The organism is Streptomyces resistomycificus (genome assembly GCF_001514265.1).
In the GTDB taxonomy this organism is placed as follows: domain Bacteria; phylum Actinomycetota; class Actinomycetes; order Streptomycetales; family Streptomycetaceae; genus Streptomyces; species Streptomyces resistomycificus.
Genome location: NZ_KQ948990.1, coordinates 498,775 through 555,283 on the forward strand (window position 1 = coordinate 498,775; position 56,509 = coordinate 555,283).

Sequence of the window (56,509 nt, forward strand, 5' to 3'; positions counted from 1 at the left end):
CCTCTCCCTGCTCACCGAGCGCGAACGGCAGATCCTGTCCCTCGTGGCCGACGAGCAGGCCACCCACCGCATCGCCAAGCGTCTGGGCATCAGCCCGAAGACGGTCCGCAACTACCTCAGCCGCATCTACGCCAAGCTCGGCACCCAGAACCGCGTACAGACCGCGCTGTACGCCAAGCGCTCCCTGAACCGCCGGCCGGAGCCGGTCGCGGAGCTCTGACCTGCCCCGTCGGGGCACCCTGTCCCCTCCTCGGCAAATACGATACGCTCCTCGTAGCGTATTTGAATGGTTGCGCACGAAACGAACCGAGGAGGGGGCATGGCGCCCAACCGGTGGTGGACGCTGACCGTGGTGTCGGTGGGCAGCTTCATGCTGCTGCTCGACGTCACGATCGTGAACATCGCGCTGCCCGACATCGAGGAGGCCCTGGACGCCACCCTCACGGACCTGCAGTGGGTGGTTGCGGCCTACGCCGTGGCGCTGTCGGCCGTGCTGCTCACCGCGGGCTCCCTCGCCGACCGGTTCGGCCGACGGGCGGTCTTCTCCTGGGGCATGGCGGTCTTCACGCTCGCCTCACTGCTGTGCGGCATCGCCCAGGACCCGCTCACTCTCATCGCGGCCCGGGTGCTGCAGGGGGTGGGCGGCGCCGCCCTGCTCGCGACCTCGCTGGCACTGCTCGCCGCCGCCTACCCCGACCACCGCGACCGGCATGTCGCCCTCGCGGTCTGGGGCGCCGTCAGCGGGGCCGCGCTCGCCGTGGGACCGCTGGCCGGCGGGGTCCTGGTCGAGGCGGCCGGCTGGCGGTGGATCTTCCTGGTCAACCTGCCCGTCGGGGTCCTCGCCCTGATCGCCACCGCGCTGCGCGTCGCCGAGTCCCGGGCCGAGAGCGCCGGGCGGATCGACTGGCCCGGCTTCCTCACCTTCGGCACCGCGCTCGGCGCCCTGTCCTTCGCCCTGCTGCGGGCCAACGAGGAGGGCTGGGGCAGCGCCCCGGTGGTCAGCGGCTTCGTCCTGTCGGCCGTGTCGATGACCGCGTTCGTGCTGGTCGAGCGCGCCCGGCGCGACCCCATGCTCCCCGGCGCCCTGTTCCGCAAGATCACCACCACGGGTGCCGCCATCGGCGTCCTGGCCATGAGCTCCACGGCGTTCGCGCTGCTGCTGTACCTGACGCTGTACCTGCAGACGGTCCTCGGGCACGAACCGCTGGCGGCCGGACTGCGGCTGCTGCCGCTGACCCTCTCCATCTTCGTCGCCTCCGCGATCGCCGCCCGGGTGGGCACCGTGCTGCCGGCCCGCTGGCTGGTCTCCGCGGGCCTGGCCTGCGTCGGGCTCGGACTGCTGCTGATGGGCGACCTCAGCGCGTCGGACGACTGGACCGCCCTGCTCGCCGGGCAGTTGGTGACCGGGCTCGGCGTCGGACTGGTCAACCCGAACGTGGTCGCCGCCGCCATGGGCGCGGTCGAACCGGCCCGGGTCGGGGTGGCCTCGGGGCTGAGCAACACCTGCCGCTCCCTGGGCATCGCCGTCGGCATCGCCGCCCTGGGCGCGGTCTTCGCCGACCGGGTGCGCGACGCGGTGCACGACGCCCTCGCCGGCACCCCGCTCCAGGAGCGGGCGGGAGAGCTCGGCCACGCCGTCTCCTCCGGACAGATGGGTCCCGCCCTCGCCGGACTCCCGCCCGAGCAGCGGGGGATCTTCACCGAGGCGGCGCACTCCGCGTTCGTCGACGGGCTGAACTCGATCCTGACGGTGGCGGCGGTGGTGGCCTTCGTGGGCGCGCTCGCCGTCATCCCGCTCATTCGCAGCCGCGACCTCTCCGGCACCGGGCCCGACGGCCAACCCCTGCCGATCGCCGCCGGGCACTGACCCGCGCCGGCCCCGCACGCAACCCCCAGGAGCGATCCATGAAGACCGAGACCGCCCAGTGCGTCGTCGTCGGCGGCGGCCCCGCCGGGATGATGGCAGGACTGCTGCTCGCCCGGCAGGGCGTGGAGGTCACCGTCGTCGAGAAGCACGGCGACTTCCTGCGGGACTTCCGCGGCGACACCGTGCACCCCTCGACCCTCCAGGTCATCGACGAACTGGGGCTGTTGGAGGAGTTCCTGCAGATCCCGCACACCAAGGTCACCGACATCACCGTGAGCACGGCCGCGGGGCCGACCACGTTCGCCGACTTCTCCAAGATCCGCAGCCGCTACCCGTACATCGCGTTCATGCCGCAGTGGGACGTCCTGGACTTCCTGGCCCGCAAGGCCGGGGAACTGCCCGGCTTCCGGCTGCTGCAGAAGACCGAGGGCACCACCGTGATCCGCGAGGGCGACCGGGTGTGCGGAGTGCGCGCGGACACCCCGGAGGGGCCGCTGGAGATCCGGTCCGACCTGGTGATCGCCGCGGACGGCCGCCACTCGACCATGCGCAAGGCCGTAGGACTGCGGGTGGCGGCGAGCGCGGCGCCCATGGACGTGCTGTGGTTCCGGCTCGAGCGCGAACCCGGCGAGACCATGACCTTCCTGCACACCGGACAGGGCTTCGTGCTGATCACCATCGACCGGGGCGCCTACTGGCAGGTCGCGTACGTCATCCCGCAGGGCCAGTACGACGCCGTACGGGCGGAGGGCCTCGGCCGCCTCAGGGCCGACGTGTCCTCGGTGCACCCGCCGTTCGCCGAGCGCGTCGAGCGGGAGATCCGGGACTGGGACGACGTGAAGCTCCTCGGCGTCCGGGTCGACCGGTTGCGCACCTGGTATCGGCCCGGCCTGCTGTGCGTCGGAGACGCGGCGCACGCCATGTCCCCGGCCGGCGGAGTCGGCATCAACCTCGCCGTGCAGGACGCGGTGGCGGCCGCGCGGATGCTCGGGCCGGTGCTGCGCACCGGACGTACGCCGACCCCGCAGGAGCTGCGCCGGGTCCAGCGGCGGCGCGAACTGCCGGTACGGGCCGTGCAGTTGGCGCAGGTGCACATGCTGGCCGACCTGTATCCGAAGGACCGCGGGTCGGTGGTGGAGCGGCCGTTCGCGGCCCGGCTGGTGCGGCGCTTCCCGTCCCTGAACCGGTGGACGGCGCAGTTCATCGGTGTGGGGCTGCGTCCTGAGCACGTGTCCTGAGGGGCCGCTCTCAGGCGGCCCGGATCGCCGGCCAGATGGTGTCGACCACCGCGTCCGCCCAGTCTGCCGGCGGCGGCGCGCCCCGGACGGCGAACCGGGCGATGAAGGAACCGGCCAGCATGCTGACCACCGTCTCGTAGTCGGCGTCCGCCCTCAGCTCACCGCTCTCCACGCCGGACCGGAGCGTCTGGAAGATGACCTCCAGCCGCGGCCCCAGAATGGTCTCGCGGAACACCTGGGTGAACTCCGGGTCCTCGTCGCCGTGCAGCAGGGCGACCAGGGCCCGGAGGCCGACGACCTCTTCCAGACCATGTCGGAATTGCGTGAGCAAATAGACCAGCCGTTCCCGCACCGGAAGGCCGGGGGACGGCTCGGGGATGTCCTCGACGAAAGCGAGCGAGGACCTCAGAAGTTCATAGCGGTTCTTGTACCGGCGGTAGATGGTGGTCTTCGCGGAACCCGAATACTGGGCCACCGCCTCGACCGTGACCCCCTGCGGGCCGCGTTCCCGCAGCAGGGCGAGAGCGGCCAGATTGATTCCCCTGGACACTTCGGCACTGCGCGGGCGCCCCGGAGCGGACCGGGCGATATCTTGTTCAACCATTGCGCCCAGTATAGGGACGGCCGAGGAGGGCCTATACGGCGGAACGGGACCCTGGGTAAACCCCGCTCCAGCCCACCGGAACACCCGCCGTGTGCAACCGCCCCAGCGCCATGAGCATGGGCCCGGTGCCGTCCGTGCTCCGGCCGAGCGAGGCCAGCCACAGCCGCCCCTCCCCCGGCAGACAGCGGGCCCCGAGCCCGACCAGCGCCCGGCCGGGCCCGGCCTCCACATGGGCGCGGACACCGAGTTCGTCCAGGACGCGGACGGCGTTTAGGAACCGCACCGGGCCGCTCAGGTGCCGGACCCAGTGCTCGGGGGCAGGCGGGCCCTTGACCCCGGCGCCGGTGACCGTGGACACGAGGGGGATGCGGGGCGGACGCGTGCGGATCCCCGCGGCCACGGCCCGCAGTTCGTCCGCCGCCGGTTCCTGGAGCGGGGAGTGCAGACCCGACGACACCGGCAGAGCGCTGGTACGGACACCGGAGGCCGTGAGGCGGTCGACCAGTCGGGCGAGCTCCGCTTTCCGGCCCGACAGGGACACCTCGCCCGGGGAGATGACCGCCGCGAGCCCGACCGACGGCCCGGTCTCCGCGAGGAGTTCCAGCGCGGCCTCCTCCCCCAGGCCGACCACCGCCATCGCGCCGTCCGTGACCCGCTCGGCCAGGGTGACCTGCGTGCCCAGCAGCAGCACCGCGTCCTCCGGGTCGAGGACCCCGGCCCAGCAGGTGGCCGCGTACTCGCCCGAACTGAAGCCGAGCACCGCCGCGGGTTCCACCCCCCAGCTGCGCCACAGCTCGGCCAGCGCGTAGTTCACGCAGAACGTGCCGAGGGCCGCGTGGGCGAGGCGGTGCACCACGGCCGGCCCCGCGCCGGGGTCGAGCAGGTCCTGCAGGGGAACGGCGGTGAACGGCCGGGCCGCCTCCGCGCACCGGTCGAAGGCGGCCCGGAAGACGGGTTCGGTGCGGTGCAGACCCCGGCCCATCCCGGCGTACTGCGCCCCCTGACCGCTGAACAGGAAGGCGACCGGCGGCCGGCGAGCCGGGTCCGCGTGCCCGACGGACACCTCCCGGACCGGCTCGCCCGCCAGGTGGGCGCCGATCCGGTCGGCCATCTCACCCGCCGTGCGGCCCACCACGCCCATCCGTTGGCCGGAATGCGGCCCTCCGGCGGCCTCGGCGCACCACGCGGCCGGTGAGGCCCCGCCGAGCCGGGCGAGCCGGGCGGCGGTGTCGCGGGCGACTTCGTCGAGGGCGTGAGAGGTGTCGGCGGAGAGGGTGAGGAGGTGGGTGGTGCGGGCGTCGTACGCCATGGCGGGAGGCCTTTCGCTGGGGAGGCGGGCCGGAGGCCGGTCACTGTGGGGCGGGACCGGACTCCTGGAACCCGGTCACCTTGGGGCGGGACCGGACTCCTGGAACCCGGTCACCTTGGGGCGGGACCGGACTCCTGGAACCCGGTACGCGCCACCGCCCGGCACCAGGCCGCCCCCGCGTCGGCGAGGGCTACGGGGAACGCCATGAACGTGAACGGGCCGTCCGGCAGCGCCCGCAGCCGGGCCAGCCCCTCGATCTGGACGAACTCCCGTCGCCTGCCGTGCAGATGGGTGGGCCACAGGGCGCCGGAGTCGCCCGTCGCGAAGAAGTCCTCGACCATCCGGCGGGCCGGCCCGTCGAAGCTCCAGCAGTCCGTGCCGAGCACCTTCACGCCGAGGTCCAGGAGCAGGTCGACGGCCTCGGGGGTGATCGCCGTGGACTCGGTGTAGTACGCCGGTGTGCCGAGCCGCAGGTCGGAGTCGGTGCGGAACAGCACCACCCAGCCGGGGCCGACCTCCGGGCCGGCCGCGCGCAACGCGTCCTTGACGTCGGCGGCCGTCACCCGGCCCCCGCAGCCGCGCACGTCGAGGACGACACCGGGGCCGTGGAACCACTCCAGGGGCAGGTCCATGACCTTCTTCGCGGGGCGACCCTCGCACTCCGGGCCGTAGTGGAAGGGCGCGTCGACGTGGGTGCCCTGGTGGACGGACATCCGGTAGAACTCGTTGGACATGAAGCAGCCGTCGGGCAGGTCCTGCTCGCGCAGCCGGCGGCTGCCGGTCAGCCAGCGCAGGTGGTTGACGAACCGGTCCCGGCGGCTGTCCCCCGGCAACGCCCGGATGCGGCGGGAGAGATGGCGGATGCCGTCCCGGTGGAGCCACTGCTCGAACTCGACGCCGGGGGCGCGGCGGCTGACGGGGATGCTCAGATCGACGAACACGGCTACTCCTCGGTCGGTTCCGGCCGCCGCCGGAGGCTCGCTCTCGGCTGCTTCCGCACGCCCCGGCGCCCCGGGCCCGCCGCGGTGCCGGGGATCCACGCGGGCACGGCACGCCGGTAGGCGTCGTACTCGGCGCCGAAGGTCGCTGCCAGTCCCGGCTCCTCGACCCGGCGGCCGGTCGTCCAGGACACGGCCAGCACGAACGCCGCCCACAGGGCGATGCCCGGCGCGGACCACAGCAGGGTCTCGCCGGCCAGGACGAGGGTCATCCCGGCGGCCATGGGGTTGCGGACCACCGCGTACCAGCCGGACCGCACGAGATACCGGGGCGGGCGGTCGCCCAGCGGGGTCGGCTGGCGCAGGTAGACCCGGTCCACGGCGTCCGCGGTCATCCACGCGCCGAGGAGGACGAGGACGACTCCGGCGGGCAGCGACAGCCAGCGGGCCAGGGGCGGTCGCGGGCCGGGCAGCCACAGCCCCAGCACGCCGGGCACGATCCCGGCGACGGTGAGGGGAATCAGCAGCGGACCGGCGCGAAGACGACGACCACGGTCCACGCCGGCCTCGCCGCCCCCCTCGCGCCTCACACCGGCCTCACCGTCACCCCCGCGCCTCACACCGGGCTCACCACCGCGGCCGCTCACGACAGCCTCGCCTTCTGGGTCACGGCCGTGAGGCCCGGCACCGGTGCCAGTTCCGCCAGGGCCCGCTCGCCGTAGACCTCGCGCACCCGGCCCGCCACCGCCCGGTCGCCGGGCGCGTAGGTCTGGGTGCCGACCGACTCCAGGGCGAAGGACGCGAGGGCGCAGCCGAGGCGGGCCGCCGGCTCGGCCGGTACGCCGAGCGCGAGGGCGGCGAGCATGCCCGCCCGCAGCGCGTCCCCCGCACCCGTCGGATCGGCCACCGGGACTCCGGGTACCGCGGGAACGACGAGCGGATCGTGGCCGGCGCGCTCGAGGCGTACGCCGCCCGCGCCGAGCGTGGTCACCCAGGTGCCAACCCGGTCCAGGACGCGCGCCGCGCCCCAGCCCGTGCACTCCTGGAGCAGCGCGGCCTCGTACTCGTTGGTGAACAGCCAGCGGGCCTGACTCAGCAGGAACCGGACGTCGGCCCGGTCCATGCGGGCGAGTTGCTGGGAGGGGTCGGCGACGAACGGAAGCCCGGCGCCGCGGCACTCCTCGGTGTGCCGCAGCATCGCCGCGGGGTCGTTGGGCGACACGACCACCAGGCCGAGCTCCCCGACCCGGGCCCGGACGTCCCGCAGGGCGATGGTGTACGCCGCCCGCATCGCGCCCGCGTGGAACGTGGCGATCTGGTTGTGGTCCGCGTCGGTGGTGCACACGAAGCGTGCCGTGTGCTCGCCCGGCACGACCAGAACGGAGTCGGTGTCGACGCCGTGCTGCCCCAGCCAGACCTGGTAGTCGAAGAAGTCCGCCCCCGCCGCGCCGACCAGCACCGGGGACATCCCGAGCCGACCGAGGCCGTAGGCGATGTTGGCGGCGACGCCGCCACGTCGTATCTCCAGCCGGTCGGACAGGAACGACAGGGAGACGCTGTGCAGTCGGTCGGCGACGAGCTGCTCGGCGAACCGGCCGGGGAAGGACATGAGGTGGTCCATGGCGATGGACCCGGTGACGGCGATACGCACCGAGGTGCCTCCAGACACAGGGGTGTCGCGGCGGGAGGTGCGGGCGGCCGGAGACCGGCGGCCCGCCGGGTCACGGCCGCACGGCTCCCGACTCGATCTTCTGCTTGATGCCGGCCTGGTTGTGCCGGGTGTGCGTGTTCATCCGCTCCAGGACCGTCGCGAGCGGGACCTCGAACCGGTCGTCGAGCTCGAAGTCCTGGATCCAGGTCATCAACGTCCCCTCGGGAACCTCCTGGTAGCTCCACCGCAGGTGCATGTAGGCGAACGGGTAGAGGGGATCGCGGCGTTCGGCGACCGCCACGAGCTCGCGGTGGTCCAGGATCCGCCAGGATCGCCAGCCGGCCCCCTCCTCGTTGGTCAGCTCGAACACGATCTCCGTCCAGCGGCCGTCGCGTTCCTCGGAGAGGACCTTGGCGTGGCTGTACTCGTCGAAGATCTCCGACCAGCGGGCGATGTCGTTGGTGACGTCGAACACAAGCCGGGGGTCGGCCCCGATCACGATGCTGTTCTCGATCCGCGGCATCCCGTCACCCCCTGGCGGCGCTGCCGGCGGACAGCAGCCGTCCGACACAGCCCACCAGGTCGCCGACGGTGGTGAAGCCGCCCTCGGCGTCCGCGTCGACGGTGATGTCGAAGTGCTGCTCCAGGGCGACGACGATCTCCACCAACTCGGTCGAGTCGATGTCGAGGTCCTCGGCCAGCCGCTTGCCGTCCGCCAGTTCGTCCCCGTCGAACCCGACGCCGCGCATCACGGCGAACACCTGCTCTCGTACGTCCATGGCTCCCACGTCCTCCGTCTCCTGATTCGTATGGTCCGGGTCGTCTAGACGGCGAGGGCGATCGCCAGGGCGAGCCCCGCCTCGTGCGTGATGCTCAGGTGCAGTCCGGTGAACGAGGCCCGCCGGAAGGCCTCCTCGGCCCGCCCGGACACCCGCGGCAGCGGCTGCCCGGACTCGGCGCGGCCGATCTCGACGTCCAGCCACCCGCAGCCCTGTCCGTGCGCGCCGAGGGACTTGCGGACGGCCTCCTTGGCGGCGATCCGGCCGGCCAGGCGGTTGGCCCGGTGGCGCGGCGAGCCGCCCTCGCACAGGACCAGTTCGGCGGGCGTGAACAGCCGGTCGTACAGCGGCCGTCCACGGCGTTCGAGCATGGCCCGCAGTCGCTGGACGTCCACGACGTCGATGCCGACCCCGCGGACCGTCGCGGGGGCGTTCAGCAGGGCTTCCGCGATCAACGCCTCAGCAGCAGACATGCGTTGACACCTCCCAGTCCTCGGGACACGACCAGCGTGTGCTCCCACTCCGGGGCCGGCCGTGCCGCGCCCCGCACGATGTCCAGCTCGATGCCCGGCGCCTGCCGGTCGAGGTTCACGGTGGGCGGCACCGAGCCCGCCGCCATGGCCCGCAGGGCGAGCGCCACGTCGGCCGGGGCGGCCGCGCCGAGCAGATGCCCGAAGCCCGACTTGGGTGCGGTGACGGGCACGCGGGCCGCACCCGGCCCGAACGCCTCCCAGAGGCCGTAGCCCTCGGTGACGTCCTCGAAGGGGATGCCGGAGCCGTGTGCGAAGACCGCGCCCAGGTCGCCGTCGGAGATCCCGGCGCGCTCGGTGGCGGTGCGCATGGCCCGGCCCAGCACCCGGCCGGTCGGCTCGACCGTGTAGTACGGCATGTAGCCGTCGGTGCTGACGCCCCAGCCGGCGAGTTCGCCGAGGACGCGGGCGCCGCGCCGCTCGGCGTGCTCACGGCGCTCCATCACCAGGAACACCGAGCCCTCGGCGAAGACGCTGCCGCCGTGCCCGGCGTCGAAGGGCCGGTACAGCTCGTGCGGGGCGAGGGAGCCGCGGGCCTTGGCGACCAGCCCGCTGGTCTCCAGGCACAGCCAGCCGTACGGCGACAGCGGGGCCTCCACCCCACCCGCGAGGACGACGTCCGCCCGGCCGCGCAGCAGGGTCTCGGCGGCGCCGATCAGCGCGTAGGCACCGCTGGCCCGGTCGGCGACGAACGTGCGGGCCGGGCCCTTGATGCCCTGATCGATGCAGATGTTGCCCTGCGGGGCCGCCGGGAACCAGGCGGTGGCCTGGTACGGGCTGACCGCGCGGGGGCCGTCGGTCCACAGCTTGCGCAGCTCGCGCTCGGCGAACTCCCAGCCGCCGAGGATGTTGCCGACCATGACGCCGGTGCGCTCCGGGCTGACGTCGGTGCCGACGGCGACCCCGGCGTCCGCCAGGGCCCGGCGCACGGTGTGCACGGCGAGGTGGGTGAAGCGGTCGGTGCGCTTGACGAAGCGGGAGGGCAGCTCGGCGTCGGCGTCGAAGTCGGCCTGGCCGGCGACGGGGCAGGCGTAGTCCCCGGCGTCGAAGCGGTCGATCGTGGCGAGGTGCGAGGTGCCCTCGCGGGCGCTGTTCCACAGGGGTTCGACGCCGTCGCCCGCCGGGGTGACCGCACCGATGCCGGTGATGACGATGCTCATGACCGGCCCCCGTCCCGGACGGTCCGGGCGACCATCGCGGCGTGCAGGCCCGCGAAGCCGCTGGCGTCCTTGAGGATGACCTCGCCGTCCCAGGGACGGCCGGTGCCCGGCACGTAGTCGAGGTCGCAGGTGGGGTCGGGCGTCTCGTAGTTGGCCGTGGGGTGCACGAAGGAGTGCCGGCCGGCCAGGGCGCACAGCACGATCTCCATGGCGCTGGCGGCGGCCAGGGCATGGCCGAGCATGGACTTCGCCGAGTTCACCGGGATCTCCCGGGCGCGCTCGCCGAGCGCCAGCTTGAGGGCGCTGGTCTCGCAGGTGTCGTTCTGCCGGGTGGAGCTGCCGTGCGAGCTGACGTGGTCGATCGCGCCGGGCGCCACCCCGGAGACCTCGATGGCCTGGCTCATCGCCCGGGTCAGGTCCTCGCCGTCGGACAGCAGGTCGGTCATGTGGATGGCGTTGGACGTGTGCGAGAAGCCGCTGATCTGGAGGTAGGGGGTGGCGCCGCGGCGCAGCGCGTGTTCCTTCTCCTCCAGGACGACGATGCCGCAGCCCTCGCCGAGGACGAAGCCGTCGCGGTCCGCGTCGTAGGGGCGCGAGGCGGCCTCGGGGTGGCCCCGGTGGGCGCGGGAGAGGCAGTTGATGATCTCGAAGGAGGCCACGGTCACCGGGGTGATGGGGGCCTCGCTGGCACCCGCGATCATGACGTCGGCGTCGCCGTGGGCGATCGACTCGTAGGCGTGGCCGACCGCGTCGATGCCGCCGATGCAGCCCGTGGAGAGGGTGACGCAGGGGCCCTGGGCACCGAGCAGGGCCGACAGGACGGTCCCGGGCGTGTTCGACATGGCCGCGAGATACAGGTCGCGGCCCGCCTTGGCCGGGTCGATGGGCCTCCGGCCCTCGTCGGTGACGGCGAGGAACTCCTCCTCCATCCTGGGCGTGCCGCAGATCGCCGTGGACAGGGAGATCCCGGTGCGCTCGGCGTCGTGGCCGCCGTCCTGGAGCCCCGCGTCACGGACGGCCTGCAGTGCGGCCGCGACCGCGAACTGCACGTACCGGTCGAGGCGTTGCACCTCCGGTGGCAGCGAAGGTATCTGCTCCTCGAATCCGGGGACCTCGGCTATCGCGTCGGAGGCGAATTCGAAGGACTTGAAAAGGGAGGAACTCGTGATGTCGGAAAGGGATTTCGTGACGCTTTTTCCCGCCGAGACCGTGTCCCAGAAGGCTTCTTTCCCGATTCCCGCCGGGCTGATCACGCCTAGCCCGGTGACGACCACTTCTCGCATGGTTACCGCCTTTTCCCTGTCTGGGCCGTCACCAGCCCGCGCGTTACGCATTCCTTCGCCGTCACACCGGCGTCCTCCATGAGGGCGCGGTAGTCCTGCGCGGCGAGTACGGCCCCGTCCGCGGTGTTGACCAGAAGGCTGAGCCCGAGCATCGGCCGGCTCAGCGCGGGCCGCCCCGGCTCCGGCCGCATCACGTCGGCCACCAGCAGGGTGCCGCCGGGGCGGAGCTGCCGGGCGCACTCCCGCACCAGCCGGGCCGTGGCCGTGGGCCCGGCGAAGCGGCCCGCGTGCGCCAGCACCACGGTGTCGAAACCGGCGTCGGCGAACGGCGGAGCGGCGAAGTCGGCGGACACGAACCGGAACCTGTCGGCCACCCCGAACTCCGCCGCCCGCGCGCGGGCCGACCCGAGCAGCACCGGATCGTCGTGCGCGGTCACCTCGGCCCGCGGATCGGCGGCGGCCAGGGCGATGCCCCACTCGCCGCCCCCGCAGGCCAGGTCCAGCACCCGGCCCGCCCGGCGCAGCCCCAGGGCCTCGACGGCCGCGAAGGCGACCCGGACGGCGAGCGGGAAACCGCCGCCGAACAGTCCGGGGTGGCGGCCGCGCGCGGCGGGGGCGCCGAAGTCCCCGGAGCGGTCGCCGGAGCGGGTGACCGGGGTCAGCGCGCTCCACCGGTCCCACTGGCCGAGCACCTCGGCGAAGTGGTCGCCCAGGTAGGTGGGTTCGCCCTCGACGAGGTAGGCGCGGGAGAGCTCGGTCAGACCCTGCCCGTCACCGGTGAGCAGTCCGAACTCGGTGAGGACGGCCAGCAGGTCGCCCAGGGCCCGGGGGTCGCAGCCGAGGGCGGCGGCGAGGTCCTCGGTGCCGCGTGGGCGCCGTGCCAGCGCGGTGAAGACGCCCAGTTCCAGGGCCGTACCGAGGGCTCTGGCCCTGGCGAAGCCGAAGTTGAGGGCGAGCAGCGGGCCCGGGTCGGGGGCGGTCGTGTAGCGGGCGAGGGCCGCTGCGGGGGAGGCGGGCGGCGCGGCCCGCACCGGGGTGTCCGTCATTGTGGCGTCCTACTTGGTGGCCGTGAGCAGACCGGAGAGCTGGGAGACGTTGCGGGTGGCGATGTCCCGGAACCCGGCGCCCTCCACCCAGGCGCGGATCTCGTCCACGTCCCGGACCTCGCCCTCCTCGGTGTTGACCAGGAGGATCAGCCCGAACATGGCCGGGAAGAGGCCGGTGGCCAGGGCCGGCATGTGGGAGTGCACCAACAGCCTTCCGCCGTCGGGCAGATGGGCGTGGATGCGCTTGACCAGGTGCGCGGCGCGCTCGGGGCCGTAGCCGTCGAGGACGTGGGAGAGGAGGACCGCGTCCGTCTCCGGCCAGGCGTCCGCCATGATGTCGGCGGGCCTGACCTCGATCCGGTCCTCGAGGCCGGCCTCGCGCACGTTGGCGCGGGCCAGGTCGGTCACCGCGGGGTAGTCGAGGGCCGTGACACGCAGCTCGGGGTGGTGGGAGGCGAGGGCGATCGAGTAGTCGCCCGAGCCGCAGCCCAGGTCGACGACCCGGCGGACGCCGGCCAGCGGGACCGCGGCGGCCAGCTTGCCCGCCTGCAGCCGGGAGCTGACCCGCATGGCCTGGATGAGCCGCCCGGTGCCCTCGCGGCCCTCGCCGGCCGCGGCGCCCTGGTCGCGGTAACCCTGCTTGAGGACCCGCTGGTTGAGCGAGGTGTTGGTGCGTACGGCCTCGTCGAGGCGGGAGAAGTGGCCGAAGTGGGAGTTCTGGTGCGCGGCGAACCCGCCCATGTACTCGGGCCGCCCGGCGACGAGATAGCGGCTCGCCTCGTCGGAGTTGCGGTAGCCGCCGTTCTCGGCGCGCACCAGGTCCAGGCCCTTGAGGGCGACGAGCAGGGCGCGGGTGGGACGTTTCTCCAGGCCCAGTTCGTCGGCCAGTTCGGCCACCGTGCGCGGGCTCTTCTCCAGCGCCTCGAAGACCCCGAGGTCGAGGGCCGCGAACACGGCCTTGGACTGGAGGTAGGCGGTCAGGATGGTGTGGACCCTGGAGGAGTCGCCGTCGGGGGAGGCCTGGCCGGCCTGGGTGTCGAGGTCCTGAGTGGTCGTCACTTGCTCTCCAGGAGGCTGGTGTACTCGGGCATCTGCGTGTACTCGTAGGGGTCCTCGGAGAGGAACACGTTGCGCACCGGCGGCCGTTCGCACGGGGCGACGACGAGGAAGCGGCACGTCTGCCCGGGTCCGGTGACGAAGCCGTGCGGCTCGCCCCGGGGGATGAAGATGGCCTCGCCCGGCCCGACCTCCTCGGTGCGGCCCTGGTCGGGCAGGACCAGGCCCATGGAGCCCTCGAGCACGTAGATCTCGTGCTCCCACTCGTGGAAGTGGGGCGGGGTGGACCCGTTCGGCGACACCTCGAACTCGGTGAGGACGAAGCGGTCCGCGCCGTCCGGGGTGTCGATCAGCTTGCGGTGCGTCGTCTCCTTCGCTCCCGGTTCCCTGACGATTTCTGCCTTCACGTCGGTTCGGTGCACTCGTTTCATCGGCTGCCTTTCCGCTGTGCGGGGCCCGTCATCCGGTGATTCAAAACCTCGTACGGAAAGCGACTCTAGGTCGGAAATGAGAAAGCCCACTACGGGCAACCGTCACCGCGTATCCGTGACAATCACCCATGGCCGGACGGGACATGTGCCCACCGGGCCGGGACATCCACCCAAGGGGTCGCCACCGGACGGAACTTTGCCGGAATTCGACTGTGGCCTTCATGCGGAAGCCGTAATTCTGAATGCGTGAACAAGGACCGACTTCTCAGCGCGGCCCGTCAGGAACTGTGCCGGCACGGCTTCGAGGGGACGACTCTGCGCGGGGTGGCGCACCGGGCGGGGGTGGACGCGCGGCTGGTGAGCTACTACTTCGCGGGCAAGGAGCAGTTGTGCTCCGAGGCCGTCCGGCTCCCCTGGGACTCCCCGGCGGCGGGCCGCGCCGCGCTCGCCGCCGCGCTGACCCACCGGCCCTCCGCGGTCCGGCTGAGCGGCGCCCTCGGTGACACGCTCGGCGTGATGTACCGCGGCGCGGGGGCGCGGGACCCGGACCTCGTGGCGGCGGCGACGGCCAGTGTCCTGCTGGGGCTGACGCTGCTGTCCTGCGCGGGCGTCCCCGCGCTGGATCCGCCCGGGCCAGGGACGACGGCGGCCGTGTCGCGCTACCTCGGGTCCCTGTCGGAGGGCCCCTCGTCATGAGTTCCGGCAGCAGGGGCCGCCGCCGGGGCACCGGCGACACGCGCGCGCAGATCCTCGACGCGGCCCGGAGCGCCTTCGCCGCACACGGCTACCAGGCCACGACCCTGCGGGCCGTCGCGTACGCCGCCGGCGTCGACGCCTCGCTCATCCACCACTTCTTCGGCCCCAAGGAGGCCCTCTTCCGCGCGGCGACCGGCCGGGAACCGCACCTGGCCGGCCTCACATCGGGCGCGCTCGCCTCCGGGGACGGGGAGCGTGTCCTGCGCGCCTGCCTCGACCAGTGGGAGTCACCGGAGCAGCGCGCCCCGGTCCTCGCGGTGGTCCGCTCCACGCTCGCACACGCCCCGGCGGCGGCGCGGCTGCGGGACTTCGTCTCCGTCGAGCTGCAATCCGCCCTCGCCGGGCAGCTCGGCGGCGCGGACGCGGAGGTCCGGGCCGCCCTGGTCGGGTCCCAGCTGATCGGTCTGATGGTGGCGCGTCACGTGGTCCCGGTGGAGCCGCTCGCCTCGGCCGACCGGGACACCGTGGTGGGTCTGCTCGCTCCGGCCCTCGGAAGGTGCTTGGGCGAGACGCCGGAGGGCTGACCGCTCAGCCCGCGGAAACCGTCTCCCGCACGGCCCCGTCCGGCCCCGCCACCAGCACCGGCGTCCCGGGCCCGCCCAGATCCCGTACGGCCGCCAGGTCCTGGGGCGCCGCGGACTCCGCGTCCGTCACCACCGCGGCCGCCTCCAGGGACGTGGCTCCCGAGGCCACCGCCATCGCCACCGCCGTCTGCAACGCGCTCAGCTTGAGCGAGTCCAGGCCGACGGTCCCGGCGACATACGTCCGCCCGGTCTCGTCGCGCACGGCCGCCCCCTCGGGCACACCGTTACGGGCCCGCGCCGAGCGGGCCAGGGTCACGATCTTGCGGTCCTCGGGGTCGAGCGCGCTGCTGTCGGTCATGGGGTGAGCATACGTAGCCGCGGTACCGGCCCCCTCACGCCACCCTCCGTTGTCCGCGGCGGCACCGGCGGCCGAGCGATCAGGGGGGCGCCGCCGCACGGTCACGGCCGGTCCAGCCGCAGCCGCTCCGCTCTCGGCAGGCCCGCCACGACCAGGTCGTAGGAGTCCTCGACCAGTTCGCGGACCAGGCGGTCGGGGAGGCCGCCGTCTGCTGTGACGGTGTTCCAGTGCCGCTTGTTCATGTGATAGCCGGGGACGATCAGGCCGGGGTGCTCGTCCCGCAGGCGCACCGCGTCCTCCGGGTCGCACTTCAGGTTCACCGTCAGCGGCCGTGCGTCGAGGGTGGTGAGGGCGAAGAGCTTGCCGAGGACCTTGAAGACGGAGGTCTCCGGCCGGAAGGGGAAGTCCTCCACGACCGCGTTGAAGGAGAGGCAGAACGCGCGCAGCTCCTGCGGGGTCACTCCGCCTTCGCCTCCTCGTCCGCGTGGGCGCCGACCGGTTGCACCGGCTCCACCAGCACCGTCACGATCTTGTTCCGGCGGCCCGCGGCGGCCTCGGCCGTCAGCCGCAGCTCGCGGCCGTCGGGTAGTCCGACCACGGCGGAGGCGCCGGCGATCGGGACCCGGCCCAGTGCCTTCGCCAGCAGCCCGCCGACGGTCTCCACGTCCTCGTCGTCGTACTCCTCCAGGCCGTAGAGCTCGCCGAGGTCGGTGATGTCGAGGCGGGCGGTCACCCGGTGACGGTCCTCGCCGAGCTCCTCCACGGGCGGGAGTTCACGGTCGTACTCGTCGGTGATCTCGCCGACGATCTCCTCGAGGATGTCCTCGATGGTGACGATGCCGGCCGTGCCGCCGTACTCGTCGATGGCGACGGCCACGTGGTTGCGGTCCTGCTGCATCTCGCGCAGCAGGTCACCGGCGTTCTTGGTGTCGGGCACGAAGGCGGCCGGCCGCATGGCCGTCGACACCAACTCGCTCTCCGCGTCCCGGCTGATGTGCGTCTTGCGGACCAGGTCCTTGAGGTACACGATCCCGACGATGTCGTCCTCGCTCTCCCCGCTGACCGGAATGCGCGAGAACCCGGACCTGAGCGCCAGGGTCAGCGCCTGGCGGATCGTCTTGTAGCGCTCGATGACGACGAGGTCGGTCCTCGGGACCATGACCTCCCGCACGAGTGTGTCGCCCAGCTCGAAGACGGAGTGCACCATCCGGCGCTCCTCGTCCTCGATGAGCGACTCCTTCTCGGCGAGGTCGACCAGCGCCCGCAGCTCCGCCTCGGAGGCGAAGGGGCCACGCCTGAAGCCCTTGCCCGGCGTCAGCGCGTTGCCGATGAGGATCAGCAGGGAGGGGATCGGGCCCATGATCCGCGCGAGCGGCAGCAGGACGTACGCCGCCGCGGTCGCCGTGTTCAGGGGGTGCTGGCGTCCGATGGTGCGCGGGGAGACGCCGACGGCGACGTACGACACCAGGACCATGACGCCGATGGCGACCAGCAGCGCCTCGGTGGTGCCGTCGAACTCCCGCAGACACGCGTAGGTGACGAGCGCGGCCGCCGCCATCTCGCAGGCGACGCGCACCAGCAGCGCCACGTTGAGATAGCGGGTCGGGTCGGCGGCGATCTGGGCCAGCTTCGCGCTGCCCCGGCGGCCGGTGCGCACGGCCTCCTCGGCCCGGAAGCTGGAGACCCGCGCGAGGCCCGCCTCCGCGCAGGCTGCGAGCCAGGCGACGACGACCAGCGCGATCGCGCCGGCGACGAGGGTGGGGCTCATGAGACGGTCGGGGCCGGGGACGGACCGGTCAGGCCCTTCTCCGCACGCCAGCCGTCCACGATGGCGGCCTGCAGACCGAACATCTCGGCCTTCTCGTCCGCCTCCTCGTGGTCGTAGCCGAGCAGGTGCAGCACGCCGTGGACGGTGAGCAGCTGGAGCTCCTCGTCCATGGAGTGCTGCGTGGGCGCTTCCGCCCCCTGCCTGGCGGCGACCTCGGGGCACAGCACGATGTCGCCGAGGAGCCCCGGCGGGGGCTCCTCGTCGTCCTTCGACGGCGGCCGCAGCTCGTCCATCGGGAAGGACATGACATCGGTCGGGCCGGGCAGGTCCATCCACTGGATGTGCAGCTGCTCCATGGCGTCGGCGTCCACGACGATCACCGAGAGCTCGGAGAGCGGGTGGATACGCATCCGCGCGAGCGCGTAGCGGGCGACGTCGAGGATCGCCTGCTCGTCGACCTCGGTTCCGGACTCGTTGTTGACGTCGATCGACATGGTGGTGCTGGTCTACTTCCGCTTGTTCCGGGCGCCCTTGTGGGTGCCGTTCTCCGTGCCGTTCTGGCTGTCGTACTTCTCGTACGCGTCGACGATACGGCCGACCAGCTTGTGCCGTACGACGTCCTGGGACGACAGGCGGGAGAAGTGGACGTCGTCGAGGCCCTCCAGGATCTCCTGGACCTGACGCAGACCCGACTTGGTGCCGGTCGGGAGGTCCACCTGCGTCACGTCACCCGTGATCACGATCTTCGAGTCGAAGCCGAGGCGGGTGAGGAACATCTTCATCTGCTCGGGGCTGGTGTTCTGGGCCTCGTCCAGGATGATGAAGGCGTCGTTGAGGGTACGGCCCCGCATGTACGCCAGCGGCGCGACCTCGATGGTCCCCGCCGCCATCAGGCGCGGGATCGAGTCCGGGTCCAGCATGTCGTGCAGCGCGTCGTACAGCGGGCGCAGGTACGGGTCGATCTTCTCGTAGAGGGTGCCCGGGAGGAATCCGAGGCGCTCTCCGGCCTCCACCGCCGGGCGGGTCAGGATGATGCGGTTGACCTGCTTGGACTGCAGGGCCTGCACCGCCTTGGCCATGGCGAGGTAGGTCTTGCCGGTACCGGCGGGGCCGATGCCGAAGACCACGGTGTGCTTGTCGATCGCGTCGACGTAGCGCTTCTGGTTCAGGGTCTTGGGGCGGATCGTGCGTCCGCGCGAGGAGAGGATGTTCTGCGTGAGCACTTCGGCCGGGGTCTCCTGGCCGTCGCTCTCGCCGTTCTCACTCGCTCTGAGCATGGCGATCGAGCGTTCCACTGCGTCCTCCGTCATCGGCTGTCCGGTGCGGAGCACCAGCATCATCTCGTCGAACAGGCGCTGGATGAGGGCGACTTCCGCGGCGCCGCCGACCGCGCTGACCTCGTTGCCCCGGACGTGGATGTCGACCGCCGGGAAGGCCTTCTCGATCACGCGCAGGAGGGAGTCGCCGGAACCCAGCACGGTCACCATGGGGTGCTGGGCGGGGACGGTGAACTGTGCTCTCGCCTGCCCCTGCGCGGGGGTGTGAGCTGTGGGTGTCTGAGTCATGGGCCGGCGCTGAAGGCCTGCGGTTCCTCCTCGTCACGGCCGCGTAGCTGAGAGCGGCCTCGCGATACCAAGGGTACGACGGTGCACTGACAACGCCGTAGGGCTTTTCGCCGACCACTCGGGGTGCGGAGCCTAGAGGACAGTCACCGCGGCGCCGGGTGGCTCACGCCGACCGCCCGAAGCCGATCGTCGGCACCGCCCGCCGCAACGGCCAGGGCCGCGCCGCCTCCTCCTCCGGTACCAGCCCCGCCAGGAACCCGTACCGCCGCAGCGCCGCGGGGTCCTGTCCCTCCACCGACTGCACCTTCCGCCACCACGCCCCGATCTCGGACCAGCCGGGCGCCGACAGCGAGCCGCCGAACTCCTGGACGGACAGCGCGGCCGTGAGGCCGGCGAACGCCAGCCGGTCGGCCAGCGGCCAGCCGGCCAGCGTCCCGGTGACGAAGCCCGCCACGAAGACGTCACCCGCCCCGGTCGGGTCGAGCGCCTCCACGGCGATCGCCGGGACCTCCGCCGTCTCCCCGGTCCGGCGGTCCACCGCGTACGCCCCCTCCGCACCGAGGGTGACGACGGCCAGCGGTACGTGATCGGTCAGGGCGTGCGCGGCCGCCTGCGGACAGGACGTGCCCGTGTACCGCATCGCCTCCGCCGCGTTCGGCAGGAACGCCTCGCAGTGCTCCAGGTCGGCCAGCCCCGCCAGATCCCACGCCCCCGTGTCGTCCCACCCCACGTCACCGAAGATCCGCGCCCCCTTGCGGGCGGCCTGCGCGATCCAGGGCGCCCGCCTGCCCGGCGTGAGCGAGGCGATGGCGGCACGCGCGCGGGGCGGACAGTCGGGAGCGGGCTCCTCGGGGGGCGGCTCGTGACCGTGGGAGACCATCGTGCGCTCCCCCTCGTACGCCATGGAGACGGTGACCGGGGAGTGCCAGCCGGGGGCCGTGCGGGACGGTGTGAGGTCGATGCCCTCGCCCGACTCCAGGGCGTCCCAGCAGTACTCGCCGTAGTGGTCGTCGCCGAACGCGGCCGCGAGGGAGGTTTTGAGGCCGAGGCGGGCCAGCGCGGTGGCCATGTTCGCCACACCACCGGGGCTCGACCCCATCCCCCGTGCCCAGGACTCGGTCCCGCGCACCGGGGCGGAGTCGAGCCCGGTGAAGATGATGTCGAGGAAGACGGGGCCCGTGAGATACACGTCCCACGGCGGGTCGTCGGGTGTGCGCAGGGCGGTGAGCGGGTCGACCTGGACCCGATGGTTCCCGGCCTCTCCGAGGCGCGACAGTCCCTTTCCGGTGGACGCGGTGGACGCGATCACGGTGCGCTCCCTGACGTGCAGTGCCAATCAGGCCAGTTTGCACCACGGCACCGACAACGCGCTGTCGTCACACCGTCGACGCAGGTCACGCCAGGAAGCCGCCGTCACGTCGGGCGGGGCGGCAGGTCACGTGTCCGGATCCGGTCCGAGGACGGTCGGGGCGACGCACCCGCGGGAGCGGGGGCGGGCGGAGGTGCCGGAGAGCTACCAGCGCGGCACGGCAGGTGTCTCCCACTCCGGCTCGGCGACCCGCATCGCCGCCGCGTCGTCCCGCTCACGCAGCGAACCGTCGTCGTCGAGCCACCGCTGGTGGAGGAGGGCGAGCCTGTCGCGGTCGAGTTCGACGCCGAGGCCGGGTGCGTCCGAGACGGCGACCCTGCCGCCTTCGAAGGTGAGGCGCTCGGTCAGGACGTCCTCCGACTGCCAGGGGTAGTGGGAGTCGCAGGCGTGGTGGAGGTTGGGGACGGTGGACGCGACATGGGTCATGGCGGCCAGCGAGATCCCCAGGTGGGTGTTGGAGTGCATGGACACCCCGACGCCGAACGTGCGGCAGATCGCGGCGAGTTGCTGGGTGTTGCGCAGCCCGCCCCAGTAGTGGTGGTCGGACAGCACCACCTGGACGGCACCTCGGGTGAAGGCCTCCTTGATCTCGGCGAAGGTCGTCACGCACATGTTGGTGGCCAGCGGCACGTCGGTGGCGGCGGCGACCTCGGCCATGGCGGGCGTGCCGAGCGCCGGGTCCTCCAGGTACTCGAGCACGTCCCCGAGTTCCTCGGCCACCCTCAGCGAGGTCTGCACGGACCAGGCGCCGTTGGGGTCGAGACGGAGCGGGTGTCCGGGGAAGGCCTCGGCCAGCGCCTTGATCGCGGCGATCTCCTCGTCCGGCGGGAAGACACCGCCCTTGAGCTTGAAGGAGGTGAAGCCGTAGCGCTCGGTGAAGAGACGGGCCTGCTCGACGACCCCGGCCGGGTCGATCGCGGCACCCCAGTCGTCCTTCTCGCAGGCCACGCCCTCCGGGTGGTCGGCCCACCGGTAGAACAGGTAGGCGCTGTACTCGACGGCGTCGCGCACCTTGCCGCCCAGCAGCGCGTGCACGGGCAGCCCGAGCGCCTTGCCGAGGGCGTCGAGGCAGGCCACCTCGAAGGCGGAGACGACGGACAGCCGCAGCTTGTCGGCGGTCTGGACGCCACGCAGTCCGCCGACGTCGACCTGGCCGAGGACGCGGGAGCTGTCGACGGCGACCTCGTCCGCCAGCGGGAACAGCCCGTTGAGGTCGCCCACCTGCCGGCCGACCAGCTTCCGGGCGAAGGGCCGGGCCAGCTCCAGGTACTTGGTGTCGCCGTACGTCTCGCCGACCCCGGTGATCCCGTCGGCCGTCACCACCTCGACGATGAGCCGGGGGGTGTAGGGCTGGTGCACGCCCTGCGTGTTCAGCAGCGGCGGGTCGGCGACCAGGATCGGCGTCAGACGGACGTCCGTGATGGCGAGGTTCACAGCGCGGCTCCTACGAGGTCGAGTCCGGTGGTCAGCAGCATCCTGAGGTCTGCCAGGTCGGCGGCCGAGGGGTCGGTGAGCGGGGCGCGCACGGGTCCCACCGGACGGCCGCGCAGCCGGGCCGCGGCCTTGACCAGGGACACGGCGTACCCGGGCACCCGGTCGCGGAGTTCGACGAGCGGGACGTAGAAGTCGCGCAGCAGCTTGTCGACCGTGCCGTCGTCGCCGCCGCGGAGGGCGGTGAAGAAGGCGTTCGCGATCTCGGGGGCGAAGGCGTGGACGGCGGAGGAGTAGGCCGGGACGCCGACGGTGGCGTAGGCGCGGGCCTGGATCTCGGCGGTGGCGGCCCCGTTGAAGAACAGGAAGCCCTCGGGCGCGGCCAGCGTGAGGCGCTGGAGCCGGTCGAGGTCGCTGTGGCCGTCCTTGAGGCCGATGACGGTCGGGATGTCGGCGACGCGCCGCAGGGAGCAGGCCGTGAAGGCGACCTGGCCGCGCTGGTAGGCGATGAGCGGCAGCCGGGTGCGGGCCGCGATCTGCTCCAGCTGGGCGACGAGCCCGTCCTGAGGGGCGGTGACGAGGTAGTGCGGCAGCACGAGCAGGGCGTCCGCCCCGGCGTCCTCGGCAATGCGGGCGAAGCGGACGGCCTGGGCCCAGCCGTATCCGATGCCGGCGACGACGGGCACGCGCCCGGCGGCCTCCTCGACCGCGATGGTGACGACCCGGCGGTACTCGTCCTCGTCCAGCGAGAAGAACTCGCCGGTGCCGCAGGCCGGGAAGACGGCGCCGGGGCCGGTGGCGATCCGGTCCGCGAGGTAGGCGCGGAAGCCGTCCGGGTCGAGGGAGCCGTCGTCGTGGAAGCTGGTGAGCGGGAACGACAGCACCCCGTTCGCCATCCCCTCCTCCAGTCGCCGCACCACCGTGCCCGTATCAGGACTCACGCCTCGTTCATCTCCCTATGTAGATCTCATCCACGTATGAAGATGGAGGTTAGATACGCGAACGATCCCCGTCAATGGGCCGGGCATCCGCGCTTACGATCGGCACATGTCGGAGACAGGCGGCGTCCGCGAAGTGAAGTCGGCCGCGCGCACGGTCGAGCTGCTCGAACTCCTCGCCGCGCGCGGCGACCGTCCGGCACGCCTGCAGGAGCTCGCGGACGAGCTGGGCGTGCCGCGCAGCTCGATGTACGCGCTGCTGCAGACCCTGATCTCACGCGGCTGGGTCCGCACGGACGTCACCGGCTCCCTGTACGGCATCGGCATCCACGCCCTGCTCACCGGCACGAGCTATCTCGACTCCGACCCGCGCGTGCGGGTGGTGCGGCCGTATCTCGAAGAGGCGTCCCAGGCGCTGGGCGAGACGATCCACATGGGCCGCCTCGACGGCCGGGGCGTGGCGTATCTGGCGACACGCGAGTCGCACGAGTACCTGCGGACCATCAGCCGGGTCGGGCGGCGACTGCCGGCCCATGTCGGCGCGCTGGGCAAGGCGCTGCTGGCCGAGCGGGCCGACGCCGAGCTGCCGGAGGGGCCGTATGAGGCCCTCACCCCGAACTCCCACACCGGCAGGGAGTCCCTGCTGGCGGACCTCGCCGGGGTGCGCGCCCGGGGTTACTCGGTCGACCGGGAGGAGGGCGTCGTCGGCATCGTCGGTTTCGGCTTCGCCCTGCGCTACGACTCACCCGCCCAGGACGCCGTCAGCTGCTCGGTGCCGGTGGCCCGGCTGACGCCCGGGCACGAGGCGCGGATCGTCGCCGTGATGCGGGAGATCAGGAGCGGGATCGAGGCGACGGCGCCGGGCGCCGGGGGCGCGCCGCACTGGCGTCAGGACGCGCTGCGGGTGTGCGCGGGGACGCGGGAAAACGGGGTCGTCTACCCGACCTCACACACCCCAAACACAACATGACTCAGATCACACCCCCTGCGTTTCTTTCCTGAACCGCGTGCTTGATACAAATTGGCCGCGCGTTCCTGTCCGTCGACGGTCGTCGCCCAATCCCCTTCTTGAGCCGCTTCTTTCGCATGCCCTGGGAACGCCCGTGTCCACCCGCACCACCATGCCCTGGCCCCTCGTCGCCCTTTTCACGGCCGGGTACCTCGCCCCCTACCTCCTCCCGACCACGGTCGGCAGGCTCGACTCGGGGCTTCCGCTGTCCGCCACGCAGGCCGGAGCCGTCGGCAGTGCCCTGCTGCTGAGTTCGGCGTCGGCGGGGTTCCTGCTCGCGTCCCGGGTCGACCGCTTCGGCCCCCGCACCCTGGCCCGCGTCGGCCTCGCCCTCGCCGTCCTCGGCTACGGCACCGCCGCATTCAGCGCCTCCGTCCCCGCCGTGGTCGCTGGCGCGCTGCTCGGCGGCTTCGGCTCCGGTACGGCCACCACGGTCGCCGCCACCGGCATCGCCGGTCAGCCGGACCCGCACCGCACGACCACCCTGGGTCTGCTGAGCGTCTCCGCCCTCGCGGGGGCGGTCTACCTGACGGTGCCGCACCTCGGCTCCGGTCACGGCCAGCCCCTGGCCGCGATCGCGCTGACCGCCCTCGCCGTCTGGCCCCTGACGGGCCGTCTCCCGGTCCGTACGGCGGCCGCGGCCCCGCAGGCCCGCCGCAGCCGGAACCCGCTCCCCCACCTGCGGGCCGGTCTGGTCCTCGCCGCCGCCATGCTCTTCTGGTCGCTCGCGCAGAACTCCCTGTGGGGCGTCAGCGGTCGGATCGGCCTCACGCAGGCGCACCTCACGGAGGCGACGGTCGGCGCGGTCTTCGCCGTGGCCCTGGGCGCCGGACTCCTCGGGGTCGTCGGCGCGGGCGCGCTCGGGCCCCGGCTGGGCCGGGCGCTCCCGGTCGGAGCGGGGACGGTCCTCATCGCCGGCTGCATCGCCCTCAGCGCGTCCGCCACCGATCTGGCGACCTTCGCGGCCGGCGAGATCGCCTGGAACACGCTCTACCCGATCGTCCTGTCCTACGTCATCGGCCTGGCCGCCTCCCTCGACCCGCGGGGCCGTTGGGCGGTCCTGGTCGGCTCGGCGTCCTCGCTCGGCACGGCGGCCGGTCCGCTGACCGGCAGTGTGCTGTCCGCGCAGGCCGGCTTCCCGGCCATGGGCACGATCCTCGCCCTGGGCCTGCTGGTCGTGGCCCTCCCCATCACCGCGGTGGCCCTGCACACCGGGGGGCGCCCCCTGCTCTCCGGCGCGGTACGCCGCCGGGTCGGCACCCCGGCCGCCGTGGTCGCCGCCTCGACCGGCACCCCGGCCGACGTGCTGCCGCAGCCCGAGCAGCCGGTGGTGGAGATCCCCATCGACACCGCGGCCGCCCCCACCCGGCAGGCCTACGACACGGCGGGACCCCGGCAGGCGGCAGCCACACCGGGGCCCTCGTGAACCGCCGCACGGTTCACCGGAAGTCGTACGCCTCCACCTCCGCCAGGTAGCGGGCCCGCCGCTCCTCGTCGTGCTCCAGGAAGGACGCGACGAAGGAGTTGCGGGCCAGCTCCCGAAGCCGGTCCTCGCCGAGGCCCAGCGTCTTGCGCACGGCGTCGAAGTTGTCGCCCGCGTAGCCGCCGAAGTAGGCCGGGTCGTCGGAGTTGACCGTGCACAGCAGCCCGGCGTCCATCATCACGGGCAGCGGGTGCTCGGAGAGGACGTCGACGGCACGCAGCCGTACGTTGGACAGCGGGCACAGCGTCAGCGGGATCCGGTCCCGGACCAGACGGGCGACCAGCGCCTCGTCCTCCAGGCAGCGCAGCCCGTGGTCGATCCGCTCCACGCCGAGCACGTCCAGGGCCTCGGTGATGTACTCCGGCGGCCCCTCCTCGCCCGCGTGCGCCACCCGCCTCAGACCCAGGGCCGCCGCCGCGTCGTACACCTCACGGAACTTCACCGGCGGATGCCCGACCTCGGCCGAGTCCAGCCCGATCCCGACGATCCGGTCGAGGTAGGGCTTCGCCGCCTCCAGGGTCTCCAGCGCCGACTCGGCGGACTCGTCGCGCAGGAAGCACATGATCAGCTGCGTGGACACGCCGTGTGCGGCCTCGCTGTCGCCCAGCGCCCGCCACAGCCCCTCGACGACCGTCCCCATGCCGACCCCGCGCGCCATGTGGGCCTGCGGGTCGAAGAAGATCTCCGCGTGCCGCACACCCTGCGCGGCGGCCCGCGCGAGATAGGCGTTCGCGAGGTCCGTGAAGTCCTGCTCGGTGCGGAGCACGGCCATGAGCTCGTAGTACAGGTTCAGGAAGGACTGGAGGTCCTCGAACTGGTACGCCTTGCGGAGCTCGTCCGTGTCGGCGTAGGGCAGCTCGACACCGTTGCGGGTGGCCAGCTCGAAGGCCAGCTCCGGCTCCAGGGTGCCTTCGATGTGCAGGTGCAGTTCAGCTTTGGGGAGGGGCATCAAAGCATCGTACGGCCGCTTTACCGGCGTTTCGGAACCGGGACCCTGAGCAGGTCGTGGGCGACGGTCAACTCGCCTTCGTACCCGGCCGACCGCGCCTGCCGTTCGAACTCGTCCGGTTCGGAGTAACGCTGGCTGAAGTGGGTGAGCACCAGGTGCCGTACGCCGGCGTCCCGGGCCACCCGGGCGGCCTGGCCGGCCGTCAGATGGCCGTGGTCCGTGGCCAGTTGCTCGTCCTCGTCGAGGAACGTCGACTCGATGACCAGCATGTCGCAGCCCTCGGCCAGCGCGTGCACGCCCTCGCACAGCCGGGTGTCCATGACGAACGCGAAGCGCTGTCCGCGGCGGATCTCGCTGACGTCGTCGAGGCGGACGCCGTCGAGCGCACCCTCGCGGTGCAGGCGGCCGACGTCCGGGCCCTTGATGCCGTGCGCGGCGAGCCGGTCGGGCAGCATGCGGCGGCCGTCGGGCTCCACGAGGCGATAGCCGTAGGACTCGACGGGATGGGAGAGCCTGCGGGCCTCCAGGGTGTAACCGCCCGGTTCGGCGATCACCCCGTCGGCGCCGACCGGCGCCTGGAGGAGCTCGACCGTCTCGCGGTAGGCGGTGGCGTACCGCAGCCGGTCGAAGAACCGCTGCCCGGACTTCGGGTAGTGGGCGGTGACCTGGTGTGGGACCCGGTCGAGGTTGATGCGCTGGATCACTCCGGCGAGGCCCAGCGAGTGGTCCCCGTGGAAGTGGGTGACGCAGATCCGGTGCAGGTCGTGCGCGGCGACCCCGGCACGCAGCATCTGCCGCTGCGTGCCCTCGCCGGGGTCGAAGAGGATGCCCTCGCCGTCCCACCGCAGCAGATAGCCGTTGTGGTTGCGGTGCCGGGTCGGGACCTGGCTTGCGGTGCCGAGGACGACCAGTTCACGTACGGACACGGTGACCTATCCGGGGGGCCACTGCAGGCCACGGCCGCCGAGGACGTGCGCGTGGGCGTGCCAGACGGTCTGGCCGGCGCCGCTGCCGGTGTTGAAGACGACGCGGTAGCTGTCCAGCTTCTCCTCGTCGGCGATCGCCTGGGTCTCGCGCAGCACGTCGGCGGCGAGCTCCGGGGCGGCCGTGGCGAGGGCTGCGGCGTCCTTGTGGTGGGCCTTCGGGATCACCAGCACGTGGGTCGGCGCCTGAGGGTTGATGTCCCGGAACGCCACGGTCGTCTCGGTCTCACGGACGATCGTCGCCGGGATGCTCCCCGCGACGATCTTGCAGAACAGACAGTCGTCCTGCGGTTCGCCTGCCATGCGTGTGCCTCCTTCACGCCGGTGATCTCTTGTAGGGGGATGCTATCGAGGTGGGCGCCCACCGCGGCGGTCACGGCAACGCGGGCGGAACCTTGGCCGGCGTCGCCTCCAGCGCCGCCGTCGCCAGTCGGATCGCCTCGTCCAACTGCGCGTCCCGCCCCGCGGCGTGGTCCTGCGGCCGCTGCACGACCTCCACGTCCGGATCCACCCCGTGGTTCTCCACCCCCCACTCGTACCCCTCCAGCCAGAACGCGTACTTCGGCTGCGTGATCAGCGTCCCGTCGACCAGCCGGTACCGGCTGTCGATCCCGATCACCCCGCCCCACGTCCGCGTACCCACCACCGGCCCGATCCCGAGCGCCTTGATCGCCGCGTTGACGATGTCCCCGTCGGAGCCGGAGAACTCGTTGGCGACGGCGACCACCGGTCCGCGCGGCGCGTCCTGCGGGTAGCTGTAGGGCCGCATTCCGCGTGGCACGGCCCATCCGACGATCCGCCGGGCCAGCTTCTCGACGACCAGCTGCGAGGTGTGCCCGCCCCGGTTCTCGCGGACGTCCACGACCAGCCCCTCGCGCGCCACCTCGACCCGCAGGTCGCGGTGGATCTGGGCCCAGCCGGGCGCCTGCATGTCCGGCACGTGCAGATAGCCGAGCCGCCCGCCGGACTTCTCATGGACGTACGCCCGCCGGTCGGCGACCCACGCGTGGTAGCGCAGCGGCTCCTCGTCAGCCGTCGGCACGACCACCGCGTGCCGCACCTCGCCCCCGCCGGACGGGGAGATCGTCAGCTCGACCGGCCTGCCCGCCGTACCGACCAGCAGCGGCCCGGGCCCGGTCACCGGATCGACCGGCATCCCGGCGACCGCGACGATCGCGTCCCCGGCACGCACCGCGACGCCGGGCGCGGCCAGCGGGGAGCGGGCGTCCGGGTCGGAGGTCTCGGTCGGCAGGATGCGGTCGATGACCCACCGCGCGGATCCCTGCGGGCCGTCGTGCCGGGAGATGTCCGCGCCGAGCAGCCCCTGCCGGGGGCCGCTGCCGTGGCCGCCGCGCGGGACGACGTAGGCGTGCGAGGTGCCGAGCTCGCCCTGCACCTCCCACAGCAGGTCGACGAGGTCGTCGTGGGTGGCGATCCGGTCGAGGACCGGACGGTAGCGGTCCAGGACGCCGGGCCAGTCGGCGCCGCCCATGTCCGGCCGCCAGAAGTGGTCCCGCATGACGCGGCCGGTCTCCTCGTACATCTGGCGCCACTCGGCCGCCGGGTCGACGGTCTGCCGTACCCGGCCGAGGTCGACGGTGATGTTCGTGTCGCTGTCCTCGTCGGCCGAGGCCCGCCGGTCGCTGGGTACGACCTTGAGCCGTCCGTCGGTCCACAGCAGGACCCGCTTGCCGTCGCCGCTCACCGCGAAGTGGTCGGCGTCGGCGGCGAGGTGCTCGATGCGCTGCTGGGCGAGGTCGTAGCGCTCCAGCTCGGTGTGCGGGTCGGGGTCGTCGGGGGTGGCCCGGGAGGAGCCGAGCACCCCGCGGACCGGGTGGCGCAGCCACAGCACGCCGTCCTTCGCGGCGCGCAGGTTGGAGTAGCGGGCCGCCTCGACCGGGAACGGCACGATCCGGTCGGCGAGGCCGTCGAGGTCGACGCGGGTGGCCGGGGTGCCCTCGCTGTCGGGCGTCTCGTCCTTGTCGGGCGCCTCGAAGGGGCGGCCGTGGCGCTGCGGGCCGAACGGCGAGGGCGTGGTCGCGGCCAGCGTGATCAGGTGCGGACGGTCGCCGACCACGAAGGCCAGGTCGAAGACGTGCTCGTCGTAGACCGGGTCGAAGGACCGGTTGGACAGGAAGGCGAGGTGCTTGCCGTCGAGGGTGAAGGCCGGGGCGTAGTCGCGGAACCGCAGCGGGGTCGCCTCGGTGACCGACAGGTCGGTGGTGTTGGCGAGCCGCAGCTGGCGCAGCGGGCCCGGGCCGGGGTGCGACCAGGCGAGCCAGGCCGAGTCGGGTGAGAAGACCAGGCCGGAGACGTCGCCCTCCTCGCTGCGGTCGACCTCGCGCACCTCGCCCGTCTCGCGTTCGACGAGCAGCACGCGTCCGTCGTGCGCGGCGACCGCGGCCCGACTGGCGTCGGGTGCCATCGCGAGGGCCAGCACCCGTCCGAGCTGTCCGGCGGCGAGCCGGCGCGGGGTGGCGCCGGGCGCGTGGCCGGTGGCGGGCGCGAACTCCAGGGCGTCGTCGCCCTCCGCGTCCGTCACCCACACCACCCACTCCTCGCCGTCGGAGCGGAAGGTGCGCGGCAGCCGGGCCCGGACGCCGGGTTCGGCGGCGAGCGCGCGGGCCGGGCCGGCGCGGTGGGTCACCCAGTGCACCGCGCCCCGCACGGCGACCGCGCTGCCGCGAGCGGTGTGGTCGGGGGCGGCCGACCCGAACCAGCGGGAGGCGTTCACGGTGAACGGCTGCCGGTCGGCGTGCTGCCCGCCGAGCCGCACCTGAAGCCGTCGGGGCTCGGCGCCGTCGAGGTCGTCCAGGATCCACAGCTCACCGGCACTCGCGTAGACCACCCGGGTGCCGTCACCGGCCGCGTGCCGGGCATAGAACCCGTCGACCGGGGTGTGCCGGCGCAGGTCGGACCCGTCGGCGAGGGAGGAGTACAGCGCGCCGACGCCCTCGTGGTCGGACAGGAAGGCGATCCGGTCCCCCGCCCACACGGGGTACTCGATGTTCCCGTCCAGTTCCTCGTGCAGCCGTACGAACTCCCCGTCGCCCTCACGGTCGATCCACAGCTTGCCCGCCGTACCGCCCCGGTACCGCTTCCACCAGGCGGCCTCCCGCCCCATGGGCGCGGACAGCAGGACCGTGCCGGGGCCGCCGTGGGCGACGTCGCCGACGGGCCCGTACGGCAGGGTCGTGCCGGGGCCGCCGTCCAGCGGGACGGCACGCGCCCAGCTGCGGCGGAGGCTGGCCTGGCCGTACGTGCTGACCGCGAGGACCTCGCCGTCCGGGGTCCAGCCGCGCACCTGCGTGCGTGAACTGCCCCAGTACGTCAGGCGCTTGGCGGGGCCGCCGTCGACCGGGGCGATGTGCACCTCGGGGGCGCCGTCACGGGTGGAGGTCCAGGCGACGGTGGTGCCGTCCGGGGAGACGCGGGGGTGGGTGACCGGCACGTTGTCGGCGCTGACCCGCCAGGCCCGGCCACCGTCCAGGGGGGCGAGCCACACGTCGTCCTCGGCGGTGAAGGCGACCAACTCGCCGTGCAGGTGCGGGAATCGGAGGTACCCGGAGGTCGCAGACTGTGTCACCCGGTCACCCTACGCACGCCCGGCGGCCGGGGACAGGGTTTCGGCCCGGATGTGATCACCTGCCCGGCCGCGCGCGGCGACCGGTCACTTGCCGTCGGGCCAGCACTGGGGCGCCTTCTGGCAGTAGACGGTCTTCGTGACGGTCACGGTGACCGTCGGACCCGGCTGACCGGGGTCGTTGACGGGCGGGGTGTTCTTGGCGTCGCAGTCCCCCAGCCCCTCCACGTGGAACCACACCTTGCCGTCGATCTTCGCGGTGAGGTCGCCGCGCACACACGCGCCGCTGACCGCACGGGTGACCTTGCCCGTGACCGTGATGTCCTTGCCGTCGTCGGTCTCGCCCTCGCAGTCGACCTCGGCGACGGCGTTCTCGGTGGCCGTGGGGGTGGAGCGGCCGTCGCCGTACGAGGCCGTGCAGTTGAGCCAGCGCACATCGGCCTTCTGCCGCTCCAGCTCGGCCGTCACGGTCTGGTCGGTCGTGTACGCCACGGTCGCGGAGTTCAGCCCGGCCGGGTCACAGGCGACCGCTCCGCCCACGGCGAGCCCCGCCAGAGCCACCGCAGCCACCACGCGCCGCGCACGCGGCCGACGCCAGATACGCCTCAACGCCCCCATGGAGGGCAGCCTGCCACCGCCTGGGCCCCGACGGTAGAGCGCATACGGCCACTCGTGCGCCCCGCGGCTACCGTGGACGGATGCGCAAGGACCACAGCCTCAGAAGGCTCGTCGTGGACGAAACAACGGTCTACCTGTGGAACGTCCGTCACCGGCACGGCGACGGCGATCCCTGCCGCGAGACCCTCACCCTGCTCCGCGACGGCGTCCGCACCAGGATCGTCTTCCGGTCCGGCGCGGGGCGCTCCGCGGGCGGCGGCTACCCCGGTCACTCGGGCGGGGTGGACGACCGGCACGGCTACCTCAACCTGAACGAACCCGGCGTGGTGCGGGCCCTGGTCGACGAGGCGTCGAGACGCGGACTGCTGTCCGGCGGCGGGGAGTTGGACGGCTGGGAGCTGCTGCCGGCGGTGGTCGTCAGCCGCGCAGCAGCAGCCACTCCTGAAGTTCCACCAGGTTGCCCTCCGGGTCCTTGAGGTGCGCGACCCGCATCCGGTCCGTCATCGCGGCCGGGCCGTTCAGGAGGGTCGCCCCGCGGTCGGTGATCTGCTCGCAGTAGGCGTCCAGGTCGTCGACGCGCAGCACCACCAGGGAACGGTGGCCGGTGGCGACGTCGCCCAGCTCGCCGAGCACCTCGGCCATCATGGCCCGGTCCTGCAGGGCGATGCCCGCGGAGCCGGTGGCGGGACCGAACTTCTCGTACGGTCCCTCCGTCGCCCCCGACTGTGGCCTCAGTCCGAGGACCTCGGCGTAGAAGCGGTAACAGGCGGCGAAGTCACCGACGAGCAGACGTACCTGGGCGAGTTCCAAGACCGATCTCCCTGAAGTCAGGACCAGCGGCCCGAGCGGCCGAGGAGCAGGGCGGCCGCCGCGGTCCCGGCGGTCGACGTGCGCAGCACGGTCGGCCCGAGCCGGTACGCCTTCGCGCCCGCCTCCTCGAAGAGAGCCAACTCCTCGGGGGAGACGCCCCCTTCGGGTCCGACGACCAGCACGATCTCGCCGTCGGCGGGCAGTTGGGCGGTGGCCAGCGTCTCCTCGCCGCTCTCGTGCAGTACGGCGGCGAAGTCGGCTTCGGCGAGAAGTGCGGCAACCTGTCTGCTCGTCGCGGCGTCCGCGACCTCGGGGAAGCGGACCCTGCGGGACTGCTTGCCGGCCTCGCGGGCGGTGGCCCGCCACTTGCCGAGCGCCTTCAGCCCGCGGTCGCCCTTCCACTGGGTGATGCAGCGGGAGGCCGCCCACGGCACGATCGCGTCGACGCCGGTCTCGGTCATCGTCTCGACGGCCAGCTCACCGCGGTCGCCCTTGGGGAGGGCCTGGACGACGGTGATCCGGGGGGACTCCGGGGGCTGCTCGCCCACCCTCGTCATGTGGACGACCAGCCGGTCCTTGCCCTCGGCCGCGACCACCTCGCACTCGGCCCAGCGTCCGGCACCGTCGGTCAGAACGACCGTCTCCCCGGGCCGCAGCCGCTTCACCGAGACGGCGTGCCGCCCCTCGGGCCCGTCCAGCACGTACTGCCCCGCGCCGGCCGCGTCGAAGTGCTCGACGACGAACACCGGCGCCGTCATCGGGCGCCGCCCCGCGACAACGCTGTCCGAGCGGCGTCGAGTTCGGCCGCCAGCACCTCCACCAGCCGCCCGGCGGGCAGCTCGCGGGCCATCCGGTGCCCCTGCCCCGCCCACAGCGCCATGCCCTGCGCGTCGCCCGCCTTGGCGGCGGCCTTGCGCAACGGCGAGGTCAGGTGGTGGATCTCCGGGTAGGCGGCGGGCGCGTAGGGGCCGTGCTCGCGCAGGAAGCGGTTGACCAGGCCGCGGGCCGGGCGGCCGGAGAAGGCGCGGGTCAACTCGGTACGCACGTAGAGGGGGTTGGTCAGCGCCTGCTTGTGTACGGCGTTCGCGCCGGACTCGGGAGTGGCGAGGAACGCCGTGCCGAGCTGGGCCGCGACCGCGCCCGCCGCGAGCACGGCGGCGATCTGGCTGCCGCGCATGATGCCGCCGGCGGCGACGATCGGGATGCCCACGGTCTCGCGGATCTGCGCGATCAGGGAGAGCAGGCCTATGCCGGAGCCGTCGGTCTCCGGGGTGTCGCGGTGGGTGCCCTGGTGGCCGCCCGCCTCCACGCCCTGCGCGATCACCGCGTCGGCGCCCGCCCGCTCCACGGCGAGGGCCTCGTCGACGGTGGTCGCCGTGACCAGGGTGAAGGTGCCGGCCCGGCGCAGCGAGTCCAGCACGTCCGCGCTCGGCACGCCGAAGTGGAAGGAGACCACCGGCACCGGGTTGTCGAGCAGCACCGAGAGCTTGGCCTCGTAACCGTCGTCGCGGCCGCTCTCGGGGTCGCCGAGCTCCGTGTCGTACCAGGCGGCCTCGCCGGCCAGCTGGTGGGCGTAGACGTCGACGGCGGCGGGGTCCGCGTACTCCGGCTGCGGCATGAAGAGGTTCACGCCGAACGGGCGGGTCGTGAGGCTCCGCAGCTGTTTGATCTCCTGGTACAGGCCGTCGGCCGTCTTGTACCCGGCGGCGAGGAACCCCAGCCCGCCGGCCTCGCACACGGCGGCGCCGAGCGTCGGGACGGAGACGCCGCCCGCCATGGGGGCCTGCACGATCGGATGAGGGAAGAGATCGGTCAGTGCGGAGGACATGACGGCATGTTGTCACGTCCTTTGAACAAGTCCGAATCGGCCCTTCCCCCGAGCACGTGTCGGCACTTCAGCGGGGGCCCGGGCCCCCGCCAGGTGCCGTCAGCGCCCGTTGAACGCGTCCTTCAGCCGCGAGAACAGTCCCTGCTGCCCCGGCTGGAACTGCCCCTGGGGCCGCTCCTCGCCGCGCAGCTTCGCGAACTCGCGCAGCAGGTGTTCCTGTTCGGGGTCGAGCTTGGTCGGGGTCTGGACCTCGACGTGCACGATGAGGTCGCCCCGGCCGCCGCCGCGCAGGTGGGTCACGCCCCGGCCGTGCAGCGGGATCGACTGGCCGGACTGGGTGCCCGGGCGGATGTCGACCTCCTCCAGGCCGTCCAGCGTCTCCAGCGGGACCTTGGTGCCGAGGGAGGCCGCAGTCATCGGGATGGTGACCGTGCAGTGCAGGTCGTCGCCCCGGCGCTGGAACTGCGCGTGCGGCAGCTCGTGGATCTCGACGTACAGGTCACCGGCGGGACCGCCGCCGGGCCCGACCTCGCCCTCGCCGGCGAGCTGGATGCGGGTGCCGTTGTCGACACCGGCGGGGATCTTGACGGTCAGGGTCCGGCGCGAACGGACGCGGCCGTCGCCGGCGCACTCCGGGCACGGCGTCGGGACGACCGTGCCGAAGCCCTGGCACTGCGGGCAGGGGCGCGAGGTCATGACCTGGCCCAGGAAGGACCGCGTCACCTGCGACACCTCACCGCGGCCGCGGCACATGTCACACGTCTGCGCGGAGGTCCCCGGCGCCGCACCCTCACCGCTGCAGGTGGTGCAGACGATCGCCGTGTCGACCTGGATGTCCTTCGTGGTGCCGAAGGCCGCCTCGTCGAGCTCGATCTCCAGCCGGATCATCGCGTCCTGGCCGCGCCGGGTGCGCGAACGCGGACCCCGCTGGGACGCCGTACCGAAGAAGGCGTCCATGATGTCCGAGAAGTTCCCGAAGCCGCCCGCACCGAAGCCGCCCGCGCCGCCGGCGCCGCCCGCCTGCGAGAGCGGGTCACCACCGAGGTCGTAGACCTGCTTCTTCTGCGGGTCCGACAAGACCTCGTAAGCGGCGTTGATCTCCTTGAACCGCTCCTGGGTCTTCGGGTCCGGGTTGACGTCCGGGTGCAACTCGCGTGCGAGCCGACGGAACGCCTTCTTGATCTCATCCTGCGACGCGTCGCGGCGCACGCCGAGAACGGCGTAGTAGTCCGTGGCCACTTACGACTCCGCCAGGATCTGTCCGACGTACCGTGCCACTGCGCGTACCGCTCCCATCGTTCCCGGGTAATCCATGCGGGTCGGTCCGACCACGCCGAGCTTGGCGACTGCCTCGCCGCCCGAACCGTAGCCGACCGACACCACCGAAGTGGAGTTGAGCCCCTCATAGGCGTTCTCGTGACCGATGCGTACGGTCATGCCCGAATCCCCCGCCTCGCCAAGGAGCTTGAGGAGCACGACCTGCTCCTCGAGTGCCTCCAGGACGGGCCGGATGGTGAGGGGAAAGTCATGTCCGAAGCGGGTGAGATTGGCGGTGCCGCCGATCATCAACCGCTCCTCGTTCTCCTCGACGAGGGTCTCCAGCAAGGTGGAGAGCACCGTCGAGACCGTGCCGCGGTCCTCGAGGTCGAAGCCCTCGGGCAGATCCTCGACCAGCTGCGGCACATCGGCGAAACGGCGACCGGCGACCCGGCTGTTGAGCCGTGCCCGCAGATCGGCCAGCGAGGCCTCGCCGAACGGCGCCGGGCAGTCGACCATGCGCTGCTCGACCCGCCCCGTGTCCGTGATCAGGACCAGCATCACACGCGCGGGCGCCAGCGACAGCAGCTCCACGTGCCGCACCGTCGACCGTGTGAGCGACGGGTACTGCACGACGGCGACCTGCCGTGTCAGCTGCGCCAGCAGCCGCACGGTCCGCGCCACGACGTCGTCGAGATCGACCGCGCCGTCCAGGAAGTTCTGGATCGCCCGCCGTTCCGGCCCGGTCATCGGCTTGACGCCGGCCAGCTTGTCGACGAACAGCCGATAGCCCTTGTCGGTGGGGATCCGCCCGGCGCTGGTGTGCGGCTGGGCGATGTACCCCTCGTCCTCCAGGGCCGCCATGTCGTTGCGCACGGTCGCCGGGGAGACACCGAGGCTGTGCCGCTCGGTGAGCGCCTTGGAGCCGACGGGCTCCTCGGTGCCGACGTAGTCCTGGACGATGGCGCGCAGCACCTGGAGCCTTCGCTCACTCAGCATCGCGCACACCTCCAGAAGTCGACGCCCCGGCCTTTCCCCTGGCACTCTTCCCATCCGAGTGCCAGCACACACGGGGCCAGTGTACGGCCGTGGGGTACGCCCCGGGCAAGGCCGGTCGTGGGTCGTGATGCCCGGAGGTGCTGTTCTGGCTAGCGTCGCGGTATGACGGTGACTTGGGAAGAGCTGGGGTGGGAACGGTTGGCGGCCGGGGTCGGGCGGTGCCGGCTGCCGGGCTGGGACTGCACGGCCGGGCTGGTCGTCGGGGCGGGCACGGCCCTGGTGGTCGACGCCGGGTCGAGCCTGGCGGAGGGCGCGCGGCTGCGGGCTCGGGCACGGGAACTCGCCGGGCACCGTGTGACTCATCTCGCGCTGACCCACCCGCACTTCGACCATGTCTTCGGGGCGGCGGCGTTCGCGGGCGCGGAGGTCTTCGGCGCGGTCGGCATCGACACCGTCCTCACCGCCCGGCACGGCCGTGACGAGCTGCGCGCGGACGCCGTACGCAACGGGCTGGAGGCCGGCACGGCGGACGAGGCCGTCGACGCGCTGACCGTGCCCCGCCACCACGTCTCGGGTGAGTGGACCCTCGACCTGGGCGGCGGCCGCCAGGTCCTGCTGGCGAACGTGGGCCCGGCCCACACGGCCCACGATCTCGTGGTCCTCGTGCCCGGCTCGCCCGAGGTGGTCTTCTGCGGTGACCTGGTCGAGGAGTCCGGCGAACCCCAGGCCGGTCCCGACGCCGTGCCCTCCCACTGGCCGGCCGCCCTCGACCGGCTGCTGGACCTCGGCGGCGAGGACGCGCTGTACGTGCCCGGTCACGGAGCGGTGGTGGACGCGGCGTTCGTCCGGGCGCAGCGGGACGCCCTGGCGGCGCGTTTCGGCGTGTCGTGAGGACCCCGCCGCCTCTTCTCCTATCGTCATCCGAATGCGCCAGTACTCTCCGGACCTGACCCCGCCGTGGAAGAAGCCCAAGCCCGTACCCGAGGTCCCGGCGGAGCCCGGCCTCGTGGTCGAGGAGCCGGGGACGGGTTTCTGCGGTGCGGTGATCCGTTGCGAGGCGGGCACGGTCACCCTGGAGGACCGCTTCGGCAAGCACCGGGTGTTCCCGATGGAGCCGCGGGGCTTCATGGTGGAGGGCCGCGTGGTGACCCTCGTACGGCCTCCGTCGGGGCCGGCGCGTCCCTCCCGGACGGCCTCCGGCTCGGTGGCCGTCCCCGGCGCACGCGCGCGCGTGGCCCGTGCCGGGCGCATCTACGTCGAGGGCCGGCACGACGCCGAGCTCGTCGAGAAGGTGTGGGGTGACGACCTGCGCGTCGAGGGCGTGGTCGTGGAGTACCTGGAGGGCGTCGACGACCTGCCCTCGATCGTCGCGGACTTCGATCCGGGCCCGGACGCCCGTCTGGGCATCCTCGTGGACCACCTCGTCCCCGGCACGAAGGAGTGGCGCATCGCCGAGTCGGTGACCAGTGAGCACGCCCTGGTGGTGGGCCACCCCTACATCGACATCTGGGAGGCGGTGAAGCCGTCGGCGGTGGGGATCGAGGCGTGGCCGCGGGTCCCGCACGGCCAGGACTGGAAGAAGGGCGTGTGCCGGGCGCTCGGCTGGCCGGACAACACGGGCGCGGTCTGGCAGGCGATCCTGAAGCGGGTGGGCTCCTACAAGGACCTGGAGCCGGAGCTGCTGGGCCGGGTGGAGGAGCTGATCGACTTCGTCACGGCTCCCGGCGACTGAGCGCTCAGTCCACCAGGTCCCGCACCACCGCGTCCGCCAGCAGCCGCCCGCGCAGGGTGAGCACCGCGCTCCCCTGCTCGTACGGCTCCTCCTGGAGCAGACCGTCCGACCGTGCCCGGCGGGAGGCCTCGAGACCGTCCGCCCGCAGGAGGTCCAGCGGCACCCCCTCCCGAAGCCGCAGCTCCAGCAGGATGCGCTCCACCCGACGGTCCTCCTCCGACAGCAGCTCCCGCCCGGCGCCCGGCGACCGGCCGGCCGCCAGCGCCGCCGCGTACGCCCCCGGATGCTTGACGTTCCACCAGCGCACCCCGCCCACGTGGCTGTGGGCTCCGGGCCCGGCACCCCACCAGTCGGCGCCCCGCCAGTACAGCTCGTTGTGCAGGCAGCGGCCCGCCTGCGAGGTCGCCCAGTTCGACACCTCGTACCAGTCGAAACCGGCCGCGGACAGCAGCTCCTCCGCGATCAGGTACCGGTCCGCGTGCACGTCGTCGTCGGTCATCGGGACCTCGCCGCGCCTGATCCGCCGGGCCAGCTGCGTGCCCTCCTCGACGATCAGCGCGTACGCCGACACATGGTCGGGTCCGGCCGCCAGCGCCGCCTCCAGGGACGCCCGCCAGTCGTCGTCCGACTCCCCCGGGGTGCCGTAGATCAGGTCGAGGTTCACATGGTCGAAGCCGACCGCGCGGGCCTCCGCGACGCACGCCTCCGGGCGCCCCGGCGTGTGGGTGCGGTCCAGTACGCGCAGCACGTGCTGCCGCGCGCTCTGCATGCCGAAGGAGATCCGGTTGAAGCCGCCCCGGCGCAGCTCGGCGAGGTACGCCGGGTCCACCGACTCGGGGTTCGCCTCCGTGGTGACCTCGGCGTCGGCGGCCAGGCCGAACTCGTCGCGGATCGCCCCCAGCATCCGCACGAGGTCCCCCGCGGCCAGCAGCGTGGGCGTGCCGCCGCCGACGAAGACCGTGCGGACCTCGCGGGGGTCGTCGCCGAGGACCTTGCGGGCCAGGCGGATCTCGTCGATCAGGGTGTCCGCGTAGTTGTCGCGGGAGGCGAGGACCCCGCCGGTGCCGCGCAGCTCGGTGGCCGTGTAGGTGTTGAAGTCGCAGTAGCCGCAGCGGGTCGCGCAGTACGGGACGTGCAGGTAGAACCCGAGGGGGCGGTCGGCCGCCCCGGCGAGCGCGGGCGCGGGCAGGGCACCGTCGTCGGGGACGGGCTCGCCGTCGGGGAGTGCGGAAGGCATGCCCTCCATTGTCCAGCACGCGCGGCACCGGCCTACTCGGCCTGCAGCACCAGCAGCGCCAGGTCGTCCTCCGGCGGCCGCACCCCGAAGGCGTGCACCAGCCGCTTGATGCGCTCCGCGATCAGCTCCGCGTCGAGCCCCGCGCACCCCGCCAGCGCCTCGGCCAGCCCGTCCTCGTCGTCGAACTGGCGCGATCCGCTGCGCCGCTCGGTGACCCCGTCGGTCACGCACAGCAGGCTGTCGCCGGGCCGCAGCTCGAAGGTCTCGCTGGTGTACGTGGCGTCCTCGACGACCCCGAGGAGGGTCTGCGGGTGCGCTGCCGTACGGACCTCGCCGCCCGCCCCGAGAAGCAGCGGGAGGGGGTGCCCGGCGGAGGCGAGGGTGATGCGTACCCCGCCGTCGAAGGGGGCCAGCTCGCCGTAGAGGAGGGACAGGAAGCGGGTCTGCGGGCCGTCGCCGGGGCCCAGGGGCCGGCCGCCCGCGGAGGCCAGCGCGCGGGCGGCGGCGTCCGCGGCCTCCGTCGCGTCGTCGAGGAGCAGCTGGTTGAGGCGGTCCAGGACGTCGGCGACCCGGTAGCCCTCGCGGGCCAGCAGCCGCAGCCAGGGCCGGGCCAGGCCGATGACGACGGCGGCCTCGGGCCCCTTGCCCTGGACGTCGCCGACGGCGAAGCACCAGCGGCCGTCGCCGGCCGGGAAGAGGTCGTAGAAGTCGCCGCTGGGTCCGCCCTTGTCGCACGGCTCGTACACCAGGGCGCTGCGCACCCCCGGTATCTCGGCCACCGCGCCGGGCAGCAGTCCACGCTGGAGGACGGCGCTGATGGTGGCCTGCCGGGTGTACTGGCGGGCCGCGCCGATGGCGAGGGCCACCCGGCGGCTGAGGTCCTCGATCAGTCCGGTGATCTCGTCGGGGAAGGGCACCAGCCCGGTCCGGCCGATGACCAGGGTGCCCAGCGGGCGGCCGCCGGCCGCGAGGCGGAAGGCGAGCGCGGCCCCGTGGGTGCCGTGCGGGCCGAGCGCCTCGCCCGGCCACGGGAAGGGCGCCGGGCCGGGCCGGGACGGGTCGGGCGGACGTGGTGGTTCCTTCTCCAGGGCCTGGCGCAGCTCCTCGATGCGGTTCTCGCTGCCGTGCCACACCCGGGCCAGGCGCGGCCCCGCCCCGCAGGTCCCGTCGGCCGCCCAGCCGCTGCGGCCCCCGGTGAGCTCGTCCTCCAGCCACACCGCGCACCAGTCGGCCAGCCGCGGCACGATCAGCTGCCCGGCGAGCGCCGCCACCAGGTTCTCGTCGAGCTGTCCGGCGAGCAGGTCGGAGGCCTCGGCCAGGAAGGAGAGGGCGCCGCGGTTGAGCCAGTCCCGGTCCTGCTCGGTGCGTCGCGGCTCCGGGGCGAGTATCCCGGCCACCCGCAGCCCGCGCCTTCCGGTGTACGACTCGCGGGCGTCGGCGGACGACTCGCCCTGCGCGGACAGCCGCGCCCAGACCGTCTTGGCGCCGGTGCGGTAGGTGACGCCCCAGGACTCGGCGAGGGCCGCGACCAGCCTGAGACCACGTCCGTAGTCCGCCGGCTCGTACGACGCTTCGGCTGAGCCGTCACGTGGGGGGCGCGAGGGGTGGTGGTCCAGGACCTCCACGACGAGGGCGCCGGTCTCCGGCTCCAGCCGGCAGTCCAGCTCGACGTCGGTGCCGGCGTGCACGACGGCGTTGGTGACCAGCTCGCTGACGACGACCACGGCGTCGCCGGCCTGCCGGTCGGTGAGGTGTGCGGTGCCGGGCAGGCCGCGTTCGGTCCACTCGGCGAGCGCCCCGCGTAACAGCGCGCGGGCGGCGCCCGGCGCGTGGGAGCTGCCGGGCAGAGCGACGTGCGCCTCGGCGCGCGCGGGCACGTCCTCGGGCGGACGCGCCTCGGCGCGCGGGGGCGCGCTCTCGTGCGCAGGCGCATCAGAGGCACGGGCAACGGTCTCCCGTTGCGTCGGAATGGCCCCCATCTACAGCTCCCCGAGCGGTTCGGACGAATACGCCTCAGTCGATGCCGCCAGAGTGACAGACTGGCCACGCCCATAAGCGCCGAGTTACCGAAGTGGGCCGCCATGAGTGAGAACAGTGCTACGCGTGTGCTCGAAGAGGGACAGAAAGATGGCCTGATTCGAGCATCGGATCTGCGTCCTCTGCTCGCCGCGATGACCGCCGCCCGGGACGGTGACCTCTCCAAGGTGCCGGAGTCCGGCCACGGTCTGGTGGCCGAACTGACCGCCGTCTTCAACCAGATCATGGACCGCAGCACGCACTTCAACACGGAAGTGCAGCGCGTGAAGCGCGAGTTGGTGCGGCACGGCCGGCTCGACGAGCGCCTCTCGGCCAGTCCCGGCCAGGGCGCCTGGACCTCGCGGGTCAACGACGTGAACCAGTTGCTGGACGCCCTGGTGGCCCCGGCGGCCAACGCCACGCGGGTGCTGGACGCGGTGGCCGGCGGCGATCTGACCCAACGGGTCGACCTGCACGACGGCAACCGGCAGTTGCGCGGGGACCTGCGGCGCCTGGGCCGTGCCGTGAACAAGATGGTCGACCAGCTGTCGCTGTTCACCGGCGAGGTGACCCGGGTGGCCCGTGAGGTCGGCACCGAGGGGCGGCTCGGCGGGCGGGCCAAGGTGACGGGCCTGTCCGGAAGCTGGCGGGACGTGACCGAGGCGGTCAACACCATGGCGTCCCGGCTGACGGCCCAGGTGCGCGACATCGCCCTGGTGACCACGGCGGTGGCGCGCGGCGACCTGACCCGTACGGTCACGGTCGAGGCGACCGGCGAGCTGCTGGAACTGAAGCTGACCGTGAACACGATGGTGGACCAGCTGTCCGCCTTCGCCGACGAGGTCACGCGGGTGGCCCGCGAGGTCGGAACCGAGGGCCAGCTCGGCGGCCGCGCCCAGGTCAGAGGCGTCAGCGGGGTCTGGAAGGACCTCACCGACAACGTCAACTTCATGGCCTCGAACCTGACCTCGCAGGTCCGCAACATCGCCCAGGTCACCACCGCCGTCGCCAACGGCGACCTGAGTCAGAAGATCACCGTCGACGCCCAGGGCGAGATCCTGGAGCTGAAGTCGACCATCAACACCATGGTCGACCAGCTCTCCGCCTTCGCCGACGAGGTCACCCGGGTGGCCCGCGAGGTCGGCACCGAGGGCAACCTCGGCGGCCGCGCCCAGGTCAGAGGCGTCAGCGGGGTCTGGAAGGACCTCACCGACAACGTCAACTTCATGGCGGACAACCTGACTTCCCAGGTCCGCAACATCGCCCTGGTGTCCACGGCCGTGGCGCAGGGCGATCTCGGCAAGAAGATCACCGTGGAGGCGAAGGGCGAGATCCTGGAGCTGAAGTCGACCATCAACACCATGGTCGACCAGCTCTCCGCCTTCGCCGACGAGGTCACCCGGGTGGCCCGCGAGGTCGGCACCGAGGGCAACCTCGGCGGTCAGGCCCAGGTGCGGGGTGTCTCCGGGGTCTGGAAGGACCTCACCGACAACGTCAACTTCATGGCCCTGAACCTGACCTCGCAGGTCCGCAACATCGCCCAGGTCACCACCGCCGTCGCCAACGGCGACCTCTCCAAGAAGATCACCGTGGACGCCCGCGGCGAGATCCTCGAGCTGAAGGACACCGTCAACACGATGGTGGAGCAGCTGCGCGCCTTCGCCGACGAGGTGACCCGGGTGGCCCGCGAGGTCGGCACCGACGGCCGGCTCGGCGGCCGCGCCCAGGTGCTGGGTGTCTCCGGCGTCTGGCGGGACCTCACCGACAACGTCAACTACATGGCCGACAACCTGACCTCGCAGGTCCGCAACATCGCCCAGGTCACCACCGCCGTCGCCAACGGCGACCTCTCCAAGAAGATCGACGTGGACGCGCGCGGCGAGATCCTGGAGCTGAAGACGGCCATCAACACCATGGTCGACACGCTGTCCTCCTTCTCCTCCGAGGTCACGCGGGTGGCCCGGGAGGTGGGCTCAGAGGGCCAACTGGGCGGCCAGGCACGCGTGGAGGGCGTCTACGGCACCTGGAAGCGCCTGACGACGAACGTGAACGAGCTGGCGTCCAACCTGACCACCCAGGTCCGGGCGATCGCCGAGGTCGCCTCGGCCGTGGCGCAGGGCGACATGTCCCGCTCGATCACCGTGGAGACGCAGGGCGAGGTGGCCGAGCTGAAGGACAACATCAATTTGATGGTCGCCAACCTCCGCGAGACCACCCGCGCCAAGGACTGGCTGGAGTCGAACCTGGCCCGGCTGGCCGCGCTGATGCAGGGCCACCGGGACCTGATGGAGGTCGCCGACCTGATCCTGCGCGAGCTGACCCCGCTGGTCAACGCGCAGTACGGCGCGTTCTTCCTGGCCGACCCGGACGAGGACGGCGCCTCGCTGCGCACAACCGTTCCTGCGAAGGGACTCGCGTTCATCGCCGGCTACGGCTCGGCCCAGGGCGCGACCGTGGACACCGGGGGCATGCCGGTGCACGGACTCGTACGCCAGGCCGCCCGCGAGAAGAAGCGGATCCTGGTGGAGGAGGCCCCGCCGGACTACATCAAGATCAACAGCGGGCTCGGTGAGGCCGCCCCGGCCAGTGTCGTCATCATCCCGATCCTCTTCGAGGACAAGCTCCTCGGCGTGATCGAGCTGGCGTCCTTCTCCCGCTTCTCCGACGTCCACCTGGCCTTCTTCGACCAGTTCGTGAACACCATCGGCGTCGCCATCAACACCATCATCGCCAACTCCCGCACGGAGTCGCTGCTCGGCGAGTCCCAGCGCCTGGCGATGCAGCTCCAGGAACGCTCGGACGAACTGCAGAGTCAGCAGGCCGAGTTGCAGCGCTCCAACGCGGAACTGGAGGAGAAGGCAGCCCTGTTGGCCACTTCCTCGCAGTACAAGTCGGAGTTCCTGGCGAACATGTCGCACGAACTGCGCACCCCGCTGAACTCCCTGCTGATCCTCGCCCGGCTGCTGTCCGACAACCCGGACGGCCATCTCTCCGACCAGGAGGTGCAGTTCGCGACGACCATCCACCGATCGGGCTCCGACCTCCTCCAGCTGATCAACGACATCCTGGACCTCTCGAAGATCGAGGCCGGCCGCATGGACGTACGGCCCAAGCGGCTGCCGTTGATCAAGCTCCTCGACTACGTCCACGCCACCTTCCGACCGCTCACCCTGGACCGCGGGCTCGCCTTCGAGGTGACGGTCGGCGAGGACGTGCCGCGCGAGATGTACTCGGACGAGCAGCGCCTGCAGCAGATCCTGCGCAACCTGCTCTCCAACGCGATCAAGTTCACCGCCACCGGCCGGGTCGAGCTGCGGGTCAACCGGCTCAAGGATCCCGAGCACCGCTATGTCCGCGACAGCGACGAGGTGATCGCCTTCGCGGTCTTCGACACCGGCATCGGCATCGCCTCCGAGAAACTCCCGGTGATCTTCGAGGCGTTCCAGCAGGCCGACGGCACCACGAACCGCAAGTACGGCGGCACCGGCCTCGGCCTGTCCATCAGCCGGGAGATCGCGGGCCTGCTCGGCGGCCGTATCGTCGCCGAGAGCGAACCGGGCGAGGGATCCACCTTCACGCTGTACGTCCCCGTCGTCAGCCCCGGCCACTCGGCCACCGGGCCGGTCCCCGAGGACCGTCCGCTGCCGGCGCCGGAGGAGCTGTCGACCGATCCCTTCCACGCCGCGCACGACACGGACGACTCCTGGCCCACGCCGACCAAGCTGGAGGAATGGACGTCGGGCCGGGCCGGTCAGGTCCTGGCCGGGCGGCGGGTACTGATCGTGGACGACGACATCCGCAACGTCTTCGCCCTCACCCACGTCCTGGGGCGGGTCGGGATGCCCGTCCTCTACGCGGAGAACGGCCGCGAGGGCATCGAGACACTGGAGCGCAACCCGGACGTCGAACTCGTCCTGATGGACATCATGATGCCGGAGATGGACGGCTACGAGACCATCGCCGCCATCCGCCGCACCCCCCGCTGGACGGGCCTGCCCATCGTCGCCCTCACCGCGAAGGCGATGCCGGGAGACCGCGAGAAGTCCATCGCGCGGGGCGCCAACGACTACGTACCGAAGCCGGTGGACGTCGACCAGCTGCTGACGGTCGTCTGCGCACTCCTGGACCCCGAGAGCCCGGACGACGAGGAGCACGCCGAGGTCGAGGAACTCGTGGTCCCACCGGCCGACGACTGAATGGGGTCAGTCACATGAGCGCTGAGGCAACGACCGACGACCGTGCGGGCATCCTCCTGGTCGACGACATGGAGGACAACCTGATAGCGCTGGAGGCCGTCCTGGGGTCCCTCAACGAACCGCTGTTCAGAGCACGTTCGGGCGAGGAGGCGATGAAGGCGCTGCTCCGGCGGCAGTTCGCCCTCGTCCTGCTCGACGTACGCATGCCGGGCATGGACGGTTTCGAGACCGCCGCGAACATCAAACGGCTCGACCAGACCAAGGACGTCCCGATCATCTTCCTGACCGGCACGGAGGACGACTCCGGCTTCGCCTTCCGCGGCTACGCGACGGGGGCGGCCGACTTTCTGACCAAGCCGTTCGATCCGTGGGTACTGCGGGCCAAGGTCACCGTCTTCCTGGACCTGCACCGGAAGAACCAGCAGCTGCGGCGGCTGCTGGCCCAGGAGCACACGGAGTACCAGGAGGTGAACGGTCGGCTGGCCGCGCTGGAGAGGCAGTTGGAGCAGGACCCGCCCCCTGACCCACGGGTGCTGCACACACAGGTCAGGGAGCTACGGCAGCTGGTGACCCGAGGACGCGCGAACTGACCTCGGGGCGCGGGGGCCCGACCTCGGGAGTGCGGGCCAACGACCTCGGGAGCGCGGGGGCCCGACCTCGGGAGTGCGGGGAACCGCACGACCGGCCACGGCATGCCGTCAGCCGCCCGAACAGTCCCCCGCCCCTGACTACGCCTCGCGCGACCCCGCGTACATCTCGTCGATGAGGTGCTTGTACTCCCGCTCCACCACGGGCCGCTTCAGCTTCAGGCTCGGCGTGATCTCCCCGTGCTCCACGTCGAGATCCCGCGGCAGCAACCGGAACTTCTTGATCGTCTGCCAGCGCTGAAGCCCCTCGTTGAGCTCCTTGACGTACCCCTCGACCATGGAGACCGTGGCCGGCGCGGCGACGACCTCCGCGTACGGCTTCCCCTCCAGCCCGTTCTCCTGCGCCCACTGGAGGATCGACGGCTCGTCCAGCGCGATCAGCGCGGTGCAGAAGTTCCGGTCGGCGCCGTGCACCAGGATGTTGGAGACGTACGGGCACACCGCCTTGAACTGGCCCTCGACCTCCGCCGGCGCGATGTACTTGCCGCCGGACGTCTTGATGAGGTCCTTCTTGCGGTCGGTGATCCGCAGGTACCCGTCGGGCGACAGCTCGCCGATGTCGCCGGTGTGGAACCAGCCGTCCGACTCCAGCACCTCGGCGGTCTTCTCGGGCAGCCCGTGGTAGCCCTCCATGATGCCGGGGCCGCGCAGCAGGATCTCGCCGTCGTCGGCGATCCGCACCTCCGTGCCGGGCAGCGGCTTGCCGACCGTGCCGGTGCGGTAGGCCTCGCCGGGGTTCACGAAGGAGGCGGCCGACGACTCGGTGAGGCCGTAGCCCTCGAGGATGTGGATGCCGGCGCCGGAGAAGAAGTAGCCGATCTCGGGCGAGAGCGCGGCGGAACCGGAGACGCACGCCCGCAGGTTGCCGCCGAACGCCTCACGGATCTTGGCGTACACGAGCGCGTCGGCGGCCTTGTGCTTGGCCGAGAGTCCGAAGGGAGCCGACGCGCTGCCGGTGCGCCGGAAGTTGTCCTGGGTGACCTTGGCGTACTCGCGGGCCACGCCGGCCGCCCACTGGAAGATCTTGTACTTGGCGCCGCCGCCCGCACGGGCCTTCGCGGCGACCCCGTTGTAGACCTTCTCGAAGATGCGCGGGACGGCCGCCATGTACGTCGGCTGCACGATCGGCAGATTCTCGATGATCTTGTCGACGCGGCCGTCGACGGCGGTGACGTGCCCGACCTCGATCTGGCCGGAGGTGAGCACCTTGCCGAAGACGTGCGCCAGCGGCAGCCACAGGTACTGCACGTCCTCGCTGCTGACCAGGCCGGTGGCGGCGATCGCCTTCGCCATGTACGACCAGTTGTCGTGCGGGAGGCGTACGCCCTTGGGGCGGCCCGTGGTGCCCGAGGTGTAGATGAGGGTGGCGAGCTGGTCCTTGGTGATCGCCCCGACCTTCTCCTTGATCAGGTCGGGGTTCTTCTCCAGGTACGCGGCACCGCGCTGCTCCAGCTCGGCGAGCGTGAGCACCCAGTCGCCGGTCTCGGCGTCGGCCGGGTCGATCACCACGACATGGGTGAGGTCGGGCAGCTCGGCGTGCTTCTCGCGCGCCTTGGCCAGCTGCTCGGCGTTCTCCGCGAACAGGACCCTGCTGCCGGAGTCCGCGAGGATGAACGCCGACTCCTCGGCGTTGGTCTGCGGATAGATCGTGGTGGTGGCGGCGCCGGCGCACAGGATGCCCAGGTCCGCGAGGATCCACTCGACCCGGGTCGAGGAGGAGAGGGCGACCCGCTGCTCCGGCTGCACGCCGAGCTCGATCAGGCCCGCTGCGATGGCGTAGACCCGCTCGGCTGTCTGCCCCCAGCTCAGCGACTTCCAGTCGTCCGGGCCTTCACCGGACGCGGGAGGCACGGGATAGCGGTATGCCTCGGCGTCCGGTGTGGCCGCCACGCGCTCCAGGAAGAGGGCCGCCACGGTCGGCGGGCGGTTCTCGATCAGTGTCTGTGTGTCGCTCACGACATCCTCCGGGGCCCGCGACGGTGCGGCTGGCTGAGTTGCGGCTGAGTTCACTGCGGTTCACTGCGGTTCACTGTGGTGCTCGGTCACTCGTGGTCGGTTGTTTAACTCACGAGTAACTATGGAGCAGAGATCAGAGTAGAGCGCGACCGGCCGGTGCGTAAGGGGCGGCGGCCTGTCACTTCCTACAGAGAGCGACGCTACGCACGCGTAGGGGCCCGCCGCGGGAAGACGCGGCGGGCCCCTGTTCACGCGGTCACGGGACGGCTACTTCTTGCCCTTGCCGGATCCCGCGCTGTCGTCGCTGCTCAGTACGGCGATGAAGGCCTCCTGCGGAACCTCCACAGACCCCACCATCTTCATCCGCTTCTTGCCCTCCTTCTGCTTCTCCAGCAGCTTCCGCTTACGGGAGATGTCACCGCCGTAGCACTTGGCGAGGACGTCCTTGCGGATGGCGCGGATGGTCTCGCGGGCGATCACCCGGGAGCCGATGGCCGCCTGCACGGGGATCTCGAAGGCCTGGCGCGGGATCAGCTCGCGCAGCTTGGCGACGAGCCGCACTCCGTACGCGTACGCCGCGTCCCTGTGTGTGACCGCCGAGAAGGCGTCGACGCGGTCACCGTGCAGCAGGATGTCGACCTTCACCAGCTGGGCGTCCTGCTCGCCGGTGGGCTCGTAGTCCAGCGAGGCGTAGCCGCGGGTCTTGGACTTCAGGTTGTCGAAGAAGTCGAAGACGATCTCCGCGAGGGGGAGCGTGTAGCGGATCTCGACACGGTCCTCGGAGAGGTAGTCCATGCCGAGGAGCGTGCCGCGACGGGTCTGGCAGAGCTCCATGATCGAGCCGATGAACTCGCTGGGGGCGAGGATCGTGGCCCGGACGACCGGCTCGAAGACCTTGTCGATCTTGCCCTCGGGGAACTCGCTCGGGTTGGTGACCGTGTGCTCCTTCCCGTCCTCCATGATCACGCGGTAGACCACGTTGGGCGCGGTGGCGATGAGTTCGAGGTTGAACTCGCGCTCCAGGCGCTCACGGATGACGTCCAGGTGCAGCAGGCCGAGGAAGCCGACGCGGAAGCCGAAGCCGAGGGCCGCGGAGGTCTCGGGTTCGTAGACCAGCGCGGCGTCGTTGAGCTGGAGCTTGTCCAGCGCCTCGCGGAGGTCGGGGTAGTCCGAGCCGTCCAGCGGATAGAGGCCGGAGAAGACCATCGGCTTCGGGTCCTTGTACCCGCCGAGGGCCTCGGTGGCGCCCTTCTCCTTGCTGGTGATCGTGTCACCGACCTTGGACTGACGGACGTCCTTCACGCCGGTGATGATGTAGCCCACCTCGCCGACGCCGATGCCGTCGGCCGGGGTCATCTCGGGCGACGAGACGCCGATCTCCAGGAGCTCGTGCGTGGCGCCGGTCGACATCATCTTGATGCGCTCGCGCTTGTTGAGCTGCCCGTCGATGACACGGACGTACGTCACCACGCCACGGTAGGAGTCGTAGACCGAGTCGAAGATCATCGCGCGGGCGGGGGCGTCCTTGACACCGACCGGGGCCGGGACGTCGCGGACGACCCGGTCCAGGAGCGCGTCCACACCGACGCCGGTCTTCGCCGAGACCTTGAGCACGTCCTCGGGCTGGCAGCCGATGAGGTTGGCGAGCTCCTCGGAGAACTTCTCCGGCTGGGCGGCCGGCAGGTCGATCTTGTTCAGTACGGGGATGATCTTGAGGTCGTTCTCCATCGCCAGGTACAGGTTGGCGAGGGTCTGGGCCTCGATGCCCTGGGCCGCGTCGACGAGGAGCACGGTGCCCTCGCAGGCCGCGAGGGACCGCGAGACCTCGTAGGTGAAGTCGACGTGCCCCGGGGTGTCGATCATGTTGAGGATGTGCGTGTCGCTCTTGTCGTGGGTGGGGGCCCACGGCAGACGCACCGCCTGTGACTTGATCGTGATGCCGCGCTCGCGCTCGATGTCCATGCGGTCGAGGTACTGGGCACGCATCTGCCGCTGCTCGACCACTCCGGTCAGCTGGAGCATCCGGTCGGCGAGGGTGGACTTGCCGTGGTCGATGTGCGCGATGATGCAGAAGTTGCGGATCAGCGCCGGGTCGGTACGGCTCGGCTCGGGCACATGGCTAGGGATCGCGGGCACGCAGGGTCCTGATTCTTGAGGCGTCCGCAGTGTCTGCGGTCTCGGGTCGGATCGATACGTAGCCTCCATGGTCCCACGGGTGGGGACCGGCGACCGGTTTGGGCCACTCGACGTCCCGCTGGTAGCCTGGGTGGCTGTGCCTCATGCCCTCTCAGCACGAGGCCGTCTTGAAGAAATCATCGGCACGGGACCTCCGCGGCCCCGTGCCTGAACCTGTAGAGGCTCATTCGTGGCGAACATCAAGTCCCAGATCAAGCGGATCAAGACCAACGAGAAGGCTCGGCTGCGCAACAAGGCCGTCAAGTCCTCCCTGAAGACCGCGATCCGCAAGGCCCGTGAGGCCGCTGCCGCGGGTGACGCCGAGAAGGCCACCGAGTACCAGCGCGCTGCCGCGCGTCAGCTCGACAAGGCCGTCTCCAAGGGCGTCATCCACAAGAACCAGGCCGCCAACAAGAAGTCGGCGCTTGCTTCGAAGGTCGCGTCCCTCAAGGGCTGACACCTTCTCTTGATCTGACCGCCGGAGGGAATCGAGCGGGCCCTCTCTCATCCGCTCCCGTCCGGCACTCCGAGTCTGTACGCGGCCTGCGTTCGCCACGCGGGTACGGACTCACCTTCTGTGAACCGAGGCCCCGACTCCCCGCCCTTCCCCAGGGCGGGCGGCGGGGCCTTCGGCGTACCGGCGGTGGCCGCCTGCCGGATGCGCCTGACGTGCTCGCCTACGACCAGAACTCGTTGTTCTTGTCGATGTCCTCGACGCACTCGTCGAGATCGGTGACCATGTCCCCGACGAACCGGAAGATGATGCATCCGGTGTCGTCGAGCCGCTTGCCGTTGCGCTCGGCGGTGAACCGGTTCATGCCGACGGCGTGGCCGCGGCCGTCGACACAGATGCCGATCAGCTCGGCCCGCATCGTCCCGTTGGTCTCCTCACCGAGTCGCCGGTACATGTCGAGAATCGCGTCCCGGCCCTTGAAGTCGCCGGAGAGCGGGTGGCTGCCGGGCACGTGGTGCGTGGCGTCGCTCGCTATCAGCTCCCGCATGGTGTCCATGTCCCCGCGGCTGAAAGCCTCGAAGCCCTTGCGGACGAGCGCTGCGTGCGGGTGTTCGGCCATCGTGATCGCCACCTCTCCATGTGTTCGGCGATGCTTCGGCCAGTACCTACGATTCTCCTCCGCGCGGCGCCCGGTGCGACTGGATCACTGTCCCCGGCCCCGGGAGCGCGCGGCCCGCGCGATCGTCACGACCGCCTTCTCCAAGGCGTACTCGGGGTCGTCCCCGCCGCCCTTCACTCCCGCGTCCGCCTCGGCGACCGCCCGCAGTGCGACGGACACGCCGTCCGGCGTCCAGCCGCGCATCTGCTGGCGCACCCGGTCGATCTTCCACGGCGGCATCCCGAGCTCCCGCGCGAGGTCCGCGGGCCGTCCCCCACGCGCCGACGACAGCTTGCCGATCGCCCGCACGCCCTGGGCGAGGGCGCTGGTGATCAGCACCGGCGCGACGCCGGTGGCCAGCGACCACCTGAGTGCCTCCAGCGCCTCCGCGGCCCGGCCCTCCACGGCCCGGTCGGCGACGGTGAAACTCGACGCCTCGGCCCGCCCCGTGTAGTACCGCCCCACAACGGCCTCGTCGATCGTCCCCTCGACATCGGCGACCAGCTGGGACACGGCGGACGCCAGCTCCCGCAGATCACTGCCGATGGCGTCGACAAGCGCCTGACAGGCCTCGGGCGTCGCGGACCGCCCGGTCGTCCGGAACTCACTCCGTACGAACGCCAGCCGGTCGGCCGGCCTCGTCATCTTGGGACACGCCACCTCCCGCGCCCCCGCCTTGCGCGCGGCATCAAGGAGCGCCTTGCCCTTGGCGCCGCCCGCGTGCAGCAGCACGAGCGTGATCTCCTCGGCGGGCGCCCCGAGATACGCCTTCACGTCCTTGACGGTGTCGGCCGACAGGTCCTGCGCATTGCGCACGACGACGACCTTCCGCTCCGCGAAGAGCGACGGGCTGGTCAACTCCGCGAGCGTCCCCGGCTGTACCTGCTCCGACGACAGATCACGCACGTCCGTGTCGGAATCGGCAGCCCTGGCAGCGGCCACCACCTCCCGCACAGCCCGATCCAGCAACAGCTCCTCCTGGCCGACGGCAAGCGTCACCGGGGCGAGAGGATCCTCATCAGCAGTTTTCCTGGCCATCGCGTACAGCATGGCATGGGGCACTGACAGCACGGGGCCGGCAGCGGGGGTTGACCGTGGGCGGGGGCGTACGGCGGCGCGCAGGCTCGGGGCCGGGACTTGGGCCCGGGGCTCGGGGCCCGGGGGGGGGAGCGCCCAAGCTTGGGCCGGGCTTGGGGCTCGGGGGCAGCGCCCGGGCTCGGTGCCGGGCTTAGGGCTTGGAGCGCGGGGCCCGGAGGGCAGCGCCCGGGCTCGGAGCCGGGACTTGGGCCCGGGGCTCGGGGCCCGGAGGGCAGCGCCCGGGCTTTGGGCCCGGGGGCAGCGCCCGCGTTCCCGGCCCGGGGGCCCGGCTCCCAGGTCAGCGTCTGAAGGGCGGGACGCCTGGGGCCCGGGGCTCGGGGCCCGGAGGGCAGCGCCCGGGCTTGGGGCCCGGGGGCAGCGCCCGCGTTCCCGGCCCGGGGGCCCGGCTCCCGGGTCAGCGTCTGAGGGCGGGACGCCGTCGCTCGCGCCGGTGTGAACCCCGCGCTCCCGCGATCCCCGCTCTCGGCTCAGCCGAGCCCGGCCAGAACGGTCACGGCTCCTCCCGCCACCCGTCCCACTCCCCCGCGAACTCGTCCAGCTCCCGGGGGTCCAACCGCTCCGCCTCGTCCCGCAGCACGACCAGCCACTGCGCGTCCTCCGCGTCGTCCTCCCCGGCCAGGGCATCCCGAACCAGCTGCGGCTCCTCGCCGACCCCGAACCGCTCCCGCAGCGCCTCGGCCGCCTCCTCCGCGGCATCCCGGTCAGGCAGCACCAGCACATGTCTCACATCGCTCACCAAGCCATTGTCAGGCACCCCACCCGGTCCTCCTCACCCCGCCCACCCCGCCCGTCCCACTCGTCCCACGCGCCCCGCCGGACTCAGTCCGCCGGACCCACTCCGGGCCCACTCCACCCGACTCCCTCCGCCCGGCTCACCCCGTCCCGTCCGCACCCCTCACCACCGGCACACGGTCCAAGGCGACACCGAACCGTTCCCGGTACACCGCCAACACCTCCTCGTCCTCACCCAGCTCGCGTTCCTCCCGCGACCCGTCGGCGCCCGTCACCTTGAAGCGACGCCCGCTGAGCGTGATCCGTCCCCCGTCCTCCGTGACCCGCGAGCAGACCAGCGACTGCGTGAAGTGCGACCGCGGCGACGTGCTGTGCCACCAGGCTCCGGCCACGAAGTCCTGAAGCCCCCGGGGCCGCACCTCCAACCGGTACTGGGCCCTGCCGCCCATCACCACGTCCAGGTCGGCCTCACCACCCCCGCTCCGCACCCCGGAAGCGTCCGGCCCCGCTTCCACGACCCGAAACGTCCCGCCGGGATCCTCCTGCTCCCCCCGCGCCCCGAACGCCAGGGGGTAGTGACTGTGCGCCCCGAACCCGACGTCGGCCAGCCACTCACTCCCGTCCACCGTCCGCACCCGCAGCGCGAGATGGTCGTACGGAATCCCGAGCCGCCCCTCCTCCCCGTACACCCGGCCCGCCAGGCGCGTGACGTCGAAGCCGAGCGCGGTGAGCAACATCCCGAAAGCTCCGTTGAGTTCGTAACAGAACCCTCCCCTGCGCGCACCCACCACCTTGTCCAGCAGCCGCTTCTCCTCCAGCACGATCTCCTCCCCGAGATGGACGGACAGGTTCTCGAACGGCACGGTCTGCAGATGGCGCAGATGCAGATCGCGCAGCACGTCGACGGTGGCGCTGCCGGTGGACTCAGCGGGAGCGTCACCGACACCGGTGAAGCGCGCCGGCCGCTCGACTCCCAGGCGGCGGAGATAGGCATCAACCTGTGCGGAATTCATGGCCTCAGTCTTGCGCGACCCGCAGCTCCCCGCCGCCCGTACCGGCGACCGCGAGGGCCCCGTCCCGGTCGGTCCGCAGCACCACGGCGCCCCCGGCCCGCAACGCCGCGACCGTGCTGGGAGCCGGGTGGCCGTACGGGTTGTCGGCACCGCAGGAGATGAGCGCCAGTCGCGGGGCCACCCTGCGTATCAGCTCGGGGTCCTGATAGGCCGAGCCGTGGTGGGCCACCTTCAGGACGTCCACCTCGGCCAGCCGCGCCCCCGCGGGTGACCTCAACAACTCCTGCTGCGCCGGGGGTTCGAGATCCCCCAGCAGCAGGAACCGCAGCCCCGCCGACCTGACGAGCAACGTGACACTCGCGTCGTTGGGCCCCTCCGGTTCCGACGCCGAGCGGGGTGGCGGCCACACCACCTCCCAGGACAGCGCCTGCGTCCGCCGCTTCTCCCCGGCCACCCCCCGCGTCACCGGAACACTCCGTGCCGCCGCCTCCCTCCGTACGAACTCGGCCTGATCGGCGGGCTCTTCGTACCCCGTGGTCTCGATCGCCCCGACCGAACGTCCGCGCAGAACGCCGGGCAGTCCCGCGACATGGTCCGCGTGGAAGTGGGTCAGCACGACCAGCGGGACCTTGGTGATGCCGAGGGCGCGCAGACAGTGGTCGACCAGCCCCGGATCAGGTCCCGCGTCCACGACCACGCCCGTGCCCTCGCCCGCCGCGAGCACCATCGCGTCGCCCTGTCCCACATCGCACATCGCCAGCCGCCAGCCCGGCGGGGGCCAGCCCGTGATCACCCTGGTGAGCGGTGGCGGCTGCACGATCGCCAGCAGGACCAGCAGCCCGCCGGCGGCGCAGAGCCAGGGATGCCCCAGCAGCCGTCGCCCCACGAGCAGGACCACCATCGTCACGAGGAGCAGCAGTGCCGCCCCGGCCCAGCTATCCGGCCAGTCCACTCCCCCGCCGGGCAGCGCGGCCCCCGTACGGGCGATCTCCGCGATCCACTCCGCCGGCCAGCCGGCGCACCAGGCCAGTGCCTTGGCCACAGGCATCGTCACAGGGGCCACCGCCAGGGCCGCGAAGCCCAGCACGGTGGCCGGCGCGACCGCGAACTCCACCAGGAGGTTGCACGGCACCGCCACCAGGCTCACCCGCGCCGACAGCACGGCGACCACCGGCGCACACAGGGCCTGCGCGGCGGCCGCGGCCGCGAGTGCCTCGGCTGGCCTCGGCGGAACCCGACGCCGTCGCAGTGCCAGGCTCCAGCGGGGCGCCAGCGTGAGCAGGGCGCCGGTGGCCAGGACGGAGAGCAGGAAGCCGTAACTCCGGGCCAGCCACGGGTCGTACAGCACCAGCAGCAGAACGGCCGTCGCCAGGGCCGGGATCAGTGATCTGCGGCGGCCGGTCGCGAGGGCGAGCAGTGCGACGGCTCCGCAGGCCGCGGCCCGCAGCACGCTCGGGTCCGGTCGGCACACGACGACGAACCCGAGGGTGAGCACCCCACCGAGCAGCGCGGTCGTCCGCAGGGAGATGCCGAGGCGGGGCGCGAGTCCCCGCCGCTCGGCCAGCTGGGCCAAGCCGGGCGGACCGACCAGCAGGGCCAGAATGATCGTGAGGTTGCTTCCGGAGACGGCCAGCGTGTGCGCGAGGTCGGTCTCCTTGAACGCCTCGTCCAGTTCGGGGCTGATCCGGGCGGTGTCCCCGACGACGAGTCCCGGCAGCAGCGCCCGCGCGTCCGCCGACAGCCCGTCCGTGGCCTCTCGCAGCCCCGCGCGCAGCCGCCCCGCGAAGCGCTGCGCCGTCGACGGCTCCCCCACGATCTCCGGCGCCGCCCCGCTCCGCACCCGCAGCACGGCCGCGACACGGTCGCCGCCCATCACGGCGGGCGCGAGCCGGGCGGTCACCCGCAGCCGTGTGGACGGCAGCAGCCCCAGCCAGGGTGACCGCCGCGGCCCCTCCGCAAAGGCCTCCGACCCCGCGCCGAATGCCCGGCCGCTCCCCGCGCGCACGTCGACGAGCACCAACACCGGCGTACGCGTCATCGTCGTCGCCCCGCGCACCGCCTGGACGCGCCGTACCTCGGCGTTGATCAGCACCGAGACCGGCGCCGCGTGGTTTCCCCTGATACGGGGCCGGGTGAGCCGGGGATCCGAGGTCACCTCGATCTCGGCGGTCACGGTGGCGTACTCCCGCGCCAGTGCCGGCACCGGCCCACGCCGCAGATCGGCCCCGTGCAGCCCGGCGGACACGGCCGCGGCTCCCACACACAGCAGCACGGCGGCGACCGAGACCCGCGGCCAGGTGACGTCCGCGGGCCCAGCTCGCCTTCCCCGCAGGGACAGGAGCAGGACACCGGCCGCGGCAAGACACCCGACGGCAAGGACGGTGACCCACCCAGGCGGGGCGCCCAGCGCCAGCGCGGCCGTCGCCCAGGCGGCGAGCGCGGGTGGTACCAGACGGAGATCCGTGGGTCCTTCCT

At 72.2% G+C, this 56,509-nt stretch carries 53 protein-coding genes (2 of these 53 running past the window's edge); 13 read left to right on the forward strand and 40 right to left on the reverse strand.

Annotated features, from left to right (window positions below; all coding sequences use genetic code 11):
- The 3 genes from AQJ84_RS12365 to AQJ84_RS12375 all read left to right on the forward strand — a co-directional run.
- Window positions 1-220 carry the end of a LuxR C-terminal-related transcriptional regulator gene (locus AQJ84_RS12365; RefSeq protein ID WP_030043029.1) on the forward strand. Its footprint begins 446 nt before the window's first position, so the window shows 220 of its 666 coding nt (coding positions 447-666); its start codon lies beyond the left edge, outside the window; its stop codon occupies window positions 218-220.
- Window positions 221-319: 99 nt separating this feature from the next.
- Window positions 320-1,867: an MFS transporter gene (locus tag AQJ84_RS12370; RefSeq protein ID WP_053190557.1), complete on the forward strand. Its 1,548-nt coding sequence runs from the start codon at window positions 320-322 to the stop codon at window positions 1,865-1,867.
- Window positions 1,868-1,905: 38 nt separating this feature from the next.
- On the forward strand, window positions 1,906-3,105 hold the full coding sequence (locus tag AQJ84_RS12375) for an FAD-dependent oxidoreductase (protein ID WP_030043027.1): 1,200 nt from the start codon (window positions 1,906-1,908) through the stop codon (window positions 3,103-3,105).
- A 10-nt stretch (window positions 3,106-3,115) separates the two neighbouring features.
- On the opposite strand, the gene AQJ84_RS12380 is transcribed toward AQJ84_RS12375, so the two are convergent.
- From AQJ84_RS12380 to AQJ84_RS12440, 13 genes are all read right to left on the reverse strand, one after another.
- Window positions 3,116-3,709, reverse strand: a complete 594-nt coding sequence (locus tag AQJ84_RS12380; protein WP_030043026.1) for a TetR/AcrR family transcriptional regulator — start codon at window positions 3,707-3,709, stop codon at window positions 3,116-3,118.
- A gap of 31 nt (window positions 3,710-3,740) precedes the next feature.
- Window positions 3,741-5,018 (reverse strand): acyltransferase domain-containing protein, encoded by a 1,278-nt coding sequence (locus AQJ84_RS12385; RefSeq protein WP_053190554.1) that lies wholly within the window; start codon window positions 5,016-5,018, stop codon window positions 3,741-3,743.
- A gap of 110 nt (window positions 5,019-5,128) precedes the next feature.
- Window positions 5,129-5,959 carry a cyclase family protein gene (locus tag AQJ84_RS12390; RefSeq protein ID WP_053190552.1) on the reverse strand — a complete coding sequence of 277 codons (831 nt, stop codon included), beginning with the start codon at window positions 5,957-5,959 and terminating at the stop codon, window positions 5,129-5,131.
- A gap of 2 nt (window positions 5,960-5,961) precedes the next feature.
- Entirely contained in the window at window positions 5,962-6,546 is a 585-nt protein-coding gene (locus AQJ84_RS12395) for a methyltransferase family protein (protein ID WP_063753160.1), read from the reverse strand.
- Between the two features lie 53 nt (window positions 6,547-6,599).
- Window positions 6,600-7,607, reverse strand: coding sequence for a carbohydrate kinase family protein (locus tag AQJ84_RS12400; protein WP_030043021.1), 1,008 nt, complete (start codon window positions 7,605-7,607; stop codon window positions 6,600-6,602).
- 70 nt (window positions 7,608-7,677) lie between these two features.
- Window positions 7,678-8,130 carry an SRPBCC family protein gene (locus AQJ84_RS12405; RefSeq protein ID WP_030043020.1) on the reverse strand — a complete coding sequence of 151 codons (453 nt, stop codon included), beginning with the start codon at window positions 8,128-8,130 and terminating at the stop codon, window positions 7,678-7,680.
- A 4-nt stretch (window positions 8,131-8,134) separates the two neighbouring features.
- Window positions 8,135-8,386, reverse strand: coding sequence for an acyl carrier protein (locus tag AQJ84_RS12410; protein ID WP_030043019.1), 252 nt, complete (start codon window positions 8,384-8,386; stop codon window positions 8,135-8,137).
- Window positions 8,387-8,430: 44 nt separating this feature from the next.
- Entirely contained in the window at window positions 8,431-8,859 is a 429-nt protein-coding gene (gene acpS / locus AQJ84_RS12415) for a holo-ACP synthase (RefSeq protein ID WP_051870140.1), read from the reverse strand.
- Window positions 8,838-10,076 carry a beta-ketoacyl-[acyl-carrier-protein] synthase family protein gene (locus AQJ84_RS12420; RefSeq protein ID WP_030043017.1) on the reverse strand — a complete coding sequence of 413 codons (1,239 nt, stop codon included), beginning with the start codon at window positions 10,074-10,076 and terminating at the stop codon, window positions 8,838-8,840. Before AQJ84_RS12420 ends, acpS begins: the two co-directional genes overlap by 22 nt.
- Window positions 10,073-11,359, reverse strand: coding sequence for a beta-ketoacyl-[acyl-carrier-protein] synthase family protein (locus tag AQJ84_RS12425; protein WP_030043016.1), 1,287 nt, complete (start codon window positions 11,357-11,359; stop codon window positions 10,073-10,075). Before AQJ84_RS12425 ends, AQJ84_RS12420 begins: the two co-directional genes overlap by 4 nt.
- Window positions 11,360-11,361: 2 nt before the next feature.
- Window positions 11,362-12,405: a class I SAM-dependent methyltransferase gene (locus AQJ84_RS12430; RefSeq protein ID WP_051870139.1), complete on the reverse strand. Its 1,044-nt coding sequence runs from the start codon at window positions 12,403-12,405 to the stop codon at window positions 11,362-11,364.
- A 9-nt stretch (window positions 12,406-12,414) separates the two neighbouring features.
- Window positions 12,415-13,464, reverse strand: a complete 1,050-nt coding sequence (locus AQJ84_RS12435; RefSeq protein WP_053190549.1) for a methyltransferase — start codon at window positions 13,462-13,464, stop codon at window positions 12,415-12,417.
- Window positions 13,461-13,868: a cupin domain-containing protein gene (locus AQJ84_RS12440; RefSeq protein ID WP_225877369.1), complete on the reverse strand. Its 408-nt coding sequence runs from the start codon at window positions 13,866-13,868 to the stop codon at window positions 13,461-13,463. The genes AQJ84_RS12435 and AQJ84_RS12440 overlap by 4 nt, the downstream gene beginning before the upstream one ends.
- A gap of 270 nt (window positions 13,869-14,138) precedes the next feature.
- Here AQJ84_RS12440 and AQJ84_RS12445 point away from each other — a divergent pair, with 270 nt between their 5' ends.
- Together AQJ84_RS12445 and AQJ84_RS12450 are read left to right on the forward strand one after the other, a co-directional pair.
- A complete protein-coding gene (locus tag AQJ84_RS12445; RefSeq protein WP_030043012.1) occupies window positions 14,139-14,588 on the forward strand; it encodes a helix-turn-helix domain-containing protein in 450 nt (149 codons plus the stop codon).
- The gene (locus AQJ84_RS12450) at window positions 14,585-15,172 is read left to right on the forward strand and encodes a TetR/AcrR family transcriptional regulator (protein ID WP_030043011.1); all 588 of its coding nucleotides are present in this window, start codon (window positions 14,585-14,587) and stop codon (window positions 15,170-15,172) included. The genes AQJ84_RS12445 and AQJ84_RS12450 overlap by 4 nt, the downstream gene beginning before the upstream one ends.
- Before the next feature lie 4 nt (window positions 15,173-15,176).
- Here AQJ84_RS12450 and AQJ84_RS12455 read toward each other — a convergent pair whose 3' ends face one another.
- The 8 genes from AQJ84_RS12455 to AQJ84_RS12490 form a co-directional block, all read right to left on the reverse strand.
- On the reverse strand, window positions 15,177-15,530 hold the full coding sequence (locus AQJ84_RS12455; RefSeq protein ID WP_030043010.1) for a cytidine/deoxycytidylate deaminase family protein: 354 nt from the start codon (window positions 15,528-15,530) through the stop codon (window positions 15,177-15,179).
- Window positions 15,531-15,631: 101 nt separating this feature from the next.
- On the reverse strand, window positions 15,632-15,991 hold the full coding sequence (locus tag AQJ84_RS12460; protein WP_053190544.1) for an MmcQ/YjbR family DNA-binding protein: 360 nt from the start codon (window positions 15,989-15,991) through the stop codon (window positions 15,632-15,634).
- Entirely contained in the window at window positions 15,988-17,298 is a 1,311-nt protein-coding gene (locus AQJ84_RS12465) for a hemolysin family protein (RefSeq protein ID WP_030043008.1), read from the reverse strand. The genes AQJ84_RS12460 and AQJ84_RS12465 overlap by 4 nt, the downstream gene beginning before the upstream one ends.
- Window positions 17,295-17,792, reverse strand: coding sequence for an rRNA maturation RNase YbeY (ybeY, locus tag AQJ84_RS12470; RefSeq protein ID WP_030043007.1), 498 nt, complete (start codon window positions 17,790-17,792; stop codon window positions 17,295-17,297). Before ybeY ends, AQJ84_RS12465 begins: the two co-directional genes overlap by 4 nt.
- A gap of 12 nt (window positions 17,793-17,804) precedes the next feature.
- Window positions 17,805-18,863 carry a PhoH family protein gene (locus AQJ84_RS12475; protein ID WP_078632234.1) on the reverse strand — a complete coding sequence of 353 codons (1,059 nt, stop codon included), beginning with the start codon at window positions 18,861-18,863 and terminating at the stop codon, window positions 17,805-17,807.
- A gap of 163 nt (window positions 18,864-19,026) precedes the next feature.
- Window positions 19,027-20,172 carry a carbohydrate kinase family protein gene (locus AQJ84_RS12480; RefSeq protein ID WP_053190542.1) on the reverse strand — a complete coding sequence of 382 codons (1,146 nt, stop codon included), beginning with the start codon at window positions 20,170-20,172 and terminating at the stop codon, window positions 19,027-19,029.
- Window positions 20,173-20,376: 204 nt separating this feature from the next.
- Window positions 20,377-21,666 carry a glucarate dehydratase family protein gene (locus tag AQJ84_RS12485; RefSeq protein WP_030043005.1) on the reverse strand — a complete coding sequence of 430 codons (1,290 nt, stop codon included), beginning with the start codon at window positions 21,664-21,666 and terminating at the stop codon, window positions 20,377-20,379.
- Window positions 21,663-22,559, reverse strand: a complete 897-nt coding sequence (locus tag AQJ84_RS12490; RefSeq protein WP_051870137.1) for a 5-dehydro-4-deoxyglucarate dehydratase — start codon at window positions 22,557-22,559, stop codon at window positions 21,663-21,665. Before AQJ84_RS12490 ends, AQJ84_RS12485 begins: the two co-directional genes overlap by 4 nt.
- Before the next feature lie 151 nt (window positions 22,560-22,710).
- Between AQJ84_RS12490 and AQJ84_RS12495 the strand changes: the two genes are divergently transcribed.
- On the forward strand, window positions 22,711-23,571 hold the full coding sequence (locus AQJ84_RS12495) for an IclR family transcriptional regulator (RefSeq protein WP_225877368.1): 861 nt from the start codon (window positions 22,711-22,713) through the stop codon (window positions 23,569-23,571).
- A gap of 151 nt (window positions 23,572-23,722) precedes the next feature.
- Window positions 23,723-25,036: an MFS transporter gene (locus AQJ84_RS12500; protein WP_107082656.1), complete on the forward strand. Its 1,314-nt coding sequence runs from the start codon at window positions 23,723-23,725 to the stop codon at window positions 25,034-25,036.
- A 13-nt stretch (window positions 25,037-25,049) separates the two neighbouring features.
- On the opposite strand, the gene AQJ84_RS12505 is transcribed toward AQJ84_RS12500, so the two are convergent.
- The 5 genes from AQJ84_RS12505 to AQJ84_RS12525 form a co-directional block, all read right to left on the reverse strand.
- The gene (locus tag AQJ84_RS12505; RefSeq protein WP_030043000.1) at window positions 25,050-26,042 is read right to left on the reverse strand and encodes an adenosine deaminase; all 993 of its coding nucleotides are present in this window, start codon (window positions 26,040-26,042) and stop codon (window positions 25,050-25,052) included.
- Window positions 26,043-26,062: 20 nt separating this feature from the next.
- Complete coding sequence (locus AQJ84_RS12510) at window positions 26,063-26,968, reverse strand: ribonuclease Z (protein WP_030042999.1); 906 nt, start codon at window positions 26,966-26,968, stop codon at window positions 26,063-26,065.
- A 6-nt stretch (window positions 26,969-26,974) separates the two neighbouring features.
- Window positions 26,975-27,328, reverse strand: coding sequence for a histidine triad nucleotide-binding protein (locus AQJ84_RS12515; protein WP_030042998.1), 354 nt, complete (start codon window positions 27,326-27,328; stop codon window positions 26,975-26,977).
- A 70-nt stretch (window positions 27,329-27,398) separates the two neighbouring features.
- Window positions 27,399-30,611: a S41 family peptidase gene (locus AQJ84_RS12520; RefSeq protein ID WP_053190538.1), complete on the reverse strand. Its 3,213-nt coding sequence runs from the start codon at window positions 30,609-30,611 to the stop codon at window positions 27,399-27,401.
- Window positions 30,612-30,695: 84 nt separating this feature from the next.
- Window positions 30,696-31,226, reverse strand: coding sequence for a hypothetical protein (locus AQJ84_RS12525; protein ID WP_078632232.1), 531 nt, complete (start codon window positions 31,224-31,226; stop codon window positions 30,696-30,698).
- Window positions 31,227-31,306: 80 nt separating this feature from the next.
- Between AQJ84_RS12525 and AQJ84_RS12530 the strand changes: the two genes are divergently transcribed.
- Window positions 31,307-31,702, forward strand: a complete 396-nt coding sequence (locus AQJ84_RS12530) for a hypothetical protein (RefSeq protein WP_059198816.1) — start codon at window positions 31,307-31,309, stop codon at window positions 31,700-31,702.
- Here the strand turns inward: AQJ84_RS12530 and AQJ84_RS12535 are convergent.
- The 5 genes from AQJ84_RS12535 to hrcA form a co-directional block, all read right to left on the reverse strand.
- The gene (locus tag AQJ84_RS12535; protein ID WP_030042996.1) at window positions 31,644-32,036 is read right to left on the reverse strand and encodes a VOC family protein; all 393 of its coding nucleotides are present in this window, start codon (window positions 32,034-32,036) and stop codon (window positions 31,644-31,646) included. The two genes, AQJ84_RS12530 and AQJ84_RS12535, sit on opposite strands and share 59 nt — an antisense overlap.
- A gap of 17 nt (window positions 32,037-32,053) precedes the next feature.
- Complete coding sequence (locus tag AQJ84_RS12540; RefSeq protein WP_053190536.1) at window positions 32,054-32,794, reverse strand: 16S rRNA (uracil(1498)-N(3))-methyltransferase; 741 nt, start codon at window positions 32,792-32,794, stop codon at window positions 32,054-32,056.
- Window positions 32,791-33,864 carry a nitronate monooxygenase gene (locus AQJ84_RS12545; RefSeq protein ID WP_030042994.1) on the reverse strand — a complete coding sequence of 358 codons (1,074 nt, stop codon included), beginning with the start codon at window positions 33,862-33,864 and terminating at the stop codon, window positions 32,791-32,793. The genes AQJ84_RS12540 and AQJ84_RS12545 overlap by 4 nt, the downstream gene beginning before the upstream one ends.
- Before the next feature lie 99 nt (window positions 33,865-33,963).
- A complete protein-coding gene (gene dnaJ / locus AQJ84_RS12550; protein ID WP_030042993.1) occupies window positions 33,964-35,103 on the reverse strand; it encodes a molecular chaperone DnaJ in 1,140 nt (379 codons plus the stop codon).
- Window positions 35,104-36,120 carry a heat-inducible transcriptional repressor HrcA gene (gene hrcA / locus AQJ84_RS12555; RefSeq protein ID WP_053190534.1) on the reverse strand — a complete coding sequence of 339 codons (1,017 nt, stop codon included), beginning with the start codon at window positions 36,118-36,120 and terminating at the stop codon, window positions 35,104-35,106.
- A 162-nt stretch (window positions 36,121-36,282) separates the two neighbouring features.
- Between hrcA and AQJ84_RS12560 the strand changes: the two genes are divergently transcribed.
- Window positions 36,283-37,011, forward strand: a complete 729-nt coding sequence (locus AQJ84_RS12560; RefSeq protein WP_030042990.1) for an MBL fold metallo-hydrolase — start codon at window positions 36,283-36,285, stop codon at window positions 37,009-37,011.
- Window positions 37,012-37,045: 34 nt separating this feature from the next.
- On the forward strand, window positions 37,046-37,852 hold the full coding sequence (locus tag AQJ84_RS12565) for a DUF3097 domain-containing protein (RefSeq protein ID WP_030042989.1): 807 nt from the start codon (window positions 37,046-37,048) through the stop codon (window positions 37,850-37,852).
- A 4-nt stretch (window positions 37,853-37,856) separates the two neighbouring features.
- On the opposite strand, the gene hemW is transcribed toward AQJ84_RS12565, so the two are convergent.
- Window positions 37,857-39,089: a radical SAM family heme chaperone HemW gene (hemW, locus tag AQJ84_RS12570; protein ID WP_030042988.1), complete on the reverse strand. Its 1,233-nt coding sequence runs from the start codon at window positions 39,087-39,089 to the stop codon at window positions 37,857-37,859.
- A gap of 32 nt (window positions 39,090-39,121) precedes the next feature.
- Window positions 39,122-41,068: an ATP-binding SpoIIE family protein phosphatase gene (locus tag AQJ84_RS12575; protein ID WP_053190532.1), complete on the reverse strand. Its 1,947-nt coding sequence runs from the start codon at window positions 41,066-41,068 to the stop codon at window positions 39,122-39,124.
- Window positions 41,069-41,170: 102 nt separating this feature from the next.
- On the opposite strand from AQJ84_RS12575, the gene AQJ84_RS12580 reads away from it, so the two are divergent.
- A complete protein-coding gene (locus AQJ84_RS12580) occupies window positions 41,171-45,301 on the forward strand; it encodes a HAMP domain-containing protein (protein ID WP_225889090.1) in 4,131 nt (1,376 codons plus the stop codon).
- Between the two features lie 14 nt (window positions 45,302-45,315).
- Complete coding sequence (locus AQJ84_RS12585; protein ID WP_030042982.1) at window positions 45,316-45,891, forward strand: response regulator; 576 nt, start codon at window positions 45,316-45,318, stop codon at window positions 45,889-45,891.
- Window positions 45,892-46,029: 138 nt separating this feature from the next.
- Here the strand turns inward: AQJ84_RS12585 and AQJ84_RS12590 are convergent, their stop codons facing one another.
- The gene (locus tag AQJ84_RS12590) at window positions 46,030-47,904 is read right to left on the reverse strand and encodes an AMP-dependent synthetase/ligase (protein ID WP_053190530.1); all 1,875 of its coding nucleotides are present in this window, start codon (window positions 47,902-47,904) and stop codon (window positions 46,030-46,032) included.
- A gap of 267 nt (window positions 47,905-48,171) precedes the next feature.
- On the reverse strand, window positions 48,172-50,040 hold the full coding sequence (gene lepA, locus AQJ84_RS12595) for a translation elongation factor 4 (protein ID WP_030042979.1): 1,869 nt from the start codon (window positions 50,038-50,040) through the stop codon (window positions 48,172-48,174).
- A gap of 229 nt (window positions 50,041-50,269) precedes the next feature.
- On the opposite strand from lepA, the gene rpsT reads away from it, so the two are divergent.
- Window positions 50,270-50,536, forward strand: coding sequence for a 30S ribosomal protein S20 (gene rpsT / locus AQJ84_RS12600; protein ID WP_030042978.1), 267 nt, complete (start codon window positions 50,270-50,272; stop codon window positions 50,534-50,536).
- A 220-nt stretch (window positions 50,537-50,756) separates the two neighbouring features.
- On the opposite strand, the gene AQJ84_RS12605 is transcribed toward rpsT, so the two are convergent.
- The 5 genes from AQJ84_RS12605 to AQJ84_RS12625 form a co-directional block, all read right to left on the reverse strand.
- Entirely contained in the window at window positions 50,757-51,152 is a 396-nt protein-coding gene (locus tag AQJ84_RS12605) for a nuclear transport factor 2 family protein (protein WP_030042977.1), read from the reverse strand.
- 84 nt (window positions 51,153-51,236) lie between these two features.
- A complete protein-coding gene (gene holA, locus AQJ84_RS12610) occupies window positions 51,237-52,229 on the reverse strand; it encodes a DNA polymerase III subunit delta (RefSeq protein ID WP_198536274.1) in 993 nt (330 codons plus the stop codon).
- Window positions 52,230-52,779: 550 nt separating this feature from the next.
- A complete protein-coding gene (locus AQJ84_RS12615) occupies window positions 52,780-53,025 on the reverse strand; it encodes a hypothetical protein (protein ID WP_030042975.1) in 246 nt (81 codons plus the stop codon).
- Window positions 53,026-53,161: 136 nt separating this feature from the next.
- Entirely contained in the window at window positions 53,162-54,034 is an 873-nt protein-coding gene (locus AQJ84_RS12620; protein ID WP_030042974.1) for an arylamine N-acetyltransferase family protein, read from the reverse strand.
- 4 nt (window positions 54,035-54,038) lie between these two features.
- A protein-coding gene (locus AQJ84_RS12625) for a ComEC/Rec2 family competence protein (RefSeq protein WP_079022619.1) crosses the window boundary here: on the reverse strand, window positions 54,039-56,509 show its 3' portion. The gene runs 157 nt beyond the window's last position; only the last 2,471 of its 2,628 coding nucleotides appear in the window; its start codon lies off the right edge, out of view — the gene reads right to left on this strand; its stop codon occupies window positions 54,039-54,041.

Coding starts and splice junctions, on each gene's coding strand:
- AQJ84_RS12495 (WP_225877368.1), top strand. CDS start 22,711: ATGTCGGAGACAGGCGGCGTCCGCGAAGTGAAGTCGGCCGCGCGCACG.
- AQJ84_RS12370 (WP_053190557.1), top strand. CDS start 320: ATGGCGCCCAACCGGTGGTGGACGCTGACCGTGGTGTCGGTGGGCAGC.
- AQJ84_RS12605 (WP_030042977.1), bottom strand. CDS start 51,152: ATGGCCGAACACCCGCACGCAGCGCTCGTCCGCAAGGGCTTCGAGGCT.
- AQJ84_RS12575 (WP_053190532.1), bottom strand. CDS start 41,068: ATGGGGGCCATTCCGACGCAACGGGAGACCGTTGCCCGTGCCTCTGAT.
- hrcA (WP_053190534.1), bottom strand. CDS start 36,120: ATGCTGAGTGAGCGAAGGCTCCAGGTGCTGCGCGCCATCGTCCAGGAC.
- AQJ84_RS12425 (WP_030043016.1), bottom strand. CDS start 11,359: ATGCGAGAAGTGGTCGTCACCGGGCTAGGCGTGATCAGCCCGGCGGGA.
- AQJ84_RS12385 (WP_053190554.1), bottom strand. CDS start 5,018: ATGGCGTACGACGCCCGCACCACCCACCTCCTCACCCTCTCCGCCGAC.
- AQJ84_RS12375 (WP_030043027.1), top strand. CDS start 1,906: ATGAAGACCGAGACCGCCCAGTGCGTCGTCGTCGGCGGCGGCCCCGCC.
- AQJ84_RS12410 (WP_030043019.1), bottom strand. CDS start 8,386: ATGGACGTACGAGAGCAGGTGTTCGCCGTGATGCGCGGCGTCGGGTTC.
- AQJ84_RS12525 (WP_078632232.1), bottom strand. CDS start 31,226: ATGGGGGCGTTGAGGCGTATCTGGCGTCGGCCGCGTGCGCGGCGCGTG.
- AQJ84_RS12500 (WP_107082656.1), top strand. CDS start 23,723: ATGCCCTGGCCCCTCGTCGCCCTTTTCACGGCCGGGTACCTCGCCCCC.
- AQJ84_RS12505 (WP_030043000.1), bottom strand. CDS start 26,042: ATGCCCCTCCCCAAAGCTGAACTGCACCTGCACATCGAAGGCACCCTG.
- AQJ84_RS12490 (WP_051870137.1), bottom strand. CDS start 22,559: ATGGCGAACGGGGTGCTGTCGTTCCCGCTCACCAGCTTCCACGACGAC.
- AQJ84_RS12585 (WP_030042982.1), top strand. CDS start 45,316: ATGAGCGCTGAGGCAACGACCGACGACCGTGCGGGCATCCTCCTGGTC.
- AQJ84_RS12515 (WP_030042998.1), bottom strand. CDS start 27,328: ATGGCAGGCGAACCGCAGGACGACTGTCTGTTCTGCAAGATCGTCGCG.
- holA (WP_198536274.1), bottom strand. CDS start 52,229: ATGGCCAGGAAAACTGCTGATGAGGATCCTCTCGCCCCGGTGACGCTT.
- AQJ84_RS12420 (WP_030043017.1), bottom strand. CDS start 10,076: ATGAGCATCGTCATCACCGGCATCGGTGCGGTCACCCCGGCGGGCGAC.
- AQJ84_RS12620 (WP_030042974.1), bottom strand. CDS start 54,034: ATGAATTCCGCACAGGTTGATGCCTATCTCCGCCGCCTGGGAGTCGAG.
- AQJ84_RS12475 (WP_078632234.1), bottom strand. CDS start 18,863: ATGACTCAGACACCCACAGCTCACACCCCCGCGCAGGGGCAGGCGAGA.
- ybeY (WP_030043007.1), bottom strand. CDS start 17,792: ATGTCGATCGACGTCAACAACGAGTCCGGAACCGAGGTCGACGAGCAG.
- AQJ84_RS12545 (WP_030042994.1), bottom strand. CDS start 33,864: ATGTCCTCCGCACTGACCGATCTCTTCCCTCATCCGATCGTGCAGGCC.
- AQJ84_RS12450 (WP_030043011.1), top strand. CDS start 14,585: ATGAGTTCCGGCAGCAGGGGCCGCCGCCGGGGCACCGGCGACACGCGC.
- AQJ84_RS12430 (WP_051870139.1), bottom strand. CDS start 12,405: ATGACGGACACCCCGGTGCGGGCCGCGCCGCCCGCCTCCCCCGCAGCG.
- AQJ84_RS12565 (WP_030042989.1), top strand. CDS start 37,046: ATGCGCCAGTACTCTCCGGACCTGACCCCGCCGTGGAAGAAGCCCAAG.
- hemW (WP_030042988.1), bottom strand. CDS start 39,089: ATGCCTTCCGCACTCCCCGACGGCGAGCCCGTCCCCGACGACGGTGCC.
- AQJ84_RS12455 (WP_030043010.1), bottom strand. CDS start 15,530: ATGACCGACAGCAGCGCGCTCGACCCCGAGGACCGCAAGATCGTGACC.
- AQJ84_RS12465 (WP_030043008.1), bottom strand. CDS start 17,298: ATGAGCCCCACCCTCGTCGCCGGCGCGATCGCGCTGGTCGTCGTCGCC.
- AQJ84_RS12580 (WP_225889090.1), top strand. CDS start 41,171: ATGAGTGAGAACAGTGCTACGCGTGTGCTCGAAGAGGGACAGAAAGAT.
- AQJ84_RS12560 (WP_030042990.1), top strand. CDS start 36,283: ATGACGGTGACTTGGGAAGAGCTGGGGTGGGAACGGTTGGCGGCCGGG.
- AQJ84_RS12540 (WP_053190536.1), bottom strand. CDS start 32,794: ATGACGGCGCCGGTGTTCGTCGTCGAGCACTTCGACGCGGCCGGCGCG.
- acpS (WP_051870140.1), bottom strand. CDS start 8,859: ATGTCTGCTGCTGAGGCGTTGATCGCGGAAGCCCTGCTGAACGCCCCC.
- AQJ84_RS12530 (WP_059198816.1), top strand. CDS start 31,307: ATGCGCAAGGACCACAGCCTCAGAAGGCTCGTCGTGGACGAAACAACG.
- AQJ84_RS12405 (WP_030043020.1), bottom strand. CDS start 8,130: ATGCCGCGGATCGAGAACAGCATCGTGATCGGGGCCGACCCCCGGCTT.
- AQJ84_RS12380 (WP_030043026.1), bottom strand. CDS start 3,709: ATGGTTGAACAAGATATCGCCCGGTCCGCTCCGGGGCGCCCGCGCAGT.